This window comes from Streptomyces sp. MBT65 (assembly GCF_016612545.1).
Taxonomy (GTDB): Bacteria; Actinomycetota; Actinomycetes; order Streptomycetales; family Streptomycetaceae; genus Streptomyces.
Window position 1 is genome coordinate 1 of record NZ_JAENRY010000017.1, and the last position, 57,171, is coordinate 57,171.

Consider the following 57,171-nt stretch of genomic DNA (forward strand, 5'->3'; position numbering starts at 1 on the left):
ACACGTTACTTACCGCCCTCTCAGTGCCGATGGTTCGGGGGTGGTCGGGCATGCCGGGACACGACTGCTGGCCGATCTTGCCGATGCCACCGGGCTGAGCGCCGCGTACTCGACCGCGTTGCGGTCGCTTCGGCCGCGTGGGACCGGCCATGACCCGGGCAGGATCGCCACCGACCTGGCGGTGATGCTCGCCGACGGCGGCGACGCCATCGCGGACCTGGCCGTGCTGCGGGACCAGGCTGGGGTGTTCGGTCCCGTCGCCTCGACACCGACGGCCTGGCGACTGCTGGCCGACATCGACGAGAGGGCCCTCGCCTCGCTGGCCCCGGCCCGCGCCACGGCCCGGGAAGCCGCCTGGCTGCAGGCCGCCGAGCAGGGCGGAGGCATACCCGAAGTCCGGGCCGCGGGGCGCATGCTGACCGGTCTGGTCCTGGACCTCGACGCCACTCTGGTCACCTGCCACTCAGAGAAACAGCAGGCCGCACCCACCTACAAGGGCGGCTTCGGCTTCCACCCGCTGCTGTGCTTCCTGGCCAACACCGGCGAGGCACTGTCGGGCCGGCTGCGGCCCGGGAACGCCGGCGCCAACACCGCCAGCGACCACATCACCGTGCTCGACCAGGCACTCGCGCAGATCCCCGACGCCCACCGCCACGGCACGGACATCCTTATCCGCACCGACAGCGCCGGATCCGCGAAAGCCTTCCTCACCCACGTCCGCGACCTGCGTAGACGAGGCGTCCGTACCTTCTTCTCGGTCGGATACGCCATCAACGAGCCGGTCCGGTGTGCTGTCCGGGCCATGCCCGACCGCCTCTGGCATCCCGCCCTGAACCAGGACGGGACACTGCGAGCCGGGGCTGAAGTCGCCGAGCTGACCGGCCTGGTCAACCTGGACGGCTATCCAGCAGGCACCCGCATCATCGTGCGCCGCGAACGCCCGCACCCGGGAGCCCAGCTGACCCTGTTCGACCACGAAGAGGGCCTGCGGCACCAAGTGTTCCTCACCGACACCCCATACACCGGCGGCGGCTCCGCCCAGTTCCTGGAGGTCCGCCACCGCGGGCACGCATGCGTCGAAGACCACATCCGGTGCGGCAAGAGCACCGGCTTCGGCCGCTTCCCCTCCCGCGACTTCAACGTCAACGCCGTCTGGCTCGAACTCAGCCTCGCTGCGATCGACCTGCTCGCATGGGCCCGCGTCCTGCTGCTGGACGGCGAACTCGCCACCGCCGAGCCGAAGAAGCTCCGCTACCGGCTGCTGCACGTCGCCGCACGCCTCACCCGCGGCAGCCGACGCCTGCGCTTGCGGATATCAGCGACCTGGCCCTGGAGACACGAACTCACCACAGCCTTCAACCGCCTCGCCGCACTGCCCCGTCCCGCCGGCTGACCGGCACAACCCTGCCTGCCCACAACCCGAAAGACCTTGGAGAACCCGACCACCGCGCCGGGACACCACCATGCCCGAGCCGTGAAAGCACCCTGCCCACACGACAGTTGACGATCAACGACGCCTCATCACCCCAACCGAAACGCCGAGGCTAATAGGGGCAGGAGCGCCGGCCCGCCGGCAACGCTCTTCGTAACGTGGTTGCCGGATGTCGGCGCCGTGCCTTGGCCGGGAAGACAAGTCCCTCCCAGGAGGAGTGAAGTGATCGACATCCGCGACGTGGCCGTCTTCCTCGGCCTCGACGTCGGCAAGGGCGAACACCACGCCACCGGCCTCATGCCGGACGGCAGGAGCGTCGTCGACAAGCCGCTGCCGAACAGCGAGCCGAGGATACGGGCCCTGCTCGACAAGCTCACGGCCAAGTACGGCCGGGTCCTGGTCGTCGTGGACCAGCCCGCCTCGATCGGTGCTCTGCCACTGGCCATCGCCCGCGACGCGGGCTGCGAGGTGGCGTATCTGCCGGGCCTGACGATGCGGCGGATCGCAGACCTCTATCCCGGTGAGGGCAAGACCGACGCCCGCGACGCGGCGATCATCGCGGACGCCGCCCGCACCATGCCCCACACGCTCCGGTCGATCGAGCTGACGGACGAAACCACCGCCGAACTCCACATGATCGTCGGTTTCGACGACGACCTCGCGGGCGAGGTCACCCGGGTCGCGAACCGGCTCCGCGGCCTGCTCACCCAGATCCACCCCCACCTCGAACGGGTCCTGGGGCCACGCATCCAGCACCCGGCCGTGCTCACGCTGCTGGAACAGTTCGGCTCGCCCAAGGCGATCCGCAAGGCCGGACGACGGCGCCTGATCACGCTGCTGCGGCCGAAGGCGCCCAGGATGGCCGAGCGACTGGCCGAGGACATCTTCACCGCACTCGACGAGCAGACCGTCGTCGTCACGGGCACCGACGCGGCCGCAGTGATCGTGCCCAAGCTCGCGAAGAACCTGGCCGGCCTGCTCGACCAGCGCAAGGAACTGGCCTCGGACATCGAGGAGTTGCTCAAGTCGCACCCTCTTTCCGAGCTCCTGACGTCGATGCCGGGGATAGGCGTCAGGACCGGAGCCCGCATCCTCATCGACGTCGGTGACGGCACCGCCTTCCCGACTGCAGGCCACCTCGCCGCCTATGCCGGGCTCGCTCCGGTGACCAGGCGGTCGGGGTCCTCGATCCGCGGCGGGAGCCCGTCCCGCAGAGGCAACAAACACCTGAAACGGGCCTTCTTCCTCGCCGCGTTCGCCTCGCTGTCCGACCCGGCCTCCCGGGCCTACTACGAGCGGAAGAAGGCCGAGGGCAAGCGGCACAAGCAAGCCCTGATGTGTCTCGCACGCCGCCGCGTCGACGTGCTCTTCGCGATGCTCCGCGACGGCACGTTCTTCGAACCTCAAGCCGTCCCCCAAGCCGCCTGAAACACCACCAATCAACCAACCCGCCCCTTGACGAAAGAGATAGGGGCACCCCCCCATTACAGGGCTTCACCACTACTACGAGCCGGGCCGCCGGCCCGCCCCGCATCGGTACTCAGCCCCTAGTACTCCAGCAGGATTTCGCTGTCTGACCTGGTCTTTTCTGCCGGGTGGCGGGAGTGTAGCGGGACTTCGATCGTGCGGGGGCGGTCTCACGGGGACCACCCCTCGAGCGTGCGACAACGCCGCAGGTAGTGACAGCGGCGGGGCAGCCTCCCAGGGTGATCACCGAGTCTGCCGCCGCGCAGTGGGACCTCGAACTGGACAATCTTTTCCTGACCATCGGGCACCGCTTCGGCCGAGTCGAGCTCCGCCGCCGCATGCGGGATTACGTGCGCGGGCTGCTCGCTCCGGTGGCCCGCAAGAACAGCTGGCAGCTGGCCGAACAGGCCGGCCACTCCACCCCTGACGGCCTGCAGCACCTCCTCGCCGGATCGAAGTGGGAGCCCGATGACATCCGCGACGACCTGCAGGAATACGTCGCCGACAAGCTCGGCGAGGCCGACGGTGTCCTGATCATCGACGACACTGGGTTCATCAAAAAGGGCACCACCTCCGCCGGGGTCCAGCGCCAGTACTCCGGGACCGCAGGCCGGACCGAGAACTGCCAGATCGGCGTCTTCGCCGCTTACGCCTCCGCCCGTGGCCGGGCCCTGGTCGACCGCGAGCTCTACCTCCCGAAGTCCTGGACGGAGGACCGGGAACGCTGCCGCACCGCGAGGGTCCCCGACGAGCGGGAGTTCGCCACCAAGGGCGAACTGGCCCGGCATATGGTGCTGCGGGCCCTGGCCTCGCCGCTGCCCATTACCTGGGTCACCGCGGATTCCGCCTACGGGCAGGACAACCGGTTTCGCCGGCTGCTGGAACAGTCGGGTGTCGGCTACGTACTGGCGGTGCCCAAGTCCCAGTTCAGCGTGGGCTGTTCACGGATCGATGGCCTGTTCGCGCAGGCACCCGCCGAGGCGTGGGAGAAGATCTCGTGCGGCGACGGCGCGAAGGGGCCCCGCGTCTATCACTGGGCAGCGGTGCGGCTGCCGGCCGTCGCCGAGTTCGACTATCAGGGCGACGTCCCGCACCGGATGCGGTGGGCACTGGCCCGGCGCAGCATCAGCAAGCCCGACGAGATCGCCTACTACCTCGCCTACGCGCCCCTTCAGGTCACCGTCCAGGAGCTGGTGCGGGTTGCCGGGGCGCGCTGGGCGATCGAGGAGTGCTTCCAGGCCGCGAAGAACGAGTGCGGCCTGGATCAGTACGAGGTCCGCCGCTACGTGGGCTGGTATCGGCACATCACTCTGGCCATGCTCGCGCACGCCTTCCTGGCCGCCACGGCAAACCAGCCCTGGGAAAAGGGGGCCGAACAGGTGGGACAGTCGGGGCCATCGGGCTCACAGTGGCGGAGGTTCGGCGACTCCTGGCAGCTTGTCGTGCCCGGCCCCCGCACCTGAGCGGACACCGCGGACGACACCACGCGCTGAGCTGGTCGAACTGGCGCCGCCGACGCCAAGCAGTCGCCCGCCGCTGTCACTACCTGCGGCGTTGTCGCACGCTCGAGGGGTGGTCCCCGTGAGACCGCCCCCGCACGATCGAAGTCCCGCTACACTCCCGCCACCCGGCAGAAAAGACCAGGTCAGACAGCGAAATCCTGCTGGAGTACTAGGGCGCGTATCGAGTCGTGATCAATCTGCGAGATTCGCCTTCGTGGCGGGGTCTGGACCGGTAGACCTTCTTGCGTGACGCGAGTGCAACTAACGGACGAGGAATGGGAGTTCATCGAGCCGTACCTGCCGATCGGCGAGTACGGCCCGTACCCCGAGCGGCTGCGGCAGCAGTTCGAAGGCGTGATCTGGCGGTTCAAGACCGGCGGACAGTGGCGGGAGATGCCGCAGGAGTTCGGTGCCTGGCCGACCGTCCACAACCGCTTCCGGCAGTGGCGTGACGCCGGTGTCTTCGAGGCCCTGCTGGAGGGCCTGATCGCGGAAGCCGTGAAGCGGGGGGAGATCGATCTGTCCCTGGTCAGCATCGACTCCACCACCGCGCGTGCTCACCACGACGCAGCCGGGATGCACCTGGACCAGGACGTCCTCACCGCGCTGGAGAAGGCTGCCGCAGAGGCGGAGAAGGCCAGGTCAAAAGGGGCAGCCTCGAAGAACAGGACGGACAGGACGCCGAAACAGATCCCGGGCGGGAAGAACGACGACGCATCCGGCGTCGCCGAAAACTCCGGCTGAAGGCCGCCCTCCTGGGACGCTCCAGGGGCGGGCAGACCAGCAAGGTCCATCTCGCCGCCGACCGCAAGTGCCGCCCGCTGGCGTTCGTGCTGACCGCGGGCCAGGCTGCCGACAGCCCGCAATTCATCCCCGTCCTCAAGAAGTTACGGGTCCGCGGCCCCGTCGGCCGCCCTCGCACCCGGCCGGACGCGGTCGCCGCCGACAAGGCCTACTCCTCCCGCGGCAACAGGGCCCACCTGCGCAGACGCGGCATCAAGGCAGTGATCCCGGAGAAGAAGGACCAGGCCGCCAACCGGAAGAAGAACGGCTCCAGGGGCGGCCGGCCCGTCAGCCACGACACCGGCCTTTACAAAGAGAGGAACACCGTCGAGCGCCTGATCAACAAGCTCAAAACCTGGCGAGGCATCGCCACCCGATACGACAAGACCCCGGACAGCTACCTCGCCGGCCTCCACCTACGCGCCTCGATGATCTGGATCAAAGACCTCACCCGGACCACCAAATGATCACGACTCGATACGCGCCCTAGCAGTGTCCACTGCTTGAGGCGCTCCCTCTCGCCGCCGCTGCACGGCGGGCAGTATCGGGGCGCGCCTTCTCCTGTTCCATGCGGAAGCCGCAGACCGGGCTCACGTCGCCTGCATGCCGGACACCACCTGGCCAATAGACGGGCTCCCGCCAGGCTCATCCCGAAGTCCGGAGAACACCCCGGTTTTGATGTCGTCTGTTTTCGTTTCGACACGTCAGCAGCGATTCACTTGCGTTCGTCTTCCCGGTCCCCACCTGACGCCTCTTACGGCGACTTTTCCTCATCGCTCACCACGACAGTCTTCGGCTAACGCAGCATGAGGCGGTTTGAAGCCTCCCCCCGCAGGGCGGCTCCGAAGGGCCATAAAACCTTCATCTTCCGCACAGCACCACTCTTGAAAGCTGTCCTACAACCAGTTCTCTTTCGTGTTCAGGACACAATCTCCGGCGAAATACTTGGCCGCCCTGCGGAGGATGTCCCGCTGGGTGGCGAGCTTGCGCTCACTCGCCTCAAGCTGGGCCACCCGGGCCTCCAACTGCCGCACCCGCTCGTCCGGATCAGCGGACGGCACCGCCTCCCGAGACGGGGCTCCCGGCTTCGCAGCCTCGGCGGTGACGCCACGGCGCTCGCGATCCCGCAGCACCCACTCACGCAGGGGCGCCCGGTTGACGCCCAGGTCAGCGGCGATGCTCTTGTAGATCGCCCCGGGTGTGGACTCGTACAGGGCCACGGCATCGGCCCTGAACTCGTCCGAACACTCCTTCATCACCATCGGCGGTCTTCTCGCTTCCTCCGGATCAAGCAGATCCAGTATCAGCGTGTCCACCACTCAGGGGGAGGCCCCGTCCCGGCACCGGACGAGATCGGCGCGATGAGCTACGCGATGTCCTGGCACCCTCGCCTGGACGACGATGCGGCACAGCGCTGGCTGCGCGAGGCGATCATCTCGACGATGAGTTCCCACCGTACGGGGGACGCCATACCCCGCGAAGGCTGATCTGCTTCAAGAGCCAGGCCGAAGCGCTGACGTACGAGAGCAGAGCAAAGGCTGGTTCGCGCGATGAGGCAGGGATCGTCGTCGGAGGCAGCGCGGACAACCGCCTCGCGTACGTGAACACGCCTGGGGTTTACAACCACCCGTGACCTTCGCTGCTGCAAGGTCGATACCGTCTATAGGGGCGTTCGCGCAGCCCCTCGTCCGACCGATCCCAGACGCCTGACGACCCGTCACCAAAGTCAGCATTGAGTCAGCATGAGTACCGCCAGAGCCCGCTCACAACCGCTAAGAACCGCCAAGATCGACAAGCGGCCAAACCTACTCTGGCTAGCAAAGAAGCAGGTCAGAGACCTATCTGCTAGTGTCCTCAGGAAGAACCGATGAGGATACCAATCGTCTTCACGCAGGCCAGAGCGTTTGGCGGCCGCGTTTGATTCCCCGCGCCGGGTCAGTCGGCGCCCAGCAGCTCGGCGAGGTGTCGGAGTCGCTCGGCGTCGGGGCTGCCTTCGGCGGCGGTGCAGACCATGAGTGCGGGGCCGGGGTTGCCCGGGATCGGGTAGGCGTCCCAGTCCAGGTTCAGTTCGCCGACCCGGGGATGGTTCAGGCGCATCTGGCCACGGGTGGGTTCCGTCACGTCGTGGAGGGCCCACAGCGCCGCGAACTCGTCGCTGCGGACGGCGAGTTCACCCACCAGCTCGACCGCGCGCGGGTGGCCGGGATCGGCGGCGACCTGGGTCCGCAGCATCCCGATCAGCTCCGCGACGGTGGCCGCCCGGTTGGGGCAGGTCCGGTCGGCCTCGGGGTGCAGGAACAGGGCCAGCAGGTTCCGCTGCGACTGCGGCTGCCGGGTGAAGTCGCCCAGCAGGGCGCCGCCGAGCGGGTTCCAGGCCAGCACGTCCAGGAAACGGCCCACGACCAGCGCGGGCGCGGTCATGCCGTGCAGCAGCCGTAGCGTGGTGTCCGGTACCTCCTCCGGTTCGTACGAGCGCGGCGGGCGGCTCGGGGTACGCGCGGCGGCGGCGAGGCCGTGCAGGTGGCGGGTCTCCTCGGCGGAGAAGTTCAGGGCGCGCGCGAGGGCGTCCAGCACCTGCTCGGAGGGACGCACGTCGCGACCCTGCTCCATGCGCTGGTAGTAGTCCGAACTCACCCCCGCCAACAGGGCCAACTCCTCGCGCCGCAGCCCGGCGACGCGCCGCCTCCCGCCGGGGACCAGTCCAACGTCCTCCGGCCGCAGCCGAGTTCGGCGGGTGCGAAGGAACTCCGCGAGTTCACGTCGGGGATCGTCGCTCATGGCGTGGGAGGTGTCGGTCACCGCGCCAGTATGCCGCCCGTGCGGCCCGCGAGGGTGGGTCTGCCGGACCCAGGAAAAGGAGAACGACCGTGATGCCGCGTGCGGGGTCCAACATCGGATCAACCACACAGCGGGCCACGGAAGGACAGCGACATGAAGGCCGTTCAGATCACGAGCTTCGGCACTGCGGACGTGCTGCGGATCAACGACGTGGACCGTCCCGCTCCCGGCGCGGGCGAGGTACTGGTGGCGGTCGAGGCGTCGAGCGTCAACGGGCACGATGTGATCGTCCGGACAGGGCAGTTGAAGATGGTGTCGGGGCGCCGCTTCCCGATCGGAACGGGGCTGGACTTCGCCGGCGTCGTAGCCGCGACCGGCGCCGGTGCCGACGGATACCGGGTCGGGGACCGGGTGTGGGGCATGGTTCACCCTAGGCAGCGGCACGCGGTCGCCGGGGCGGCGGAGTACGTCGTGGTGTCCGCGGACCGTCTCTCTCACGCCCCGGCGGACCTCTCCTCGGTCGAGTCGGCCTCCCTGGTGGTCGCGGGTTCCACGGCGCTGATCGCACTGCGCGACAGCGTGCACCTCGCGGCCGGGGAACGCGTCCTGGTCCGGGGCGCGGCCGGTGGAGTCGGCACCGCCGCCGTGCAGTTGGCGCACGCCATGGGCGGCCACGTGACCGCGCTCGCCCGTGACCGGCATGCCGAGATCCTCACCGACCTCGGCGCCGACGAGGTCCTGGACTACGGCTCCGTCACCTCGGAGCAGATCGGGCCGTTCGACGTCATCGTCGACACCGTCGGCACGGAACTGCACTGCTACCGCAGCCGGTTGGCCAAGGGCGGCCGGATGGTCACCGTCGGGCTGTCCCCGTCCGCCATCGCCGCGATCGCCGCGTCGAGCGTGCACGGCTCCCGCCGCATCCGCACCTTCAGCGCCAACCCCGAGACCCCCGTGCTGCGCGATCTGGCCGGCCATGTCGCCTCGGGCGCGCTGCGCCCGGTCGTCGACAGCGTGTACCCGCTCGCGGACATCGCCGCCGCACACCAGGCCTTCGAGCGCGGCGGCGTCGTAGGCAAGCACGTGGTGACGGTCCCGCGCAGCGCCCTGTGACCAAGTCCGGCCGTCGGAGCGCAACTTGCTGGATTGCCGACCGGTGCACGAGGTGGTGGACCGCTGGAACAGGGTTCAACGGTCGGTGAGCATCCCGGCGTCGTGTGCGAGGACGGCGGCCTGTACGCGGTTGGCGCAGCCGGTGCGGGTGAGGATCCGGCTGATGTGGGCCTTGACCGTACCGGCGCTCAGATAGAGCTGGTCGGCGATCTCCGTGTTGGACAGGCCCGTGGCGAGCAGACGCAGGACATCCCGTTCGGCCGGGGTCAGTTCCTCGGTCCTGCGACGAGCGGCTTCGGTGTCCCGACCGGACTCTACGTGCCGTTCCAGCAGTTGGCGGGTGATCGCGGGGGCCAGGACCGGTTCGCCCTTCGCGGCGAGTCGGACGGCGTGGATCAGCTGGGCGGGACCGGTGTCCTTGAGGAGGAATCCGCTCGCCCCGGCCCGCAGGGCGCGCGTCACGCTCGCTTCCTCGCCGAACGCCGTGAGCATCACGACACAGGTGCGGGGCGAGAGCCGGGCGATGTCCTCGGCCGCCGCGATTCCGTCCCTGGTCGGCATCTGGATGTCGAGGAGGGCGACGTCGATGTCCTGGGTGCGACAGGCCGCGGCGGCTTCCTGACCGTTGCCCGCCTCGGCGACCACCTCGATGTCCTCGGCGTTCTCCAGGATCAGCCGGATTCCCGCACGCATCAGTGCCTCGTCGTCGGCGATCAGGACTCGGATCATCGCCTCATCTTAGGGCTGCCGTTGTCAGCAGAACGACGAGGAAGCCGATCGTCGGCAGGATCACGAGCAGTGCCACGCAGCCGGAACCCAGGACGCGCGGCCAGGTCAGGATCTCGTCCGACAGCGGGGCACGGGCCCCTTCCTCTCCGGTGCCGCCGCAGGGAGGGCGAGCCGCCATGTCCGTAGGAGTGAAGTCCCCTTCGAGCGCGGCGAATTGAGGGGGTTTCCCGTAGTTGGGCAGCCAAGCCGCCATGCGGAAACCGCCGTTCGCCAAGGCGCCCGCTGCGAACGTTCCGCCGAGCAGCGAGATCCGTTCCTGACAGCCGGCCAGTCCGCTGCGGGTTCCTCCCTGCGAGTGGTCCGCAGTGAGCGGTGCGTCGTTGGTGACGGACACCTCGATCCCCTTGGCGGCGCCTTTGACCTCCACCTTGGTGGGCGCGCCGGACGCGTGCTTCAGCACGTTCGTCAGCCCTTCGCGGATCACCCGGTGGATCGCGTGCCGTGTCCGGAGGTCCACCTCGACCGTGTCGGGAACGGACCAGTCCAGCTCGACGGTGCTGCCTGTCTGCCGGGATTCCGTCACCAGCGCGGTGATGTCCGCACGTGTTCCCCGCTCGTCACCGCTGCTGCCGGGGTGTGCAGCAGTGTCCACATGTCGCAGGACGCCGAGGATGTCGCGCAGTTCCCCCATGGCCGTACCGGCGGTCGTGCGCAGCAGTTCGGCCTGTTGGACGAGGGCGGGCGCCTGGCGCGCGGTGGCGAGTTCAAGTGCTCCCGCGTGCACGGAGATCAGGCTCAGCCGATGGCCCAGGAGATCGTGCATCTCCCCCGCGATCCGGGTCCGTTCCTGCGTTCGCGCCGCCGCGGCGGTCAGCGCACGGGTCTGTTCCAGGTAGGCGTTGCGCTCCCGAAGCAGGCTGACCAGGGGCCGCCGCCGCCCCAACAGGGTTCCGGCCAGGGTGGGGAGCAGCACCAGCAGCACGGCGGAGACCGCGTTGCCCGCCAGTTCCACCGGCAGGGCGTCGGAGCGGACCAGCGCGTGGACGGCGGTCAGAACACCGACGGCGGCGCAGGCCACCCCGGCGGCCCGCCACGCACGCCGGGGCGGTGCGATACGACGGGTGGCGGACAGCACGACCAGCGGCACCACCGCGGCCGTCCACACGTTGGCCCCCACGAGCAGCAGAGAAGCGCCCACGACGGCCGCGCTCGGCCGACCGCGCCGAGCGGGGACGATCAACGCCGCCCACACGCCCTCCAGCACCGCCGACACCGGCCGTTCCGGGTGCGCTGTCAGCAAGGGCAGCAGACACCAGGCAGCCGCCAGGGCACAGAGCAGCGCCTCGACGACGACCGTACGGCGCTCGGCGGCACGCACCGCAGCCCAGCTCTCGGCCACCTCGCGGCGCACCCGCCCGGGCACACCGGTCAGCAGGTGTCCCAGCCGTGCGAACGGGCCCAACGACGTTGCGTCCTCGGACACTTGACTCATGATCGCCCCTGCCCCGCCACCGTGGATCTCCCAGGGGGCACGGTAGCCGCGGCAGTGCCGATCGCCGCACGGCGGGCCCCGCTTGTCATGCGCCCAGCCGGAGACGCAGCTCTGTCCGCAACGCGGCCACGTCCACCTGCCCGGCGGTCAGCAGTCGTACGACCGCGCCACCGACCCCGGCGTCCGCATCCGTCGCCGACTCGTCGAGCAGCGCGGTCAGCAGGTGGACCGTACCGACCGTGGGCGAACCGTGCTGGGCCGCGGACAGTTGCGCGACCGCCGTGATCCGGTCGGCGGCGGCGGACAGCCGCACGCGGTCACCGTCGGGGGCAGAGGTGGAGGGGATCGCCGAAGCCGAGGCGACCAGGGACACCTGGCGTACGCCGTGCCGGCGCAGCAGGGCAGAAGCAGTGTTGACGTCCGACAGACTGGCGGGAAGCGAGCGCCCCGCCACGGACAGCGCCCGCTCCAGGGCCAGTGTCCCCAGCAGAAGATCGACCGGTTCCGCCGCCGTACGCCCGCACCGTACGGCCTGTCGTACGGCCTCGACGTTCACCGCGAACAGCACCGGGGAGCCGTTCACGGCAGTCCCGGAGGTCCATGAAGTCAGCGCGCGCGTCAGGCGGTTGCCGCTCCTGCCCAGGGTTCCGGCCCGGCGGAGAAGGGTGACGCCGCGGGATTCCACCCCCTCGGCCTCTGCCGGGGTGCTCGCGTCCAAATCCGCGAGCGCGGTCGCCGCATCGAGCCTCCGCAGCAGCAGAGCTTCGCGTGCCCTGGTGTCCGGCAGGTCCAGCAGGGCACGGGCCACGTGCCGGCAGCGCACCGAGATCGTCCCCTCGGCGCGGGCCGACCTGAGCGCGAACAGCAGGCACGCGCGCAGGGCCCCGCTCATCCCGGGCAGCACCGGGCGGCTCTCCGAAGCCGATCCGCGCGGACGGAGGCCGAACCGCCAGTGTGCCTCACGCCAGGCGGCATCGACCTCCGCCTGATCGGCCTCCGCGTCAACGTCTACCGGGACATTGCGCGCCTCGTCGTCGCTCACCCAACCAAGGCCCGCCCGGCCGGAGATCACCCCGCTGAGCGCACCGGCCGCCCGTATGCCCGTGGCGATGGCCGCACCGGCGTCCGTCCCCCCCATCACGAGCGCGCCCAGCAGGGTGTCCGTCCCCACGACCGGCAGCTCGCTCTTGACCGCACGACGCAGTGTCTCCACGAGCAGGTCCATGACGTCCGGCTCGAACTCCGTGGTCGCTCCGACCAAGTCCGTTGCGCCGACGTTCACTTCTGTCGTCCCTCGCTGGTCCATCGAACATTCCCCTCGATCACGGTGGCTGGTCCGAACGACGCTAGACGCGCCCTCCGCGCCACCGCGTCGGCCGACCGGCCACACTCGCGGTCCGATCGGCGGACCTGAACGTCAGACTGGACCCCGCATGGCCAACTCCGGCCCGCGGTCCGCTCGTTGCCCGACCCCGACACGCCGTCGCCCTCCAGCCGGACAGGGCGTGCGGCTGTTCCTGTACCACCCTCGGCTGCTTGCGCTCACCCGGAGACGGACAGGAGGCGGTCGTCAGGATGACGTGTCGATTCCGAGGGCCTTGTAGACGGCGGTGACGTAGGCGGCGGCTCGTGGGGAGCCCAGGATGTCGGGCCCCATGGAGTTCATGACGTAGCTGATCGTCATGCGCCGGTCGAGGTCCATGACGACCATGGAACCTCCCCAGCCGCCCCAGAACGCGATGCGTCCGTCGGGGATCCAGGGCAGGGTGCGCCGGTGGGGCAGCGCGTATCCGATGCCCCACCTGAGGTGCAGGCCGTTGACGAGATCCGACCCGCGGACCTGCTCGCCGAAGACGATCTTGACGGTGTCGGGTCGTAGGAGTCTGCCGTGGGCGGTGGCGCCTTCGCCGGAGACCGCCCCGCACACTCGCCGCCGGAGCTGCTCGGTGGTCAGCTGCCGACGAGCATCTGCCAGGTCTGCGGCCCCACTTGGCCGTCCACGCCCAGTCCGTGTGCCGACTGGAAGGCCCGGGCAGCGCTGTTGGTGCCGGAGCCGAAACTGCCGTCGACAGTAAGGCCGTAGCCGAACTTGTTCAGTTCCACCTGGGCGGCCCGGACGGCGTCGCCGCTGGAGCCCGTCTGGACCTGGACGATCAGCGCCGACCAGGTCTGCGGGCCTATCTCACCGTCCACCCCCAGCCCGTTCGCGGACTGGAAGCTCTTCGTCGCGGCGAGGGTCGCCGGTCCGAACTGGCCGTCGGCGGTGATCGACGCACCGTGGTAGCGCAGCAGGTACTGCGCGGCCAGCACATTGTTCCCGGTGTCGCCGTCGATGACGTTCGGCCAGGGCGGCGCGACGGTGCCGCCGCCGGAGGCGCCGCTCCCGGTACCCACGAGCATCTGCCAGGTCTGCGGTCCCACCTGACCGTCCACGCCCAGTCCGTGCGCCGACTGGAAAGCCCGGGCGGCGCTGTCCGTGCCGGAGCCGAAACTGCCGTCGACAGCAAGGCCGTAGCCGAACCGGTTGAGCTCCACCTGGGCGGCCCGGACGGCATCGCCGCTGGAACCCGACTGGACCTGGACGATCAGCGCCGACCACGTCTGCGGCCCTATCTGCCCGTCCACACCCAGCCCGTTCGCGGACTGGAAGCTCTTCGTCGCGGCGAGGGTGGCCGCCCCGAACTGGCCGTCGGCGGTGATCGAGGCGCCGTGGTAGCGCAGCAGGTACTGCGCCGCCTGCACGCTGGGGCCCGTCATACCGTCGGTGATGTTCGGCCAGGACGGCAGGATGACGCCGGTTCCGCCGCCGCCCGATCCGCCCCACTGCCCGTAGTCGGCGGCCATCGCCTGGTCGAGGTCCGCGTCGTGCCCGGCCACCGAGATGCCGTTCTGGACCTGCCGCAACTGCGCGCGGCTGTCCCAGTTCCCGCTGGACCACGCGTACGTCTGCCAACCCCAGGATATTTTCCCGCTGTCGAAGAGTTCCTTGATCACGTGGTAGCCGCCGTACGCACCGGTCCGGGACCGGCCGATCACCGAGGCGACGCCGTCGAAGTAGGAGTTGAGCGCGGAATACATCGAGGACTGAAGGTCGAAGTCGACGCTGAAGTAGATCGGCCGCGACGACGGCATCCCGTTGGCCAGCGCTTGCCGCTCCGCCTCGGTGGCATGCCCGGCACCCTGGGCGTAGGGGTCGGAGGGGACGCCGCTCTGCCAGTCCTGCAACCCGTCGGACTCCCAGTTGGAGACGATGCCCAGATCCGCGGCGGTCAGTGCCTGGGCCTCGGACAGGGTGAGGACCTTCGGGTTCGGCAGCCAACTGAGGTAGCGGCACACGAAGCCGTAGCCCGCCCCGGCGACCGAACCGGCGGTGAGCGACGCGTCGGAGTAGTCGATCCCGTAGCCGGTCGCCGCGGACACCGTGGACGACGCGGATGCCGACTGGGCGAATCCGATACCGGCCGCGGTCGCGACCGCGGCGCCGCCGGCGAGTGTCAGCAGCCTGCGTCGAGACAATCGTTGGCTGGGGTCAAACAGGTTCATGACATATTCCAATCCTTGACGTCTGGTTGCAGTGATCAACGCGGGAGCCGCTGAGCGACACGGCGCTCGAGTCCTACCGGCGCCGCCTGTCCAGCGGTGGGGCGGTGCCGGTCGAAAGCAGCGCTGCAGGTGATCTTTGGGCCCCGGTCCGGCCCGCGTCCACAGCGCGTCGGGATGTGATGGGATTGCGGGACGGCACTGCCACTGACCTGCAGGGATCTGCTGCGGCGTGACGGTTGAGCGGGACGGTTTCGGCGCGGCCGCCGAACAGGACGGCTGGGTGGGTGCCGGCTTGCTGACGCGGGGTCATGCTCGGTGTACGACGGTGCTGTTCGGCCTCGACGGGGTGCCCGTCGTCCGGGTCGAGCGGCCGGCGGACGGGACACACCGGGTCCGCTCCCCGGCGGACGGACACGATATGTCGACGGGAAGGGCTGACATGGCTTCCCACCTGCGGTGATTCGGCGCCGTGTCGCGGTGGCCCGGGTCGCCGCAACACAGTCGTGCCGCTTGGAAGCGGGGACGGGTGGGCCGCTAGCATCGAACTGAGGCACCGCACCTGGGGGCGTGCCGGGAGGAAGAACCGGGGGTAGGACATGGGGCGTTGGAAGGCGCTGCCTTCGGGGCTCGACCCCGCAGTCGTGGAATTCGTGGCGCAGTTACGCCGGTTCAAGGACGCGAGTGGGCTGAGCTTACGGCAGCTGGCCGCCCGCACCGGCTACAGCGCCTCGTCGTGGAATCGGTACCTCGGCGGCCGCTTGCTTCCTCCGCGCGAGGCGGTCGAAGCGCTGGCCGCGACGGTGGGGGCGGACCCGACACGGTTGCTGGCACGGCACGAGACGGCGCAGGGGGCCTGGGGTTTCGAACCGGCTGTTGGTGCACCAGGTTCCGCCGAGGAGGGCAGCGGATCCGATGTGGTGGAGCGGGACAGCGCACCGGGCGTGCCGGAGGCCGCGGGCGGTCGGCTTGCCGATGGAGGGTTGTCGGTAGGCGGTTCGGTGGGTGCCGCACCTCTCACGTCACACCTTCGACTGCTTGTCACCGTCGGGGTCTCGGCCGCGGCGGGTGCGGCGATCGCTTTGCTGGCCGTCGAGTTGGGACATCCTCAACTCTCCGGAACGGCCACTCGTCCAGCGGCGGTCGCACGGCCCGTCCCGTACACGTGCGACTACGTCCACAAGGCGGGCGGGTGGTACGCCGGTAACAGCACCACGCGGAAGGATCACCTCGAAGTCGACATGTCGGGACCAGAGGTGGCCGAGCTGCAGTGCCTGCTGCGGCGTGCGGGAATCTCACCGGGCGGTGTCGACGGCAATTTCGGACCGCTCACCGAGTCCGCCGTGATACAGGCCCAGAAGACGTACCGCCTCGGCATCGACGGCCAGGTCGGACCGCGGACCTGGACGGCACTGCGAGGGTGACGGAGATACCACGCGAGTGCGCCCGCCTTGCCGCCGAACTGCGCACGCTCCGCGACCGTCACAGGCTGACCCTGTCCGTGCTCGCCGCCGAGTCGACGTACAGCAAGTCGTCCTGGCAGCGCTATCTCACGGCCCGCACCCTGGCTCCATGGCCGGCAGTCCGCACGCTGTGTCGGCTCGCGAACGAGCCAGAACCACGGCTGCGTGCCCTGTGGGAACTCGCCGAATCCTCCTGGGCCGGGCGGGGTGCGGTCGCGCCGGCCACTTCCCGAGCGCCGGTACCCGCACCCGTGGCAGGGAGTTCCCCACGGGTGAGGACGCATGACGGCAGGGCCATCACTCCACCTGCCGAGGCAACGACCGATACGGAGACACGCGATCCGACCCCACGCCACGGCCGAAAGTGGCGTACCGGAGCAGCGGCGAGCGCGGCCGTGACCTTGCTCGTGGTGCTGATCACCCTCACGGCCAACGGGTGGGGGTCAACCGGCCAGGGTGCCGAAGGCACGGCCCCCTCAACGCGCGGTTTCCGCGTCGGCTGCTCGGGAGTCGCGTGCGACGGGCACGACCCGGGGCAAGAGCTGTGTGGGGTACAGCCACAGACGCTCCTCCACATCCAGACCCCGACCGGGGTGGGCATGGAGATCCGCTACAACCCGCTGTGCCGCGCCGCCTGGGCCAGGGTGTGGAACGCCGCCGCCGGCGACAGGCTCACGCTGGCGACACCCGGCCGTCCCGCCCAGAGCGTCACCGTCGCCGACCTGGGCAAGCGCGACCCGTTCATCTACACCGATCTGATTGCCACGAGTGGCAAGGCAACACGGTTGAAAGCCTGCTTGACGAGCCCCGGGGCGGGAGATCCGGCCCAGTGCTATTCCGTGTCGCCGCCCTGACGTAGGTAGGTGATTGCGTCGGCGCTGGAAGAGTGCGCAAGCGGGTGCGCGAACTCGAGAAGGAGATCCTGCGGAAGGCGGCTCACGGATTCGCCTTCTCCGTACGGACGTTTCCGCTCCTCCTGACCGCTCCCAGCCGGTGCGACGGAGACCGGGCACCGCACAGCCACCGGTCGACGCACCCCGTGACGGCGGCCGCCGCCTGGCCGACGTCCACCTCGCCGTGGTCACGCCGACGACAACGAGGTGGATGTCCGGTGGGCAGAGAAGCCTCTGCGCCCCGTCGGCTACTTCAGATCGAGCGTGTCCCCGGTAGACGCCTTGAGCGAGGTCGTCGTGGTGCCGGCGAAGTACCAGCGCCAGCTGCCCGCCGAGGTGACGGTCACCTTGGTGGTCAGTTGACCGATGTTGCCCGTCGTCACGGTCTTGACCGTGGTGTAGTGGGCGGCGCCCTTCTTCCGGAACTGGAGCTTGACCTGCTGCCCGGGGAACCCGTGGTACTTGCGGTCCTCCCAGTTGGCCCGTGACAGCTTGCCGGTGACGGTCACCTTGGCGTTCCTGGCGACCTTCTCGGGCGCGATCACCGTGGTGAGCTGGGCGGCCCGCTTGACCTTGTACTCGGCGATGTGGTCGGAGATCCAGTAGTCGCCGTCGTTCGCCTTGACGGTGGCGTTGACCTGCCAGACGCCGGCGACCTTGTTGGAGTCGATGTCGTCGCTGTCGGCGATCCAGGCGGGGTCGATCGTCAGCGTGGCCCGGCACACCGAGGTCGTCGCGCTCTTCTTCGTGCAGGACGAGTCGTCGTTCCAGGTCGCGAAGGTGTAGGCGCTCGTCTTGTTGAAGGTGCTGACGTGTGTGAGCCCCTTCGCCCCCGAGTTGTCCTTGACGGTGATGTCGACCGGGTAGCGGATCGTCTTCGCCGTGCCCACGATGACGTTGCCGCCACCGTTGACGACGGTCTTCACCACCCGGACATCGCCCCGCCCCTCCGCGTGCGCCCCGGTCGCCGTCATCAGCACCAGAGCCGCAGCCCCACCGGCCGCGGCCCAGGCCGTTCTGCCTCTCATGTTCCTCCCCTTGTCGTGTGCGTGCCAGGAGAGGTTATGTGATCAGAAACCTCCACTTGGGCACTCACGCACGAGCCCTGCCAAGGGAAGGACCCTCAGGAGATGACCCGCAGCCGGCCGTGCGAGCTGCGACGGAGTTGATCGAGAGCCTCGGCCGTGCCGTCGTCCGCAGGCAGGAGGACGATCAACTGCTCGGCGTCCGTGGAGAGTTCGAGGGTCTCGCGGAGCAGTCGGAGCTCGCACCCGGACGGGTGGCTGAGGCGGAGTACCCCGCGTCGGGGTACCACGTGCCGGTTCAGGCGGCGCGTGAAGTCGGGCCCGGCGGCGCGGGCAAGTTCCGTCGTGAACCACTCGGAGTTGCCCGCGGACGGTGCGAGCCACAGGTCGAAGGCCTGCTCGTCCGCGATGTCCTCCCAGTCCGTGAAGAACGTCCGTGCGCGGGGGTCGGTGAAGACGTAGCGAGTGAGGTTCGGTGTTTCGGCGTCGAGCAGTCCGGTGCCGCGCGTCACCGACTCGTAGCCACCGGTATGGGCGAGGACGTCGCCCAGCCGGTTGGTGACCAGCGCGATGCCCGGTTCGAGCAGGCGGAGCGTCTCCAGGACGGTCGGGCGGACCTCGCGGCCCGGTGGCTCGGGTCGCGTGTGGGCGGAGCACTCGCCGCCGGTGATCTTCGTGAGGTAGCGCAGATGGTCGCGCTCCGACGCGTTGAGGCTCAGTGCGTCGGCGAGCGCGTTCACCACGGCCACCGAGGGATTGCGGTCACGGCCCTGTTCGATGCGCGTCAGGTACTCGACGCTGATGCCGGCCCGCGCGGCGAGATCCGAGCGCCGCAGTCCCGGTGACCGGCGGCGGCCGTGCTCGGGCAGGCCCAGCGTCTGTGGCTGGATGCTGTCTCGCGCGGTCCGGACGAAATCCCCCAACGGCGAACCCATGGCGTGAGTCTACGGCGGTGCCCACTCCCGGCGGAGTGCTCAGCGTGGCCCTGCGGGGGCCAGCCTGAGCGCGGTCTGGCTGGGGGCGCGGTGCCGTCCGATCGTGGTGGGCATGGAGAACAGACCTCAGCTGGTGATCATCGTCGGTAGCGTGCGGGAAGGGCGGTTCGGCCCGGTCGTGGCCTCGTGGGTGGCCCAACAGGCCGATCTGCACGGTGATTTCGATGTGGAAGTCGTCGATCTGGCCGAGATCGACATCCCGTTGGCACTGCCCGCGGCATCCCCGAAACTCGCTCGCGACGACTACCCACGCCCGACCGGGATGGCGGCGCTGACATCGGCCCTGACGAAAGCGGACGCGTTCATCGTCGTCACGCCGGAGTACAACCACAGCTATCCCGCGTCGCTGAAGGCGGCCATCGACTGGCACTTCACCCAGTGGGCGGCCAAGCCGGTCGCCTTCGTCAGCTACGGCGGCGCCGCGGGCGGCCGGCACGCGGTGCTGCATCTGGAGAACGTGCTGACCGAACTGCACGCGGTGACGATCCGGGACGGTCTGACCTTCCCGAACTACTTCACGGCATGGCAGGACGGTCGGCCGCTCGATCCCCGATCCCCCGTGCACGCCCGGACGGTGCTCGACCAGTTGGCCTGGTGGGCGGTCGCGCTGAGGTCGGCGCGCGACGCCGTCCCCTACCCGGGGTGAGCGCGGCACCGGAACGCCGGATCCACGCTCACCCCGGGGAGGGGACGGCAGGTTCGGGGTCACCAGGGGACAACGCCGGCGTCCTCGAAGAACGAACCGGTCGGGCCGCCGTCCGGCAGCGTGGCGAGCCGGATCGCCGTGGCCGCTCCCTGCTGCGGAGTGCGAGGCCCGTGGAAGCCGTTGAAGTCCGTCGCGACCAGGCCCGGGCAGGCGGCGTTGATCAGGATGTCCGTATCGGCGAGCTGCCGGGCGTACTGCACGGTGACGGCGTTGAGGAACGACTTCGACGGCGCGTAGGCCGCCATGACGGGGCCGACCTGGATGTCCGGGTCGGCCTGCCGGGTCAGGGAGGCGACGGAACTGGAGACGTTGACGATGCGTGGCTCCGTCGAGCGCCGCAACAGCGGCAGCATCGCGTTGGTCACCCGGATGACACCGATGACGTTGGTCTCCACGACCGTGCGGACCAGGTCGAGGTCGAGAGCGGTCGGGTCCTGCACCCACCCCGGGCCCACCTCCCCCGAGATACCGGCGTTGTTGACCAGGACGTCCAGGCGCCCGGCCCGCCGTTCGATCAGTTCCGCCGCATCGGTGACGCTGCCGTCACCGGTCACGTCCAGCGGCACCGCGAACGCGTCCACCCCGGCGGCACGCAGCTTCTCGACCGCGGTCTCGCACCGGACCTCGTCGCGGGCTCCCACACCCACGCGATATCCGAGGGCGCCCAGCCCGTTGGCGATCTCATACCCGATTCCCTTGTTCGCGCCGGTCACCAGCGCGATCTTCGTTTCACTCATGCCGTTGATGTTCGCCCGCGGACACCGGGGGCATCCAACACCGATACGGTGCCCTGTCATACCCGGTGGGTATCACAGAGGTAGGTTGTCCCCATGGACACCCTGGAGAACCGCGAGCTGAGGTACTTCATGGCCGTCGCGGAGGAGTTGCACTTCGGCCGCGCCGCCGAGCGTCTCGGCATGGCCCAGCCACCGCTGTCCCGGGCGATCCAACAGCTCGAACGGCGCCTCGGCGTCTGTCTGTTGGAACGCAACCGCCGGGGTGTCTCTCTGACGGACGCCGGGGAAGTACTGCTGTACGAGGGGCGCGCGGCCCTCGACGCGGCCACCGCCGCCGCTCGCCGTACGCGTCGCGCCGGTGGCGCCGACACTCCGGGCGGCTCCCGCAACCGTCTGGTGCTGGCGGTGAAGGCCGCCGCGGCCCACGAGTTGCTGCAGAAGATCCTCGACGCCTACGCGGCCGAGCCGGACGCCGCCGAGATCGAGGTACTGCCGAGCGGCATGTGCGAGCAGGAAGAGATGCTGCGCGACGGCCGTGCCGACGTGGCCCTCATGCACGCGCCGTTCAACTCCCTGGCCGGGTTCGACAGCGAGGTGCTCATGACCGAGGGGCAAGTAGCCGTCCTGCCCGCCGGGCACCCCCTCGCCGCGCGGAAGAGCCTCACCCTGGCCGACATCACCGACGTTCCCGATCTTCCGCTCGCCCGCTGGCCCCGCCACGGCAGGTACGCGCCCGGGCCTGGCCCCGAGATCCACGACCAGACGCAGCTGGCCCAGTTGATCGCCCTCGGACGCACCATGACGGTCTTCCCCGACTCCGCCCGTGCCTGGTTGTGGGCCGAGCACACCGCCGTCCCCGTGACCGACGCACCGCCGGTCGTCACCCACATCGCCTGGCCCGCGCACAGCCGCTCCGTCGCCCTCGCCGGGCTGGTCCGTACGGCGGCTCGGCTCTGATCCCCGCTCGTCTTCCCGCGCCGTCAGGCCGGATCGCTCGGTTTCGCCGCCGCTGCCAGGCCGGGTTGCAGGCGGCGGGCCACGTTGAGGTGGTCGGCGGTCCAGATGATGCGGACGGCGGTCGCGGTGGCGTGTCCGTCGTCGCCGCGCAGGTCACGGCGCAGGGAGTGGACGAGGCGTGCCTCCTCCCCGGGGTCGGGTGACAGCGGGTCGGGGACGGCGGTGTGCCGGCCGAGGCCGTCGGCCAGGTCGCGGTACCAGTCGGCCACCCGGACGGCGTTCTCGAGCAGGGTGAGCCGGGCCTCGGAACGGTCGGGTTCGATCCGTTCCTCGCCGCCGTTGCGCTGCCACAGTTCCAGTACGGCGTCCGAGGCGAGGCGCAGTCCTACGATCCCGGTGACCAGGGTGGTCATGTCGGACAGCCGTACCGGTTTGGCGCCGCGTTCGGCGAGGTAGCTGCGGAAGGCGTCGTCGAGTCGGCGGGACGCGGCGGCCGCCTGCCGACCGGCCTCCAGCGGGGCGTCGGTCGGGATGCAGCCGATGCTGCACCGGCTGGCCGCGTACTCCACCGTGTCGGCCAGGTAGCGTGCGCTTTCGGTGTACGCCGCCGCCAGTGCCCGGTCGACGGCCGCCGCAGCGCCGCGCGGCCAGAAGAACAGGCCGACCAGGACGCTCACCCCGCAGCCGAGGGCGATGTCCTCGATCCGCAGCAGCACGATGTGCCAGTCGGGGTCCTGTCCGATGTTGAACAGGATGACCAGCGTGACGGTGAAGGCCGCCTGGCCCGCGGCGAACGAGATGGCGGCGGGCGCGATGCCGGCCACGAGCACGGCGACTGGGAGCAGGAACCAGAGCACGGTGCTGTGGTGCCCGATGAGCTGGAGCAGCCCGGTCCCGATGAGTGAACCCGCAAGGGTGCCGCCCAGGGCTCGGAGCGCGTTCTGCCCGGTGTTGAGCGCGTTGGACCGCAGCACCGACAGGGTTCCCAGCAGCACCCAGAACGAGTGCTGGACGCTGGTCGCGTTCGCCAGGGCCACCGCGATGCCGAGGCCGAGCGCACCCCGGAGGCTGTTGTGCAGCCACACCGAGCGCGGTTCCAGGTGGGCGGCGGCGCGCTCGACGGCGGAGGCCAGCGGCTGTGTCAGCGCGCCGGGTTCCGTGCCCAGCAGCCGCTCCGGCCAGCTGCGGCGCTCGGCAGCGGCGGCCAGGTCGACGTTGCCGGCGATCTGGAGGGTGGCGAACCCCAGCTCCTGGGCGCGGAACGACAGGTCGAGGGTCTCGATGAAGGCGCGGACCTCCGCCTCCGTGCCGGGTTTCGGCCGGTGCACGGGCAGCCGGTGGGTGGCGCGGAGTTCCATGCCGTCCATGGCCGTACGGAGGTTCGCGAGGGCGGCGCGGAGGGCGTCGGGCGCGCCGCGCGGGGCGTCGAGGATGTCGGCCGCCGCGTCCAGGGCCGTAGCCGCTGCTCGTCGTACGGCGTGGGCGTCGGCGTCGCAGGCCGCGGGGTCCTCCTTCGGCGGGCCGCTGTCGGCGACGATGGCGCTCAACCAGGTCAGTTCGTCGACCAGCCGGACCAGTGCGCGGGAGCCGGCGGACAGTCCGGTGGGCCGGTAGAGCGTGGCGTCGAAGGCGGTGCGCAGGTCGGCCGCCGCTGCGGCGGCCTGACCGGCGGTGACCTCGCACTGCCGGGTGGTGGCCGCGTCCGGCCCGCCGGCCAGCCACGAGGCGTCCGTACGCAGCTGTTCGGCGGCCGCGCGGCAGACCCGGGCGGCAGGCGCGCTGAGCGGGTCCGCGGCGGGCCGGGGCCACAGCAGGGAGATCGCGAGCATGGCGGCGACCGCCGCGAGGCCCGCTCCGGCCAGCCGGTCGGGCAGTTGGGACAGCGGGGCGGGCGAGGTGACCGGGAGGATGAAGGCCAGCAGCAGGGCGGTCGTCGCGCCGGCGAGGACGGAGCTGACCACACCGGAGAAGAGGATCAGGAAGCCCACCAGGACCATGACGGCGACCGCGAGCCACGTCGTCCGGGCCACCAGCGTGCCGAGACAGATGAGCACCGCCCAGGCCACGGCCAGCCCCACGTGCGCCCGCAGGCGCTGCACCATCGGGCCGGTGAACTCCACCAGCAGGAGCATCGAGAACGAACCGAACGCCGCGTAGGTCGCCATCGTCGTGGAGTGCAGCACCTGGCTGCACAGGGCGAACAGCGCGGGCATCACCAGCGCGGTGCGCGCGGCCCGACGGGTCGCCACGAGTCCCGGGTCGTGGTCGCGCAACCAGGTGGGGATCAGCCCGGCCAGGACGCGCAAAGGTGTCCGCATGCGCACGCGCACCTCCTGTCGGCACAACGCCCAGGTACCCCACCGCTCACGAGTATCCGCCATGCACGGGCCCCGCACACCGCGCCGTCGCACCGGATCGGGACCGGGCCGGGTTCGGTCACGGTTCGATGACGCAGCGCCGTGGAGTGTGCGCCATGTGGAGGTCCGGGGCGTGGGGGTGGTGGAACGGCGGTCGGGCTCGCCACGACGAGTCGGCCCCCTCGGACCTTCTCTCTCCCATGGACTCCCCTACGACCACGAGGATGGACCATGCAGCACCGCACGTCGGGATTCGCCGCCGTCGGCGTCGCCGCCGCGGGCCTGTACGCCGTGTTGGCCACGACGGCGCTCGCCTCGTCCGACCACGGAACCGCGCCGCAGGCCGTCGAGCACGCGCGGACCGTGGCCAAGGAGGCCGCGAAACCGAAGGCGGCCGCCGATGACAGGACCAAGGACCGACCGCCGGTACGTACGAGCTGCCCTCGGTCGCCGCACTCGCGTCCGGTTCCTTCGAGACCAGGTCAAGGTCCCGGTAGACCTGACGGTCAACAAGCCGACGCTGTGGGCCAGTTGCGCAACCCCCGCTCCGTCCCACCCACTCACCCAGTACGTGTCGATCGTCGTCCCGAGCGCGCACTAGCTGTATTGACCCGCAGGGTTGTTCACGCGGCTGATGGGTGGCTGGCCGCCGAGTGCCGTGTGGCAGCGATGGTGGTTGTAGGTGTGCAGGAAGTCTGCCAGGGCTTCGGTGCGTTCGGTGTTGCTGGTGTAGGGCCGCAGGTAGGCCCACTCCTCGAGCAGGGTGCGGTTGAGGCGTTCGACCTTGCCGTTGGTCTGGGGACGGTAGGCGCGCGTCAGCTTTCCGGTCGCGCCGAGGTCAGCCAGCGCCCCTTGCCAGGCGAAGCTCTTGCGGTAGGGCCAGGCGTTGTCGGTCAGGACCCGTTAGATGCGGTCAATACCCGATGCGGCGAAGAACGCTGCGGCCCGCCGCAGGAAGCCTGCGCAGGTGTCGGCCTTCTCGTCGCCGTGGATTTCGCTGTAGGCCAGGCGGCTGTGGTCGTCGACGGCGGAGTGGACGTAGTCGAAGCCCACGGAGCTGCGGGTGGCGCGGCCGGCCTGGCGGCCCAGCACCTTGTGGCCGCCGCCGTCGGGGATCCGGCCGAGTTTCTTGACGTCCACGTGGACCATCTCGCCGGGCCGGTCGCGTTCGTAGCGGCGGATGACCTGGCCGGTGGGCCGGTCCAGGAAGGCCAGGCGGTTGAGGCCGTGCCGGGTGAGGATGCGGTGCACGGTCGAGGCGGGCAGGCCCAGGATCGGTCCGATGCGTGCCGGGCCGAGTTTGCGGTCCTGGCGCAGCCTGCAAACACGGGCCTCGGTGGCGGCTGCGGTCCGGTGCGGTGTCCTGCGGGGGCGGCTGGAACGGTCGATGAGTCCACTCTCGCCCTCGGACCGCCAGCGCCGGATCCACTTGTGGGCTGTGGGACGGGAGATGCCCATCTCGGCGGCGACATGGGCGACGGGACGGCCGGAGCGGACACGCTCGACGAGCAGCCGCCTGCCTGAACGGTCAGCCGGGCATTACGGTGGGACACGAAGGCCTCCGTGCGGTGAAGATTCGACACCTCCACCACACACGGGGGCCTTCGTCACGATCAAGTCCGACCCGCGTCAACAACGCTCGTGATCAATACAACTAGCGCCCGCTGCGGTGAGGAGGGCGACCGTCTCGGGATGGGGACCGTTGCCCGCCCAGTCCAACGGCGACCAGCCGGTGCCGTGATCTTCCCGTACGTTCGGATCGGCGCCGTGGGCCAGCAGTTCGCGCACCGTGTCGGTGTGCCCCCAACACGCCGCCGCGCACAACGGCGTTCCCTCCGCGCCGATTCCGCTGCTCTCGGTGTCGGACGAGGCACCGGCCGCCAGAAGCAGACCCGCGATCGCGGCCTCTCCGTTCACCGCGGCCGCGTAGAGAGGCGTGGTGCCCTCGCCGTCGGCTCGCTCAGGGTCGGCTCCGGATCTCAGTACCGCGGTCACAACGGCGGTGTCACCACCCTGAATCGCTCCGAAGAGGCGTCTGGAGAGCTTCTTCTGCCGCCGCCGGTTCATGGGCCGAGAATAGGGTTGGGGTGCGGTCGAGGCCACTCATATCCGCGGCACCTCAACTCCCGTTGCCGCACAGGGCGATGATGGTGGCCATGGCATTGTCGACGGCGTTCACGAAGTTGTTCGGTGTCCAGCACCCGGTCGCTTTGGCGCCGATGGGTGGGTCGGCCGGCGGCGCGCTGACCGCGGCCGTCTCGCGGGGTGGCGGGCTGGGGCTGCTGGGGAGTGCCAACGGTGAACGCGGCTGGCTGGCACGCGAGTTGGCCATCGTCGCCGGGAACACGACGAAGCCCTGGGGAATCGGCTTCCTCACCTGGCAGATCGATGTCGCCGCGGTCGAGCTCGCGCTGGAACACCACCCCGCGGCGGTGATGCTGTCCTTCGGGGACCCGAGCCCGTTCGCCGAACGGATCCGCCGGGCCGGTACGCCACTGATCATTCAGGTCACCGATCTGGAGGAGGCGAGGCGGGCGGTGGACCTGGGCGCCGATGTCATCGTGGCCCAGGGCTCCGAGAGCGGCGGGCACGGAGCCCGGCACGGCCGCTCCACGCTGCCGTTCGTGCCGGTCGTCGTGGATCTGGCCGCACCCGTACCCGTACTGGCCGCCGGAGGCATCGCCGACGGCCGCGGCCTGGCCGCCGCACTCGCCCTCGGGGCCGCCGGAGCGCTCATCGGTACCCGCTTCCAGGCCACCACCGAAGCTCTGGTCACCCCCTCGACCGCCACGGCCATCGTGGAGGGGCACGGCGCAGACACCGAGCGGAACAGCATTCTCGACATCGTCCGGGGCTCCAACTGGCCCTCGAAGTACACCGCCCGCACCCTCGGCCACCCCTTCCTCGACGCATGGCGCGACCGCGAGACCGGACTCGCCACCGACCCCCACGCCAGGCAGGACTACCAACTCGCCCTGTCTCAGGGCGACATACCGCCCCTGCCCGTATGGGCCGGCGAAGCCGTCGACCTCATCGATGACCTGCCGTCCGCAGCGGATCTCGTTCACAGCCTCGCCGCGCAGGCGGAAGCCGCGCTCGCCCGCGCCGGAAAGGGATGACCGGCCGAGGTGTACGGAGGCGCATCGGGCCGCGGTGTGAGGGAGTTGGCGTCGCATGCCGTGACGAACTGCCCGCTCCCCGCGGACGAGGCGTTCACCGAGGAGGTGATGTGCGGGTGACCATACTCGTCGGGCAGGTCGGGGAACGCCGGTTCACATGACGGTTACCCGCATCCCGCCTGCGGCAAGGGCCTCCAGCGTCTCGGCGATCAGGTCGTACGGCCGACCGTCCGGGGTCAGGACGTGGGACAGGTGCTCGTGCGCGGTCGCGGCGTTCCGCCAGTGCAGGGTCGCCGGGGCGGTGTAGCCGAAGGTACCGCGCAGGCAGTCGTCGAGGGCTGGCAGGCAGCCTCCGAAATACCCGCCGGGGCCGTTCACCGCCTCACCGAGGGCCAGATAGAGGCCCGGGACGTCGGTGATGTGCCGGCCGTCGAGTTCGTAGATGTGGCCGGCGGGCCGGTCGCGGTGGGCCCGGCGGCATCCCCGCTCCCGGACGAGTTCGAGCCAGACCTCGCGGCCACGGGTGTCGAGGCCGGCCCAGGCACCCGGACGGTTCGGCGGCCCGGCGAGCCAGCGCTCCCAGATCGGCCTGGCGTATGCGGGAACGGGGTCGAAGAACTCCCCGTCGAGTTCGAGGTCGATGAGATCCGGCCCGTAGGAGGACGGGCGCCAGCCGCTGACCGTGGCCCACACGAGTCGATCGATGAGCAACTCGCCCGCGTCGTCCCGAAGTTCCAGGGCGGCTTCCTCCAGGTTCAGTGACCGTCGGGTGCCCTTCGCGAGGGCGGCCCGCAGTCGGTCACTCGGAGCGAGTCCCCGCAGGACGAGTGGGGGCGCCACCCGTGCCGCCGGCAGGATGCGGGCGAACTCCCGGCAGGAGCCCAGCCATTGGCGTCCGTCGTGCACTCGGACCCGGCCTCGGTGTCCCTCGGGCGGAGCTTCGTAGTCGTCCAGGCCGGTGAGTACGAGGCTGTCCCTCCCCCGGACTTGGCCCGCCGTCCTCTGCACGTCCTCCAGCAGCCAGGGTTCGAGCGACGCGTCGTCCGGGACGAGCCACACCCTGCTGCCGACCCGGTCCCCGACCTCAACTGCCTCTGCAATCCAGCCGAACAGCTCGTAGGTCCCCCGCCAAGGTTCCCCGAAGATCCCGTCCACGGCGTCGCACACGCCCCAGACACGGTCGTGCTCCGTCTCCGTCAGCGTGTATCGCCCTCGCCCGCGGCGGTCCCCTGACGCCATGCCCTCGTGCACGGTAGGAACCGCGTTCATGGCGCGACGGGTTTCCGGACGAGGAGCTGAATCCCCGTCGCCTCATGGCCGTTCATCGTGGGCACGGTGATGGTTCGGGTGGCGACGGCTTCGAAAGCGCCGAGCAGAGTGGTGAGCCAGTCACGGGAATGGTGGCGGCAGACAGCGCCGTCGTCGGTCTCGAGCACGCCGTAGCGGCCGGAGGTGTCGCGGAGGGCCATACAGCGGTCGTAGCGGCGGCGGTTGCGGTCGTCGTCCTGGAGGAGAAGGTCGCTGATGTAGAGGATTCCGCCGGGCTTGAGGAGGCGGTTCAGCTCGGTGATCAGACGGCGTTGGGCATCGTCGGCGGGGATGCAGGTGAGCACGGCGAAGAGCAGTACCGCGTCGAAGGCGGCAGGCGGGGAGGGCAGCGCCGGTGGTGTGTCCAGGGTGGCGAAGTGCAGGGCGGGGTACAGGTGTTGGGCCCGTTCGATCATCGCCGGTGAGATGTCGACGCCTGTCAGGTCGGCGAAGCCGTGCTGTTCGAGTTCCTTCATGATCCGGCCGTAGCCGCAGCCGTAGTCGAGAATCGCCGCGTGCCTGTCGATCCCCTCCAGCCAGGGCAGATGGAGGGGATGGGTGAACGTCTTCGTTGCCGCGACCGCGTCCCAGTACGGAGTCCGGCGCCCGTCAGTCGTCACAGGCTCGCCAGCAGACCGTCGAGCGGTGCTGGCACGCGCGCCGGGTCGAGAGCCTCGGTGAGTACGCGGCCGTAGCGGATCTTGCGGCCCTTCTTCGTGCCGAGGAAGCGTCTGAACTGCTGTTGCGGGGCGCGGCCTTGCTGGGCGGGCTGGCGCAGGAAGGTCTTCAGGGCGCGCGAGTCGCCTTCCGCGTCGACGAGTTCCTCCACCCGGGGCACGCCCAGTTCGCGGATGAGTTCGTCCTCCAGGTCCGCCGCGCAGACGAAGAAGCTGTCCTGCGGTGCCCCGGCCCGCTCGAAGCCCCGGGCGTAGTAGGCGCGTTCGCCCTCGTCGCAGAGTCCTGTCAGGCGGAGGCCCAGGCCGGGTGCGCCGAGGAGGCGGGCGTAGTGGCCGACGCTCATAGCGCCGCCGATCGACAGGACGCAGACTCCCTCGGCGGCCAGGTTCCGGCCTCGGCGCTCCGCCAGCGCGTCAACTGCCGCCACGTCGCTGGGGCCTTCGAGCAGGACGGCCGTCCGGACGGGCAGGCGCGCGGCCAACTCGTGCGCGGAGTCGCCGGATCCGCCCGTGGCCCACGCGGTGACCGCGTCGCGGAACGCCGCCATGTCTGTCATGGCACGAGTCTCGGCCCGTTCCGCCCGTACCGCGAGCGATTTTCCGCGGCCCCGACACCCGTCAGTGCTCCTCGGCCCCCAGCACGTACAGCCCCGGGAGGTTCACCACGATCGCCTCCTGTGTGCTGCGCGCGATCACGACCACGGCCTCGTCGGCGGGGTCCGGGTTCTCCTCGCGGTGGGGCACGAACGGCGGGACGAAGATGTAGTCGCCGGGCGAGGTGCGCAGGCGTACTTCCTCCGGTTGTGCGCCCGTGTCGTCGAGGAAGACGAACTCGGGGTGTCCGCTCACCACGTAGATGGCGGTCTCGGACTCACCGTGGTGATGGTCGGAGGAGGCGGTGGAGGGAGCCACGTGGGTCTGGCCCATCCACAGTTTCTCGGAGCCGACCGTTCTGCCGCTCACCGCGGCGAACCTGCGCATGCCGCCGCTCTGCGCCGTGTCACCGTCGAGGGCGTCGGCGCGGATGTGGTGCAGGCGGCTGCGCAGGGGGGATGTCGACTGCCCTGCGGCGTCGTGGAGATGGGGGTGGAAACCTTCGCCGGGGGTGGTCAACGGCTCGCTCATGATTGGGGACGCTAGAGCCGCCCCGAAAAGGATGTCAAGAGGTGTCCATTGTCCTTCACCTGCGGCAATGTTCCCGCAATGTACGAGGGGAGCGTGCGTGGAGAAGCGACGGAAGCGCTCCTGACCGCGGCCTCGTCGGGCATTATGTGCGCATGCATATCTCCGCGAAGGCGGACTACGCCACGCGGGCCCTGTTGGAGCTCGCCTGCGAACCTGCCCGTCCGCTCACGTGCGAGGCGATCGCCTCCTCGCAGCAGATCCCGTTCCGGTTCCTGAAGTCCGTGGTGGGCGAGTTGCGCAGAGCCGGCCTGGTGCGCAGCCAGCGCGGCTGCGAGGGCGGCTACTGGCTCGGCCGGCCCGCCCACGAGATCACGCTCCTCGACGTCGCCCGCGCCGTGGACGGTGAGTTGATCACCCTGCGCGGCGAACCGCTGGCCGGGCTCGACTACCCCGGCCCCGCGGGCGGTCTGCCCGGGGTGTGGCGCCAGATCGAGGCGGACGCCGCCGCCGTCCTGGGCGGCACGACCCTGGCCACGCTGCTGCCCGCCACGACCGACGAACACCACGCTGTGGAGGGGCAGTTGAGCCGCCGGGGAGCCGCATGACGGTCCCGGACCCGCACCCCGCCCCACTCCTCGAAGTCGTCGAGTACACCGACCCCCTGTGTCCCTGGGCCTGGGGATCCGAGCCGGTGTTCCGCCTGCTGCGCGCGGCCCTCGCCGGACAGGTCCAGTGGCGTCGCGCGTACTGCATCCTCTTCGACCACGACGACGACCCCGCGCCCGACCCCGCCGCGGAGACCGCCTGGTACGCGCGCTACGTCGAGGACATCAGCGCCCACACCCACGCACCACGAGCACATCGCCTGAGCCGCGTCGCCGCGAGTTCCTGGCCGGCCTCCCTGGTCGCGAAGGCCGCCGAGGCCCAGGGCACGGAGGTGGCCGACCGGGTGCTACGGCGGCTGCGGGAGAGCGTGTTCGTGCTCGGGGAGCCCGCGGACACCGCCGAGTCGGCGTTGTCGGCGGTGTCCGGCGTACCCGGCCTCGATGTCGGCCGGCTCGCGGCCGACGCGGCGTCGGCCGACGTACTCGAGGGGGTGCGGGCCGACCGTGCCGAGGCGCGCAGGCCGGTCGAGGAGGTGCTGTCGGTGCGCGCCGGCACCTCGCCGCATCCGGGTACCGCCAAGGAGACCCCGGACGGCCAACACCGGTACGCGCTACCGACGTTGCTCCTGCGCACCGCCACCGAACACCGTGTCGTACCCGGCTGGCGGCCGTACGAGGAGTACGTCCGCGCCGTCACCGAACTCAGCCCCGGGCCGCTGCCCGCACACAAGCCGCCGGCCCCGGCGGAGGCGCTCGCGCGGTACCGGACCCTGACCGATCCGGAGCGCGCGCTGCTGACCGACGGCGGCTCGTGGCCTCCGGCGGGCGCCGTCCGGGTCGACACCGGCAACGGGCCGTTGTGGCTGCACCCGGAGGAGGCCGCGGCGCGTCCCGCCGTAGCCCCCGCCCCTCCCTCCGGGCCCTGACAGGGCTCTGATCAGCGGTCAGAGACCGTCCCGCCCAATGAGACACCAATTGGTGTCCATTGACAGTCCCGGACGGCCGGCCCCAGGATGTGCAGCATGCTCACGACGCACCCCGGTGTGGTGTGCCGCTACGTGGACCTGCGGCGCACCTGTAGCGCTCTCTGTCGCTGACCCGCCGCCCCCGGCCCACAGGCGCCTGACCCCGCTCCCGTAGGCATCGGCGCCCCACCGCCTCGCCGACCGGCGCCCGTCTTCCCGCGCCGCTCCCTTCGCGCTTCGTCGCCGTCTCTCCGCCTCCGTATCCCGGTTCTCCCCCGTGCTCCGCCGACGCCTCATGCCCTGGGCGCGGCATGCCTCCGTGCGCCTCGAAGCCGCATCGGCATGTCCGCCGTCCCGGTCAGCGGTGTCCGGCCCCTCGGGTCAGCCGCCCTCGCTCCCCTTCCGCCGCCGCGGCGCGGCCGGGAGCCCTCGAAGAAAGAAATCACGATGTCCGGACGACTCACGCCCCGCAGACCCCGGTCGGCCCTCCGCTCCGGCCGGCTGCGTGCCGCCGCCCTGGGGACCGCCCTCGCCACCGTGCTCGTCCCCGCCCTCAGCGCCTGCGGCGGCGACGCCTCGACGGCCGGCGGCAGCGCCACGCTGAAGTGGGCCTCCTCCTACTTCCCCACCCACTGGGACCCGGTCGTCAGCGGCAGCGGCGCCCAGTTCCGCGAACTCGCCCTGGTCTACGCCTCGTTGACCCGCACTGACGCGACCGGCAAGGCCGTGCCCGACCTGGCCAAGAGCTGGGAGTACAACGCCAAGGGCGACCAGATCACGTTCCATCTGCGCTCCGGCCTCAAGTTCAGCGACGGTACGCCGGTCGACGCCGCCGCAGTGAAGGCTGCGATCGTCCGGGCCCAGAAGCAGAAGAACTCCGCGCTCTTCGGCGACCTCACCTCCATCAAGTCGGTGGACGCCAACGGACTGGACGCGGTGCTCCACCTCAGCCAGGTCGACTACCAGATCCCCCAACTCCTCGGCGAGCGCGTGCTCCAGATCGCCAGCCCCAAGGCGGCCGCGTCCCCGACCAAGCTGGACCAGAGCCCGGTCGGCGCGGGTCCGTTCATCGTCACGCAGCTCGTCCCGGGCACCAAGGTCCTCCTGAAGAAGAACCCGGACTACTGGGACGCCAAGGACATCCACATCGACAACGTGGAGCTGACCTCGGCCCCCGACGCGGCGACGGTCGTCTCCGGACTCCAGACCGGTGTCTACAACTTCGCCGACATCGCGCCCAGTCAGGCCGAGGCCGCGAAGAAGGCGGGTCTCGACGTCTTCGTCCAGCCCGGTTTCAACGCCAACAACCTCAGCCTCAACGTCAACAAGGCGCCGTTCGACAACGCCAAGGTCGTCGACGCGGTCCGCTACGCGATCAACCGCCAGGAGTTCGTCGACAAGCTGACCTTCGGCTACGGCTCGGCGACCAACCAGCCCTTCCCCAAGGGCTATGTGGCCTACGACCCGCAGTCCGCGAACGACTACGCCTACGACCCGGCCAAGTCCAAGCAGCTGCTCTCGGAGGCCGGTTACAAGGCGGGCCAGATCAAGCTGAACCTCGTCATCCCGGCCGAGGATCCCCAAGCGGAGATCGTCCAGGCGCAGTTGGCGAAGGTCGGCATCACCGTGACCATCAAGGTCGACAAGAACTGGGCCACCCCGTTCTTCGCCAAGGACCTGACGTTCTCGCTGTACGGGACGACGGGCCGTGACTCCGCGGCGCAGACCCTGACCGCGCACTTCGGTCCGAACGGTCCGCTCAACCTCAGCTCGCCGTACGAGCCTTCGGGCTTCGAGGCGGCCATCGCCAAGGTCCGCCAGACCCCGCTGGACTCGCCCGACTACGCGAAGGTCCTCCAGGCGGCGACCCGGGCCGGCCTGCAGAGCAAGGCGCTGGTCTTCACCTACTCCTCGCCCAACCTGATCGCCAAGAGCAAGTCCATCTCCGCCCTGCCCAAGAACCCGGCCCACATCGACTGGACCGGCGTGACCATCTCCGGCAGCAACTGACACTCCGTCAACTCCCAAGCAGAGTCTCTACAGAGAGGGGGCAAGCCATGACGACGACGGAGGCACCGGCCACTTCACCCGACGTCCGTCATCGGGGCGCCACGACCGGGGCGCGGCGCACGCTGGGCCGCGTCCTGGTCACCCTCGCCCGGTCGATCGCGATCTTCGTGCCCGTGTTCCTGGTCGCGACGTTCGTGACGTTCGCGCTGCGGTCGCTGAGCGGGCTCAGCCCGGCGCGGATCCAGCTGGGCGAGGAAGCAACTCCCGAGGCGGTAGCCAGAGTCGAAGCGCAGTGGGGCCTCAACCGGCCCTTCCTCGTGCAGTACGTGGACTGGCTGGGCGGCGTCCTGCACGGACAGCTCGGCACCAGTTGGACCAACGGCGCGGACATCTCCACCCTCATCGGCCTCGGCCTGGGCGTGAGCCTGTCGGTGGCGATCTTCGCGCTGCTCATCGGCGTGGTCGCGGGCTTCGGTCTCGGCACGCTCGCCGCGCTGCGTCGCACCACCTGGATCGACCGCGCGATCACGGGCTTCGTCACGGTGATCTCGGTGATGCCGGCCTTCGTCGTCGGCATCGTGCTGGTCGCGGTGTTCGCGGTGGGACTGCATGTGTTCCCGTCCGCCGGATACGTCCCGGCGGCGCAGGGGTTCGGTCCCTGGCTCGCCCATATCACCCTGCCCGCCGTCGCGTTGAGCTTCGACGTCGTCGCCGACGTCGCCCGCCAACTGCGGTCCAGTCTCATCGCCGCCTATCGCGAGAACTACGTGACGGGCGCGGTGGTACGGGGGCTGAGTCCGCGGCGGATCTTCTTCGGGCATGTGCTGCGCAACGGCCTCGGCCCGGCGCTCGCCACACTCGGTCTGAAGTTCCCCACGCTGGTCGGCGCCTCCGTCGTCACGGAGTGGATCTTCGGACTCCAGGGCTTCGGCCGGTTCGCGAACGACTCCGCGCAGGCCGGTGACGTACCGGCCGTCCAGGGGGTCCTCGTGGTGTCGATCGTCCTGGTCGTCGTCTTCAACCTGATCGTCAACCTGGTGCTGGCACGCGTGACGCCGGCCTCGCAGCGGGGGGTGTGACCATGGGGCGCCGTGTGCTCTCCCTGACGTCCGGCCGGATCGCCCTGGTGATCCTGACCGTGATCGCCCTGCTCGCCCTCCTCGGCCCGGTGATCGCCCCGCACGACCCGCTGGCCACCAGTTCCGACACTCTCGCCGGCTCCTCGGGCGGCCACTGGCTGGGGACGGACTATCTCGGCCGCGATGTGCTGAGCCGGCTGCTCGACGGCTCCCGGGTCAGCGTGCTCGGCGCACTCGAGGTCGCCCTCACGGCGCTGGGGGTCGGCGCGATTCCCGGCATCCTGTCCGTCTACCTCGGGCGGGTCTTCGAGTGGATGACCCTCCGGCTGACCGACACGCTGGTCGCGCTGCCCTTCCTGCTGTTCGCCGTCGCCGTGGTCGCGCTGCTCGGCAACGGCATCACGCAGGCGATGCTGGTCACCGGGGTGCTCGTGTCCCCGCTGTTCTACCGGGTGGCCCGCGCCGCCACCCTGGCCGTGGCCCGCTCGCCGTACGTGGAGGCGGCGCTCATCTCCGGCGCCTCCATCGGGTGGGTCGTGCGGCGGCACGTCTGGGTCAAGGTGCTGCCGCCGATCGCGGTCGCGCTCGCGCAGACCATCGGCGTCGGTTTCGTCATCGTCTCGTCCCTGACCTTCCTGGGGATCGGCGTCCAGCCGCCCGCGCCCACCTGGGGCGGGCTGCTCGCCTCGGACCTCGGCTATCTCACCCAGAAGCCGTGGGCGCCGCTGGTCCCCGCCCTGCTGATCATGATCACCGTCTGGGCCTGCAACCTCCTCGCCGACGCGATCCGTGACGTCTCCGGCGAGGCGGGCCGCGCCCTGGTCAACAACCGCAAGGCACGCGCCCATCGGCTCGCCGGGACCGACTCCGACGCCGACCTCGCTCACGTTCACGCCGGAGGTGCGTGATGGCCAGTCCCTCCACGAAGGTCCTGACACAGCCCGTGACGCCGGGTGCCGCGGAACCCGTCCGCCCGCCGGCCGCTCCCTCGACGCCCGTGCTGTCCGTACGCGATGTACGCATCAGCGACCGGGCCGCCGGACAGGAGATCGTCCACGGCGTCAACTTCACGCTCACGCCCGGCAGTTCGGTCGGTATCGTCGGCGAGTCCGGCAGCGGCAAGACCCTCACCTGCCGGGCCACGCTGGGCATCCTACCCGCCCACTTCGAGGTCACTTCGGGCTCGATCGAGATCGACGGCCAGGACATCTCCGGCTTCTCGTCGGACCGGTGGACGGCCCTGCGCGGCGCCACGATCAGCGCGGTCTTCCAGGACCCGGCGTCGTATCTCAACCCCTCGATCCGCGTGGGCGCGCAGATCGCCGAGGTCCTCCGGGTCAAGAAGGGCCTCAAGCGCCGCGACGCGCGCCGCCAGGCGATCGAACTGCTCCACGCGGTGCATCTGCGCGACCCGGAGCTGGTCTACAGCCAGTACACCTTCGAGCTCTCCGGCGGCATGCTCCAACGCGTCCTCATCGCGGCCGCGATCGCCGCCGACCCGCGCATCCTCATCGCCGACGAGGCCACCACCGCGCTCGACGTCACCGTCCAGGCAGAGATCCTCGACCTGCTGGCCGATCTGCGCGAGCGCACCGGCCTGGCGCTGGTCCTGGTCTCCCACGACCTGGCCGTCGTCGCCCAGCTCTGCGACGAGGTCCTCGTCATGCGGCAGGGCGAGGTGGTCGAACAGGGCCCGACGCACGAGGTGTTGCACCACCCGCGACACGAATACACCCGGCTGCTGATCGCCGAGCACGAGCAGTACGGCCTGGACAAGTTCCTCGCGGCAGAGGTCACAGAGGACGCGGAGGAGAAAGCATGAGCACCGAGCACGCCGCCCCCGTCCTTGAGGTCACCGACCTGGACGTGCACTACGGCCTGCGCAGGCGCCGCCGTCAGGCCCTGCGCGGTGTCTCGCTGAGCATCGCGGCGGGCGAGACCGTCGGAATCATCGGTGAGACCGGCTCCGGCAAGTCGACGCTCGCGCGGGCCGCGCTCGGCCTGGTGCGCGCCTCGGCCGGATCGATCGTGATCGACGGCGAGGAGGTCGGCGCGTACGGCCATCGCCAGTGGCGCGCGCTGCGGCGCCGGGGTGTGATCCAGTACGTCTTCCAGGACCCGCTGCGCAGCCTCGACCCGGACGTGACGGTCGAGACGTCCCTGGCCGAACCGCTGCTCATCCAGGGCGTGTCCAAGCAGGAGGCCGCGACTCGGGTGCGCGCGTTCCTCGACCGTGTCCGGCTCTCCGAGGAACTGCTCGACCGGCTGCCGGGCGAGTTGTCCGGCGGTCAGCGTCAACGCGTCGCGGTGGCAAGGGCATTGGTGACCGAGCCGCGGCTCGTCATCCTCGACGAACCGGTGAGCGCCCTCGACTCCGCCAACCGCGTGCAGATCCTCCAGATCCTCAAGGAACTCCGCGCCGACGGCGTCGCCCTCGTCTTCATCTCGCACGACCTCGGGTCCGTCGCCGGGGTCGCCGACCGTATCGCCGTGCTGTACCAGGGCGAGTTGGTCGAGGTCGGCGCCACCGCCGACGTCATCAACCAGCCGCAGCACCCTTACACGCGCCTGCTCGTCCGCTCCGCGCCCACCCTGCACAGCGCGGCGGCGGACCGGGCCGAACGAGAGGCCCTGCGCGCCCTTCTGCACGCCTGACCCGCCCTCCCCCGAACTCCCCCTGACAGAACAGGAACAGCCATGTCCCGCACGCTCCACCTCGCACTGCACCCCTACGGCGTGGGCGGCCCCGGCCAGCACGGCCTGTGGAAGGACCCGCGCGTCGCGAAGAACGCCAGCATCGACATCAACTACTACATCCGGCTGGCGCAGGCGGCCGAACACGCCCTGTTCGACGCCCTGTTCATCGTCGACAGCCAGTTCATCAACTCCACTTACCCGGCGCACTATCTCAACCGCCTCGAACCGCTGACCCTGTTGTCGGCCGTGGCCACCCACACCAAGCACCTCGGCCTGGTGGGCACGGCGAGTTCGACGTACAACTCGCCCTTCAACCTCGCCCGCCGCTTCGCCTCGCTCGACCACATCAGCGGCGGCCGGGCCGGCTGGAACGTGGTGACCAGCTTCGACACCGGCACCGCGCGGAACTTCGGGCTCGACGAACACCTCGACTACGCCACCCGCTACGGCCGTGCCCTGGAGTTCGTGCAGGCCGCACGGGGGCTGTGGGACTCGTACGAGGACGACGCGTTCCCCGCCGACGTCGAGCGGGGCGTGTTCCTCGACCCGGCCAAGCTGCACGAACTCAACCACGAGGGCGCGCACTTCAAGATCGCGGGCCCGCTGAACCTCTCCCGCTCCCCGCAGGGCCAGCCGGTGATCTTCCAGGCCGGGGTGTCCGAGGAGGGCCGTGATCTCGCCGCGCAGGTCGCCGAGGGCATCTTCGCGCCCGGGGGCACCCTGGAGTCGTCGCGCGACTACTACGCCGACGTCAAGAAGCGCGCGACCGCCTACGGCCGCGACCCGGAGCACGTCAAGATCCTCATCCACGGCGGCCCGGTCGTCGCCGCCACCGACGAGGCGGCCCGCCGTCGCGAGCGGGAGATCTTCGAGGAGGACGACGACTTCAGCCGCAACCTCGCTCTGCTGGGCCGCTCCTTCGGGGCGTACGACTTCAGCGTGCACGACCTGGACGCGCCCTTCCCCGATGTCGCCCACCTCGCCGAGAAGGGCGGGCGCACCGGCGCCTCGCAGCTCATCGCGCGGGCCAGGGCCGAGGGACTGACGCTGCGTCAAGTGGCGAAATCCGTCAATCAGTTCCGCCAGTCGCCGTTCGTCGGAGACCCGCGGACCGTGGCCGACACCATCCAGCAGTGGTTCGACGCGCGCGCCCTCGACGGCTTCAACCTCGCCTTCCGCACCGAGGAGGAGCTGAACTACTTCGTCGACAGCGTCGTCCCGCTCCTCCAGAAGCGCGGCCTGTTCCGCACCGAGTACACGTCCGACACCCTGCGCGGCAATCTCGGCCTGCCCATCCCGGCCAACCGTCACTCCCGCGAGCGCCAGCTCGTGAACGACTGAGGCCGGGCGATGTCCGAACCGACCGAGGCCACGCGATGACCGAACTGTCGGCAACGGGGGGCCGTGACGTCCACACCGTCCGCTTCCCCGCCGCCACTCCCCCGGCGACCGTCGACGTCCTCGTCGTCGGCGCCGGTCCGGTCGGCCTCGCGGCGGCCGTCGAACTGACCTCGCGGGGTGTCGAGGTCGCCGTCGTCGACCGCGCCCCGGCCGCGACACTCGTGCGGGCCGGCGCGATGGGCCACACCCCGCGGGTAGTTGAGCATCTGCGGCGCTGGGGACTGCTCCAGCGGGTCCGGGACGCGTGGACGTACCCGCCGGAATGGCACCGGGGGACCCGGCTGGTCACCTCCCTCGCCGGGCACGAGCTGGTGCCGGTGCCCGCCCCGTCGTTCACCGACCGGGCGAGCACCGCCGGGCACTCCGCCGACGAGGCACTGCGCCGCCCGCAGACCGTGTTCCAGCGGGTGTTCCTCGACCACCTGACGGAACAGGGCGTCAGCGTGTCCGGCGGTTGGGAGTTGACCGGTCTGCGCGAGGACGACGACGGCGTCTACGCGGAGGTGGTGGAGGCCGACTCCGGCCGCTCGCGCACCGTTCGGGCCGCCTACGTCCTCGGCACCGACGGAGGCAGCAGCACCACCCGCCGCCTGGCCGGCATCGACCGCGCAGGCGAGCACGCCACCGAGAAGCGGCTGCGGCTCATCGTTCGCACCGGTGACATCGCGGACCGGGTGGGGCCCGCACCGAGTGCGACGAACATCGTCGTCAACGCCCGCGCCTCCGGCTTCCTCGCCGCCGTGAGCGCGCGGGAGTGGCGGGTGTACGCCGGCCCGTATCCACTCGAACACGAGCCCAGCGAGGGCGAGTTGCTGGAGGTCGGCCGGGCCGCGTTCGGCCTGGACATCGATCTGGAGCTGGTGTCCGCGACGACCTTCTACCACGCCACCCGGATCGCGGAGACGTTCCGTCGGGGGCGGGTCCTGCTGGCCGGTGACGCCGCCCATGTCCGCACGCCCGGCGGCAACTTGGGCGAGGGCATCGGCGATGTCGTCAACCTGGGATGGAAGTTGGCGGCGGTGCTCGACGGACATGCCCCGCCGAGCCTGCTGGACTCCTACGACCAGGAGCGCCGCCCGCACAACTGGCGTGTCGCAGAGCACTCGTTGGAGCGGGCGCGCCGCTCGGAGGTCACGCTGGCCGAGATCCGGGCCGGCGGCATTCCCGACGACATCGACCTCGGGGAGGACGCCGTACGGCGGCGGGCGGAGATCGGTGCTCGCCTGCGCCGGGACCGTTTCGGCAGTGACGGGGTCGCCTTCGACGAGCGGTACGACGCCTCGGCGGTCGTCTGGTACGAACCCGGCCAGCTCGACACCGAACAGCCCTGGCGCGCCGACGTGTACGAGGACGATCCGCGCCCGGGTCACCGTGCGCCGGACGGCCCCGTCGACCCTGGCAGCGGCACCCTCTACGACCGCCTCGGCACCTCCTTCGGCCTGCTCGTCCTCACCGAGGACCGAACCGTCGAGCGGGCCTTCGTCGCGGAAGTCGCCGCGCGTGGGCTGCCGTTCACGGTCGTCCACCTCACGGACCCCGCGGCGCGGGCCGTCTACGGCACGACCAACGTCCTGATCCGCCCCGATCAGCACGTCGTCTGGCGCGGTACCCATTTGCCCGACGCGGGCGCCGCCGCCGTACTCGACCAGGTGCTGGGACTGGTCGCGGCGACGGCCGTACGCACACCCACCCCGGTCTCCACCGCAGCCTGACACCGAAAGGCCATCACCCCATGACGAGCGAGAGACCACGCTTCCGGCTCGGTTTCCTCACCCACGTCCAGGGCCGCGACGACGACATCGCCCGCACCTACCGCAACGCGCAGGAACTCTTCGTCGTGGCCGACGAGTTGGGCTTCGACGTCGGCTGGGTCGCTCAGCACCACGTGCCCCTCGGGGGCGGCGGGCTGTCCTCCCCGTGGACCTTCCTCGCCCACGCGGCGGCCCGTACGACCCGGATCCGGCTCGGCACCGCGATCACCGTCCTTCCGCTGGAGGATCCGGTCCGGCTCGCCGAGGACATCGCGACCGTCGATACGCTCAGCGGGGGCCGCGTGGAGTTCGGCGCGGGCAGCGGATCGAGCGAGGTGGAGTACGCGGCGTTCGGCAAGGACGTGGCCCGCAAGCGCGAACTGACCAGTGAGAACCTCGACATCGTGCGCCGGGCCCTCGACCGCCGCGAGGTGGGCACGCCCGGTTTCCGCATCCAGCCCCGGCCGGGCGACTTCAACGACCGTGTCTGGCAAGGGGTGTTCAGCGCGCAGGGCGCCGAGTACGCCGCCCGGAGCGGTTCGAATCTGCTGCTCAACCGGGCGGCCTACGGCTTCGACGCGCCCACCGACGAGGTCCAACGTCCTTGGGCCGACGCCTACTTGGCCGCCTGGAACCAGCCGCACGCACCGCGCATCGGCCTCTCGCGTTTCGTGTTCCCGGCCAAGGACCGGCGCACGGCGCTCGCGGCGATCGGTGACGACGTCCACCGGGCGGCGCTGCGCATGGCGGAGCACGGCGCCTTCCCCAAGGGCCTTGACCAGGACGGGGCGTTGCGCCGCTTCCACTCCTTCTACGGCCATCCCGAGGAGATCGTCGCGGCGCTCGGGCAGGAGCGGGTGCTGCCCGTCGCGACTGACCTGATCACCCAGTTCAACCCGGCCGTCCCCGACCACGACGCGGCCGTCCGCGCCCTCGAACTCATCGCCACCGAAGTGGCGCCCGCGTTGGGCTGGCAGCCCGCACGGGTGGCCGAACCCGCATCAGCAGGAGTGTGAAATGACCCAGTACACCGACTACTTCGGCCCCGAGGGCCTCCTCGTCCGGGGCACGGTCATCGTCGTCCCCGGCCGTGGCGAGACCCGGGCCACCTACACCCGCTTCGGCAGGCGACTCGCCGCCGACGCCTACCGCGTCCGCGTCGTCGACGCCCCCGACCTCGACACCGAGGACCTGACCACGCTCGCCGCCCGCCTCTCCGAAGCCGCCGAGGACACGGCCGCCGAGAACGGTGTCGTACGGCCCCTCGTCCTCGTCGGAGCCGACTCGGGCGCAGCCGCCGTAGCCGCGCTCCTCGGTCGGGCACTCGACACGCAGCCCGACGCCGTGGTCCTCGCGGGGCTGCCCGGCCGGGCCCCCGGTACCACCGCGACCGCCGGCACCTGGGACGAGGAACTCGACGTCCGCACCTCCTGCCCCGCCCACCGGGGCAATCTCACCCAGGACCCCGAGGTACGCCGCGGCTCGCTCGACGACGCCGTACCGGAAGCCGTGCTCGCCGCCGCCCACGACGGTGAGACCGCCGTCCCCGTCCTGCTCCTCGTCGGCGACGCGGACCCGCTCGCGGACCACGAGGCGCTCGCGCACACCGCCAAGTCCCTTGCGCGGGCCCGGCTTTCGGTCGTGCACGGCGCGCACCACGACGTGCTCAACGACCTCCAGCACCGCTCGGTGGCCGCCGAGGTCGTCACCTTCCTGGAGACGCTGCGCAACGAGCTGAGGCCGCTGGTCACGGTGCGGTCGAGCGCCTGGTGAGTGTCCTTCCGCCGACCCGGTACACCGTCTGAACCCCGACCTCGAAAGGTCCCGTCATGGCCTCGATCCTGTCCGTCTCCGGAAGCCCCTCCCCCACCTCCCGCACCACCCGACTCCTGCGTCACCTGGACGACCGGCTCCGCCGCCAGGGCCATGACGTGACTCCGCTGGAGGTACGCACGCTGCCCGCGCAGGCCTTGCTGGGCGCCGACTTCGGGCATCCGGCGATCGCCGCCGCCACGGCGCTGTTCGAGCAGGCGGACGGGGTGGTGATCGGTACGCCGATCTACAAGGCCGCCTACTCGGGCCTGTTGAAGTCGCTCCTCGATCTGCTCCCGCAGTACGCCCTGACCGGGAAGACGGTGCTGCCGCTGGCCACGGGCGGCAGCACGGCCCATGTCCTGGCGATCGACTACGCGTTGCGTCCGGTGCTGAGTTCCATGGGGCCCTCGCACATCGTGCCGGGGTGGTTCACGCTCGACAAGGACATCACGGTCGGCGAGGACGGCTCGCTGACCGTCGCATCCGCGACGGCCACGGCGCTGGAGCAGGTCACGGACCACTTCTCCCGGGCGCTGGGAGGGCGTACGGCGGTGCTCGCGTCCACCGGGTGAACGAGGCCGGCCTCGGGGTCGGATATGGCAGTCGTGTGTCAACTCCCCACGTCAGACTGGTTCTCCGGGACCGGCTGTGGTTCGCTCACCGCATGACCGTGCTCGTGACCCGCCGCCACGTCGACTACGTGCGTGTCACCACCATGGCCTGTTCCGCCGTGAGCTGACGCCCCGCTCCCCTTCCCCTCCTCGACCGCACCCCGCTGTCCGCCGCCTGCCCAGGCACCGCGCACAGCCCTGCGGTCCCTGTCCGACCCCGCACCCGCACGCCGCACAAGGGAGAACAATGAGCCAGCCCATCGACTCCGTCACCGGGGGTCACACACCCGAGGACGAACCCGCAGGTCCGGACACCTCGGCCTGGTCGTTCGAGACCAAGCAGATCCACGCCGGTGCCGCGCCGGACCCGACGACCGGGGCGCGGGCGACGCCGATCTACCAGACCAGCTCGTTCGTCTTCCGTGACACCCAGCACGCCGCCGACCTGTTCTCGCTGGCCGAGCCCGGCAACATCTACACCCGGATCCACAACCCCACCCAGGACGTCTTCGAGCAGCGCGTCGCAGCCCTCGAGGGCGGGGTCGCCGCCGTCGCTCTCGCCTCCGGCCAGGCCGCCGAGACCCTCGCTATCCTCACCCTGGCGTCCGCGGGCGACCACCTGGTCTCCAGCACGTCCCTGTACGGCGGTACGTACAACCTGTTCCGCCACACGCTGCCGAAGTTCGGCATCGAGGTGTCCTTCGTCGACGACCCGGACGACCTCGACGCCTGGCGCGCGGCGATCCGCCCGAACACGAAGGCCCTGTTCGCCGAGACCCTCGGCAACCCGCGCGGCAACGTCCTCGACGTACGGGGCGTGGCGGACGTCGCGCACGAGGCCGGCGTCCCGCTGATCGTCGACAACACCGTGCCGACCCCGTACCTGCTGCGGCCGATCGAGCACGGCGCCGACATCGTCGTCCACTCCGCGACGAAGTTCCTCGGCGGACACGGCACCACCATCGCCGGTGTCGTGGTCGACGGCGGCACCTTCGACTTCGGCGCGCACGCCGAGCGCTTCCCCGACTTCAGCGAGCCGGACCCCAGCTACCACGGCCTGCGGTACTGGCCGGCGCTCGGCCCGGGCGCCTTCGCCATCAAGCTGCGCGTGCAGCTGCTGCGCGACCTCGGCCCGGCGATCTCGCCGCACTCCGCGTTCCTGCTGCTCCAGGGCGTGGAGACGCTCAGCCTGCGCATCGAACGCCACTCGTCCAACGCCCAGGCCCTCGCGGAGTGGCTGGAGCAGCGCGACGAGGTGGCCGCCGTCCACTATCCGGGCCTCGAGTCCAACAGGTGGTACGAGGCGGGACAGCGCTACCTTCCGCGCGGTGCCGGGGCGGTGCTGGCCTTCGAACTGCGGGACGGGGTCGAGGCCGGAAAGCGTTTCGTGGACGCGGTCGAGCTGTTCAGTCATCTCGCCAACATCGGGGACGTCCGCAGTCTCATCATTCACCCGGCGTCCACGACCCACAGTCAGCTGGACGACGCCCAGTTGGCCGCGACCGGCACCTCGCCGGGGCTGGTGCGGCTGTCCGTCGGCATCGAGAACCTCGCCGATCTGAAGGCCGACCTGGAGGCCGGGTTCCGCGCGGCCAAGGGCGCGTCCTGAACACCGTACCGACTCCGTCAGCGGTCCCCCTTCCGCCGGCCTCCGGGGCCTGGCGGGAGGGGGATCCGCCCGGGCGCCGTCAGTGGCACGCCCGGGAGAAGCCCCTCGCGCTGGAGGCGGGCGGTGAACTGCCCGGCGTACGGCTGGCGTTCGAGACCTGGGGACGGCTCGCACCGGACCGCTCGAACGCCGTGCTCGTGCTGCACGCGCTCACCGGCGACAGTCATGTCGCCGGGCCCGTCGAGCCCGGTCACCCCACCGCCGGTTGGTGGGACGCACTGGTCGGACCTGGTCAAGTCCTGGACACCGAACGGTGGTTCGTCGTCGCGCCGAACGTTCTCGGCGGCTGTCAGGGCAGCACCGGGCCGTCCTCGCCCGGCCCCGGCGGGCGGAGTTGGGGCGGAGACTTCCCGTTCCTGACCCAGCGCGACCAGGTCGCCGTAGAAGCCGGACTGGCGGACGAACTGGGCGTCGAACGTTGGGCGTTGGTGATCGGCGGTTCCATGGGTGGGATGCGCGCGCTGGAGTGGGCGGTGTCGTATCCGGAGCGGACGGACGCGCTTCTGCTGCTCGCCACCACGGCGGCGGCGAGCGCCGAGCAGATCGCGTGGGCCAACATCCAGCTGCACGCGATCCGTTCGGATCCGCACTGGCACGGCGGCGACTACCACGACACCGGCCGAGGACCGCTCGCGGGACTCGGCCTCGCCCGGCGCCTCGCCCATGTCACCTACCGCAGCGAACCGGAGTTGGCGGTCCGCTTCGGCCGTACGGCACAGGGGGCGGAGGACCCGTGGAACGGCGGCCGGTACCAGGTCGAGTCGTATCTCGACCATCACGCCGCCAAGTTGGTGCGCCGTTTCGACGCGGGCAGCTATGTCACCCTCTCCGAGGCGATGAACAGCCACGACATCGGTCGCGATCGCGGGGGCACGCGCGCGGCGCTGCGCCGGGTGACCGCGCGGACGCTGGTCGCCGGGGTCGACTCCGACCGGCTCTATCCGCCGTCCCAGCAGGCCGAGTTGGCGGCGGGAATCCCGGGGGCGGACCGGCTCCGGGTGGTCGAGTCGCCGTACGGCCACGACGGGTTCCTGATCGAGACGGAGCAGGTCGGCGCGCTGGTGCGCGAACTCGTGGGCTAGGGAGCGTTCCTGACGGCGCGCTGTGTACCGTACGTCCGGGAGATCAGACAACGCTCCCTGCGCGTCGGCGACTTGGGTGGGCCTGCTCCGCCCGTGGGGGTGGAGTTCAGACATGAGCGGAACTTCGATGCACTCGAGCGGAGAAGTGCGCGAGGCGTGGGGCCGGGTCACCGCGTGGCTCGAACGCAACGACCCTGAGACGCTCGCCGCGCTCGGCGGCCCGGGGAGCGATGCGGCCATCAGGGAAGCCGAGTCGCGCATGGGTCTGGCTCTGCCGGCGGAGCTGCGGGAGTGGCTGCTGGCGAACGACAGCGATGCCGGCAGGCAACCCGCCGCCCACTCCTGTCTGGTGGCGCTGGGGTGCGCTTTGGACATTCCCGGCGGCCACATCCTTCTGGGACTGACGGACATTCAGCGGGTCTACCTCAGCCGGATGGGCCTGGAGGAGATGCAGCCGTCCCCTGACCCAGACCATCCGTTCTGGCGTCGTGAGTGGGTGCCCATCGCCGCGGAGACCGACGGTCTCTACGGGACGTTCCTGGACGCGCTCACCGGAACCGTCGGAACCTGGGCGGAGGCGGAGGGTCCCGAGGAGGGCGTGTACGCCTCGCTGTCCGCCTTCTTCCAGGAGACGGCGGACCGGCTGGAAGGGGTGTCCTCGGGAGACTGGAGCGGCCCCGGCCGGTCCGATCGGACCCGGAGTCTCGAACCCCGCCCGGAGGACGAGCCGATACGCCGTTGGGCGCGCGCCAACGGCTACGCGGTCAATGATCGTGGGCGTGTCCCCGCGTCCATCCGCGAGGCCTACGAGATGTCGCGGCCGTGATCAGCCGCTCCGTGGTGATCCCTTAGCGCCGACGCCAGGGCAGTGCCTCCTGGTCGTCCCCGGCGTCCTCCTCGCGATGGAGCGCGGCGTTGATCGCCTCGCCGATCTCCGCGAACTGGCGTACCTGCTCGGGCGTCAGCGCGTCGAAGACGGCTCGGCGTACGGCCGCGACGTGGCCGGGGGCCGCGCGCTCCAGGAATTCGCGTCCCTGCGCGGTGAGTTCGGCGAGTTGGCTGCGCCGGTTCGCGGGGTCCTCGTAGCGGTCCAGATAGCCGGCCTCCTGGAGGCGGGTCACCGCGTGGGTCAGTCGGCTGCGGGTGATCTTGAGGCGCTCGGCCAGCTCCGACATGGTGAGGGTGGCCTTCGGGACCGAGGACAGGTGGGCCAGCAGGATGTAGTCGGCGTGCGTCATCCCCGCGTCGCGCCGCAACTGGCGGCTGAGATGGTCGGACAGGAGCGTGGAGAACTCGACGTAGGCGAGCCAGGCCCGCATCTCCTCGGCATCCAGCCAGCGCGGTGTCTCGGTCATGGTCGCACTGTAGCCGCCACCGTTTGAACCTTCACACCACCGGGCCGGGCGTGCTCGCGGTGATCCAGTCGGTGACCTGTCGCACGTAGTCCCGGTATCCGTTCCGCGCGGCGGAGACGACTCCGGCGACCTGCTCGGGTTCCGCGTCCAGACAGAGTTGCAGCAGGACATGGTGCGGCCCGTCCGCCGGTGCGAGGGCCGCCGCCAGTTCGGCATCGATCAGTCCGGCCCGCGCGGCCGCACCGAACGAGGTGGTGGGTGTCTGCGGCGGCGCCTCGCCCAACACCCCGGCGGACACATGCCGGTTGATGGCGAGGGCTAGGTCGTGCAGGAGCGCCAGGACGCGTTCGAGGGCCAGTCCGGTGCCCGGGTCGTTCTCCAGGCGCGCGCCGTCCAGCCGTCCGAGCGAGTCGAGTTGGACGACCGACTTGCGCATGGTGATGAGCCGGTGCTCGATCGCCGCGCGGTCGACGGTCACCGGCGCCGCCTCTGCCCTCGTTGTGGTCATCGCCGCAGCGTGCCACGCCCGGATCGCGCGCCCGGCCCCCGATTCCGTCTGGTGGGACAGGCGATGGACGGCCGCTGCCGTCGGGGGGACAGTCGTGCCCCGTGGTCAACCGGGACAACCAGGGCAAGGTGGGTACGGAATGCGGCAGTTGAGTGACCTCTTCCGTAATTTCATGCAGCTTGGATACGTGACCGACGACATCGACGCCGCTGCGGCGTTCCTGGAGTCGAGGCTGGGCACGGTCCAGTGCGTCAAGCACTTCAAGTCCTCGCTGGGCGGCGGTCTGCCGCCCTCCGGTGCCGACGACCCGCGCGGCACCTACGTCGTGGTGGACGGGGTACCCGCCGACGAGTGGGTCATCGATGTCGCCCTGGTCAACGCCGGTCCGACCAACCTGGAGATCATCCGCCCGGTCGGCGGCAAGGTCGACCTCTATCGCGGTGCCGTCCGGCCCGGCGAACCGGCGACGCTGCATCATCTGGGCTTCCGCGTCGACGACTTCGACGAGGCGTCCGCGATCGTCGCCGCGAGCGGCAGGTCGTGGAAGCAGTACGGGGACAGCGGCGCCATCCGCTTCGGATATCTCGACATGACGGCCGAGTTGGGGCACTTCGTCGAGGTCATGGAGCTCGACGAGGAGGCCGCGCAAGGGTTCGCACACCTTGAGGCGGCATCGAACGCGGGCCGGAACTGAGTGCACTGAATCGTTCGGCACGGCCCACCTCCGCGTGAGTCGGCCCGTGTCCATCCATGCTCGACACCTGGTGAGAGGAACCGTCATGAGCGGCGCAGGCACAGCTGATTCCTACGATGTCATCGTCGTCGGCTCGGGCGCGGGGCTGGTCGGCGCGTACGCCGCGGCCTCGCGCGGGCTGCGCACGCTGGTCATCGAGAAGACGGAGTACGTCGGCGGGACCACGGCCTATTCGGGCGCCGGGATCTGGCTCCCCGGCAACGCGGCCGAGCAGCGGGCCGGTGTCGAGGACGGCCCCGACGTTGCCCGCCCCTACCTGGACGCGATCGTCGGCGACGACTCACCGGCAGCGCTGCGGGAGGCCTTCCTTCAGGTGGGGGCCACCCTGATCGACGAGTTGGAGAAGAACCCGCGGTTCGGCCGGTTCTTCTGGCAGGGCGTGCCCGACTACTTCGCCGGACGTCCCGGCAGCCTGCCCCAGGGCCGCACGATCTTCCCCGAGAACCTCGACCGCTCCGAACTCGGGGAGCTGGAACCGCTGGTGCGCAGGCCGCTGTGGACGGAGCGCTGGGGAGTGGAGGTCCCGTCGGAGATGATCGGCGGCCAGGCCCTCATCGGCCGCGCGCTGCTCGCGTTGATGGAGACCGGCAACGGAACCGTGCGCACGAACACCGCGCTGGAGCGCCTGATCGTCGAGGACGGCACGGTCGTAGGAGTAGAGGCCCTGAGCGAGGGCGAGTTGGTGACCTTCCGCGCCGAGCGGGGCGTCCTGCTCGCCGCCGGCGGTTACGAGCGGAACGGCCCGCTGCGTGAGCGCTACCAGCCCGGACTCACCGACGAGTGGACCCAGGGCTGCGAGGGCAACACCGGCGACGCCCTCACCGCGGGCATCGACATCGGCGCGGCGACCGACCTCCTCGACGAGTCGTGGTTCGCACCGGGCCTCGTCGTACCCGACACCCGCCCGGTGTTCTACACCTCGGTCTGGAGCGGCATCTGGGTCAACTCCGCCGGACAGCGCTACCTCAACGAGCGTCTGCCGTACGACCGTGCCGGGCACGAGATGCTCAAGGCGCACCGGTCCTCGCACGTGTCGCACCTGCCCACGCACTGGGTGTTCGACCAGCGCCAGCTCGACAACAGGCGGGCGCTCGCCGGGCTGCCGGTCGCGCCGCAGGTGCCCGGCTGGTTCGACGTCGAGAAGTTCCTCGCCGCCGGTGTGCTGAAGCGGGCCGAAACGCTGGAGGAACTGGCGGAGTTGATCGGCCTGCCCGAGGGCGCACTCACCGAGAGCGTCGAGCAGTTCAACGGGTTTGCCCGCAACGGAAAGGACGAGCAGTTCGGTCGCGGTGAGGATCCCTGGGACCTGATGATCACGCACATGGCGGGGGCGCACACGGACGGGCCCAACCCCTGCCTGGGCGTGATCGACAAGCCGCCGTTCTACGCGGCCACGATCGTGCTGTCCGACCTGGGGACCAAGGGGGGCCTCAAGACGGACGAGCACGCGCGCGTGCTGCGGCCCGACGGTTCTGTGATCAACGGTCTGTACGCGTCGGGGAACACGATGGCCCCGATGTCCGGCCGGATCTACCCGGGCGCGGGCGGTCCCGTGGGTTCGTCGATGGCGTTCTCCTACATCGCCGCCGTCGACATGGCGGGCGCGGACCGGTAGTCACACGTCGAACGCTCAACTCCCCCTCGGAGGCGGTCTCTTCGAGAGGGAGTGGCGTGCTCAGGCGGACTCGGTCGAGTGGCCGGGGAACAGGGACAGCGCGGGGTCCAGGGCGACGGCCGCGTTGTTGACGGCGGTCGCCACCTCGCCGAAGCCGACGGACATGAGCCGGACCTTGCCGGGGTACGCGGTGACGTCTCCGGCGGCGTAGACCCGGTCGACCGTGGTGCGCATCCGGGTGTCGACGACGATCGTGCGCCGCTCCAGCTCGACGCCCCAGTCGGCGAGCGGTCCGAGGTTGCTGATGAAGCCGAGGGCGGCCACGACCGCGTCGACCTTCAGCACCCGGGGCTCCTCCTCGCCGTCGACCTTCAGGTGCGCCTGGCGCAGCAGCTCGTCGCCGGCGAGGGTCTCCACCTGGGCGTTGGTGACGATGTCGACGCCGCATTCGTGCAGTTCGCGGACGCTCGCCGCGTGGGCCCGGAACGCGCCGCGCCGGTGCACGAGGGTCACCGAGCGGGCGATCGGGTGCAGGGCGAGGGCCCAGTCGACGGCGCTGTCCCCGCCGCCGACGACGAGGACGTCACGGTCGGTGTGCTCGGCCGGGTCCGGGACGAAGTAGGTCAGTCCGCGGCCGAGGAACTCCTCCCCGGCCGGGAGGGTGCGCGGGGTGAACGTGCCGATCCCGGCGGTCAGTACGACCGCTCCGGCGTCGACCGTGGTGCCGTCGGAGAGGGTGACCTGGGGGCGCCCCTCGGGGGTGTGGGTGAGGTCGACGGCCTGGCGGCCGAGCAGGTAGGTCGGGTCGAAGGCGTCGGCCTGGTCCTTGAGGGCGGTGACGACATCGCGGCCGCGGGTGCCGGGGACGGCGGCGATGTCGCGGATCTCCTTCTCCGGGTAGAGCGCGGTGATCTGGCCGCCGCACTGCGGCAACGCGTCGACCAGGACGGTCCGCAGTCCGCGGAAGCCCGCGCAGTAGGCGCCGTAGAGCCCGATCGGGCCGGCGCCGACGATGAGGATGTCTGTGGTCACGGTCTCGGCCACGGGCCGACCTCCTGGAGAGAGTGGATGGGGGCGCCCCGTCGACGGCGGACTCCCGCGCTGGGAGGAGGGCTGGGCCGACAGGAGACCTCGAAGGTCGTCGGCCGGGCGAGTGTAGGGCGGCCGTGAACAGGGCCGTCGGCTCCGGTCCCGGCTGATGGGACGGCCGGTGGACGGCCCCGGACGCCGAGTGGAGAGTCGTTTGCACCGCCACCGCGACGACGGCACGGCGTCCACAGGGACAAGGAGGGCGACACTCGTGAGCGATGAGGTGCGGGTGTGGATCGATCAGAAACTCTGCACGGGTGACGGTCTGTGCACCCAATACGCCCCGGATGTCTTCGAGTTCGGCGGCGACGGACTGGCCTACGTCAAGAACGCCGCCGACGGCGAACTGCTGACGCCCGAGGGCGCGCAGGCCGATGTGTCGGAGCGGCTGCGGCTCGATGTGATCGACGCCGCCGACGAGTGCCCGGGCAACTGCATCCACGTGGTGCGGCGCGCCGACGGGACCGAGGTCGCCGGGCCCGACGCCGGCTGACATCACCTTGCGGCCGGGCCCGGAGCCGTACACGCATGTCGAGTGGAGGAGTGGTCAGAGGTGTCTGCAGTGGTTGAGCCCCAAGTGGACCGTCGCGTCCCGTGGTTCGAGGGCGATGTGCCCGCCGAGAAGGTCCCGGAGAAGTACCGGCTCGCGCGCGCGTTCGTGCCCAAGGCCCGTTATCTGGACCCCGAGTTCCTCAAGCTGGAACTGGAAAAGGTGTTCACGAAGGCGTGGTTGCTGGCCTGCCGGCTGGAGGAACTGCCGGGTGTCGGGTGTTTCGTCGAGTACGAGATCGGTGGTCATTCGATCCTGGTCGTGCGGGAGGGCAGGGACTCGATCCGCGCCTATTTCAACGCGTGCCGGCATCGCGGTACACGGCTGGCGCGAGGCCGGGGTCGGGTCGGTTCGCTCATCTGCCCCTTCCACGGCTGGCGTTGGAACCTGGACGGTTCCATCAGACTGGTCCTCGACCGTGAGGAGTTCGTGCCGCGCTCGGACGACGACCTGGGTCTGGTGCAGGTACGGGCGGAGCAGTGGGGCGGGTTCGTGTTCATCAACATGGACCCGGAAGCGAAACCGCTCCTCGAATACCTCGACCCGATCCCGCGGATCTTCGCGCCGTTCCAGTTCGAGAACATGCGCTACCGGTGGCACAAGAGCGTGCTGCTGCCGTGCAATTGGAAGACCGCGCTGGACGGATTCCTCGAGGCCTATCACGTGGCGGGAACGCATCCGCAGCTGTACCGCTTCGACAAGTCGAACACCAACATCGCCTCGATGAAGGAACTCGAGAACCGGATGTGGGCGCCGACGACCGTGTACGAGCGGCACGCGCACTATTCGAGTGTCGGCCCGAAGAAGAAGGACACCGCAAAGGACCCGGCCAACCGGGGCACGGGGGGCGTGACCGACGAGCGGCTCAGCGTCGCGCTGAGCGTGCAGTACATCGCCGACGACATGCGCGGCCTGGAGAACGAGCGGAGCTGGCGGGCCGCCGAGGCGCTGAAGACGGCGGAGGTGCCGGAGGGGATGACCGCCGGTCAGTACTACCTCCAGCTGTACAAGGAGCTGTCGCTCGCCGAGGGCTACGACTGGCCGGACATCACGCCCCAGCAGTGGGCGGAGGCCGGTACGGCGTGGAACGTGTTCCCGAACACGATCCTGCTGCCCAACCAGGGTTCGGTGTTCGGCTACCGCGCGCGCCCCGTCGGACTCGACCCGGACAGCTGCGTCTTCGAGATCTTCAGCCTGGACCAGGTGCCCGTCGCCGACTACGACAAGAAGCGGGACTTCCAGCCCCAGTTCTTCGAGGACTTCCGTGAGGCCGACCTCGGCGAGATCTTCACGCAGGATCTGATGAACGCCAAGGAGGTGACCGTGGGCATGCACTCCCCCAGCTTCGACGGACACCGGCTGAGCGAGGACCAGGAGATGACCATCTACAACCACCACCGGGTGGCCGACCGGTTCCTCTGGACGGACTGACCCGCCCGACGCCCGATCCGTGGTCCCGGCTCCCAGGAGCCGGGACACGATCGTGTCGGGGTGCTACCGCCGGACCCAGCCGACGTCGTGCCAGTAGGTCTCCAACTCCCGCACCGGCTTGGGCCAGGTCTCGATGTACGTGACCCCCTCGGATCCCGCCGTCATCGTGTACGGCGTGCCGGCCCGGCTGAGGAAGACGTCCCCCGGGCCGACCCGCACGGTCTGCGGCTCGCCCTGCTCGTAGTGCTCGATGTGGTACTCGCCGGCGAAGACGAAGAGCATCTCGTCGACGTTGTGGTGGTGCCGGGGCACCGTGAAGTTCGGCCGCACACGCAGCGGGTTGCGGTTGAAGCGGGCCACGTCGATCGGCTTCGTGGTCACCCACATCGCCCCGTCGAACGTCGCCGCGAAGTCCACCGGCGCGTCCCTCAGCAGACCTCCGTCGTTCCAGAAGTACTGGGGATGGCCCTGCTGCTCCAGGCCCATGGGAACCCAGTCCGCGTCTTCCACCAAGTCACCGAATGTAAGAGTCACGCGGCGACCGTACGCACGGCCCGACAGGGTGTCGTCGGGAGGTTCCGCTCATCGAGACCCGTCAGGCGAGAGCTGCCCGGTCCCGGCCAACGGGATTCGGGCATGACACCTCCCACCCCGGTCCCCACTATCGGGGCATGGGAATCGAGTTCTTCAATCTGCTGTCGGACGAGGGCTGGATCGAGCTGCCGGTCGACCAGTCCGAGCCCACGTATCTGTGGAGCGAGGGCGGGCTCCTGGCCGATGCGCCGGTCGACATGGAGCAGACCTTCAAAGGGAACATGTGGTGGTCGACGAAGGTCGACCCGTCGTTCAACCTGAACGGCCTGCGGTGCGCACCGGACTTCGCGGTCCCGCGCCACCATCACAACCTCGACGAGCTGATCATCGTCTTCGGCGGCGAGTTCCATGTCGCCTGGGGCAAGGACGGGGAAGAGGGCAGCCGGACCATCGGTCCGGGCGAGTTCTGGATCAGCGAGGCCGGAACTCCCTATCTGATGACGGCCGGACCCGAGGGCGTCACCTATGTCGAGACCTGGCCCGAGCCGATGGCGAACCTCGAGACGTACTGGCACGACGCGGGCTGGGCGCACCGCGGTCACTGACCAGCCCACGCGCATATTTCGGCCCCTCATTCCAGGCGTCACGCCGGAGGAGGGGCCGACTGCATGGACAATTCCCGCACGACCCATTCCAGGGTGACTCAATTACGTATACTCTTCTTGCTTGCGGCCGCTCCTTGCGGGGATCGGTCGTCCCTCTCCCCGCTTCGGAGCAGGGTCCGTCTCGTCGCCGGTCGTGGAACCTCGGCAAGCCCTCGGCACGCCGGCCGGCATGGTCTGCCGCGGCGCCCGGCCCTCGTGCCGTTCGACCTCCACTCGCGGCTCTCTCTTCACTTTCTCGGACGGCAGCGCCGCCGCACGGCGCCGCCGGTCGCTGATCGCAGCGAGTGCCGGGCACTCGCCGACACGTTGGGACGCAGACATGATCGAGTCGGTCGGACGAGCCATCTCCTCACCCAGGTCACGCGCGTCGCTCGCGCTGGTGTCGGCCGCGGCCCTGCTCGCGGGCTGCGGCAGCGGCGGTGACGACGCCACCACCGCCACGGACAGCACGAAAGTCCCGGCCGCACTGGCGAGCGCCTTCCCCGGGAAGAAGGCCACCGGCGCACCCGTCAAGATCGGCCTCATCACCAACGAGGGCGGCGCCGCGATCAGCCAGCCCGAGACCAGGGAAGCCGCCCAGGCGGCCATGAAGTACGCCAACGCCAACCTCGGCGGTATCGCGGGCAGGCCGATCGAGTTCGTGATCTGCAAGACCAAGGAGGAACCGGCGACGGCACGGGACTGCGCGAACCAGATGGTCGAGCAGAAGGTCGACGCGGTCGTCCTGACCAGCAGCGGCCTCGGCGACTCCATGGTGCCGATCGTCACCCAGGCCGGCATTCCCTGGACGACCGCCATCGCCGCGAGCAACTCCGAGGGCACCACCGCCAACGCCTTCTCCTGGACGGGTGGTTTCCCGACGACCATGACGTCGATGGCCGCGTACGCGAAGGACAAGGGCTACAAGAAGGTCGCGGCGTTCGTGATCGACTCGCCGGCCGCGGTGGCCGGTATCGAGGCCATCGGCAAGCCGGTCTTCGCCAGGGCAGGGGTCGGGCTCCAGATCGTGACGGTGGCCGCGGGTACACCGGACGCGTCGCCGCAGGTGAGCGCCGCGTTGCGGAAGAAGCCCGATGCCGTCGCCGTCGTGGCGGATCCGACGGTCTGCACCTCGGTGCTCCAGGCGATGGGCACGCTCGGTGCCGGCATCGCCCGGATGACCGTCCAGTCGTGTGTGTCCCCCGAGGTCGTCGAGGCTGTGGGCGCGGGCATGGACGGCGTACAGGTCTTCAGCAGTTTCGACGTGGCCAGCGACGACCTCGAGGCGCAGCTCTACCGACAGGTGATGAAGGAGTACAGCCCCGACACCTCGGCCACGGGATACGCGGCGATCGGCTACCAGGGCGTGCTCGCGCTGGTGCGCGCGCTGCACGGCCTGACGGGCACGGTCACCCCGAAGACGATCACCGCCGCGCTGCACTCGGCGAAGAACGTCGTCCTGCCCGCCGGTCACGGCATCACGTTCACCTGTGACTCCAAGGCGGTACCGGGGCTGCCCGCGGCCTGCTCGGCGAAGGAGGTCACCGGCACGGTCTCCGACGGCAAGTTGGGGCAGATGCGGGTCGTCGACCCCAGTTCGTTGTTCGCACGGTAGTCGCAGCAGCCGGAAGGGACGGTCTCGCCGATGAGCCAGTACGTCGTGTTTCTGTTGCTGGGGCTGGGAAGCGGTGCGGTGTTCGGCGCGCTCGCGCTGGCCCTCGTGCTCACCTTCCGCAGTTCCGGGGTGGTGAACTTCGCCACCGGGGCGATCGCGTTGTACAGCGCGTACACCTACGCGTTCCTGCGCCAGGGCGAGTTGCTGGTGCCGCTGCCGGGCGTACCGAAGAAGGTCGACCTCGGCGGCCCGCTCGGGCTCTTCCCGGCGGTGGTCATCTCCCTTGTCCTCACTGCCCTGTTGGGGGTCGCGCTGTACGGGCTGGTCTTCCGGCCGCTGCGCACCGCGCCGCCGGTGGCGAAGGCCGTCGCCTCGATCGGGGTGATGCTGGTGATCCAGGCCGTGCTCGCCGCGGCGGTGGGCACGGGGGCGGTGTCGGTCAAGGCGATCCTGCCCAACGACCCGGTGTCCTGGGGCGGTTCGCTCATCCCCGGCGACCGACTGTGGTTCGCGGCGGTGATCGTCGTGCTGACCGTCCTCCTGGCGCTGCTGTTCCGGCTCACCCGCTTCGGTCTTACGGCCCGGGCCGCCGCGGAGTCGGAGAAGGGCGCGCTGGTCAGCGGGCTGTCGCCGGAGCGGATCGCGGTGGCGAACTGGGCGCTCAGCTCGGCCATCGCCGGCCTGTCCGGCATCCTCATCGCGCCCATCGTGCCGCTCGTCCCGGTCTCCTACACGCTGTTCATCGTGCCGGCCCTGGCGGCGGCGCTGGTCGGCAACTTCACGGCCTTGATCCCGGCCGTGGGAGCGGGCCTGGTCATCGGGATGCTGCAGTCGGAACTCCAGTTCCTGCAAGGGAAATGGTCATGGCTGCCGCAGACCGGTCTGGCCCAACTCGTGCCGCTGGCCGTCATCCTGGCCTATCTGGTGGTCCGCGGCCGACCGCTGCCCACGCGCGGCTCGCTGATCCAGCAGGCGTTGGGCCGGGCACCACGGCCCGACAGCATCCTGGTCCCGGCCCTGGTGAGTACGGTCCTGGGTGTCGTCGTGCTCTTCGCGACCACCGGAAGCATCCGCGCGGCGGTGATCACCTCGCTGACCCTGGCGGTGATCTCGCTGTCGCTGGTGGTCGTCACCGGGTTCGCCGGGCAGATCTCGCTGGCGCAACTGACCCTGGCCGGCGTCGGCGCGTTCAG

Annotated in this window: 50 protein-coding genes and 4 pseudogenes (1 of these 54 only partly in view); 33 read left to right on the plus strand and 21 right to left on the minus strand. The window is 70.3% G+C overall.

Annotated features, from left to right (window positions below; all coding sequences use genetic code 11):
* From JHN63_RS06420 to JHN63_RS06435, 4 genes and pseudogenes are all read left to right on the plus strand, one after another.
* Positions 1-1,393 (plus strand): IS1380 family transposase (locus JHN63_RS06420; RefSeq protein ID WP_234476215.1); only part of this gene is annotated, 1,393 nt, incomplete at its 5' end.
* A 261-nt stretch (positions 1,394-1,654) separates the two neighbouring features.
* Positions 1,655-2,860 carry an IS110 family transposase gene (locus tag JHN63_RS06425; protein WP_200677794.1) on the plus strand — a complete coding sequence of 402 codons (1,206 nt, stop codon included), beginning with the start codon at positions 1,655-1,657 and terminating at the stop codon, positions 2,858-2,860.
* A 278-nt stretch (positions 2,861-3,138) separates the two neighbouring features.
* The gene (locus JHN63_RS06430) at positions 3,139-4,362 is read left to right on the plus strand and encodes an IS701 family transposase (protein ID WP_374222899.1); all 1,224 of its coding nucleotides are present in this window, start codon (positions 3,139-3,141) and stop codon (positions 4,360-4,362) included.
* 285 nt (positions 4,363-4,647) lie between these two features.
* Positions 4,648-5,651, plus strand: a pseudogene (locus JHN63_RS06435) (IS5 family transposase).
* A gap of 429 nt (positions 5,652-6,080) precedes the next feature.
* On the opposite strand, the gene JHN63_RS06440 reads toward JHN63_RS06435, so the two are convergent.
* Both JHN63_RS06440 and JHN63_RS06445 read right to left on the minus strand, forming a co-directional pair.
* On the minus strand, positions 6,081-6,503 hold the full coding sequence (locus JHN63_RS06440) for a transposase (protein WP_200677795.1): 423 nt from the start codon (positions 6,501-6,503) through the stop codon (positions 6,081-6,083).
* 616 nt (positions 6,504-7,119) lie between these two features.
* The gene (locus tag JHN63_RS06445; RefSeq protein ID WP_200677896.1) at positions 7,120-7,962 is read right to left on the minus strand and encodes a helix-turn-helix transcriptional regulator; all 843 of its coding nucleotides are present in this window, start codon (positions 7,960-7,962) and stop codon (positions 7,120-7,122) included.
* 153 nt (positions 7,963-8,115) lie between these two features.
* Here JHN63_RS06445 and JHN63_RS06450 point away from each other — a divergent pair, with 153 nt between their 5' ends.
* The gene (locus JHN63_RS06450) at positions 8,116-9,075 is read left to right on the plus strand and encodes an NADP-dependent oxidoreductase (protein ID WP_200677797.1); all 960 of its coding nucleotides are present in this window, start codon (positions 8,116-8,118) and stop codon (positions 9,073-9,075) included.
* A 75-nt stretch (positions 9,076-9,150) separates the two neighbouring features.
* Here the strand turns inward: JHN63_RS06450 and JHN63_RS06455 are convergent, their stop codons facing one another.
* The 5 genes from JHN63_RS06455 to JHN63_RS06475 all read right to left on the minus strand — a co-directional run bounded on the left by JHN63_RS06455 (position 9,151) and on the right by JHN63_RS06475 (position 14,839).
* Positions 9,151-9,804, minus strand: a complete 654-nt coding sequence (locus tag JHN63_RS06455) for a response regulator transcription factor (RefSeq protein WP_200677799.1) — start codon at positions 9,802-9,804, stop codon at positions 9,151-9,153.
* Between the two features lie 4 nt (positions 9,805-9,808).
* Entirely contained in the window at positions 9,809-11,287 is a 1,479-nt protein-coding gene (locus JHN63_RS06460) for a histidine kinase (RefSeq protein ID WP_307781829.1), read from the minus strand.
* 94 nt (positions 11,288-11,381) lie between these two features.
* The gene (locus JHN63_RS06465) at positions 11,382-12,578 is read right to left on the minus strand and encodes a Clp protease N-terminal domain-containing protein (protein WP_307781830.1); all 1,197 of its coding nucleotides are present in this window, start codon (positions 12,576-12,578) and stop codon (positions 11,382-11,384) included.
* A 288-nt stretch (positions 12,579-12,866) separates the two neighbouring features.
* Positions 12,867-13,223: a serine hydrolase gene (locus tag JHN63_RS06470; protein ID WP_307781831.1), complete on the minus strand. Its 357-nt coding sequence runs from the start codon at positions 13,221-13,223 to the stop codon at positions 12,867-12,869.
* A 23-nt stretch (positions 13,224-13,246) separates the two neighbouring features.
* A complete protein-coding gene (locus JHN63_RS06475; protein WP_200677805.1) occupies positions 13,247-14,839 on the minus strand; it encodes a peptidoglycan-binding protein in 1,593 nt (530 codons plus the stop codon).
* A gap of 596 nt (positions 14,840-15,435) precedes the next feature.
* On the opposite strand from JHN63_RS06475, the gene JHN63_RS06480 reads away from it, so the two are divergent.
* Entirely contained in the window at positions 15,436-16,260 is an 825-nt protein-coding gene (locus JHN63_RS06480) for a helix-turn-helix domain-containing protein (RefSeq protein WP_200677815.1), read from the plus strand.
* Positions 16,257-17,153 (plus strand): XRE family transcriptional regulator, encoded by an 897-nt coding sequence (locus JHN63_RS06485; protein ID WP_200677816.1) that lies wholly within the window; start codon positions 16,257-16,259, stop codon positions 17,151-17,153. The genes JHN63_RS06480 and JHN63_RS06485 overlap by 4 nt, the downstream gene beginning before the upstream one ends.
* Positions 17,154-17,440: 287 nt before the next feature.
* On the opposite strand, the gene JHN63_RS06490 is transcribed toward JHN63_RS06485, so the two are convergent.
* Entirely contained in the window at positions 17,441-18,220 is a 780-nt protein-coding gene (locus JHN63_RS06490) for a hypothetical protein (RefSeq protein ID WP_200677817.1), read from the minus strand.
* A gap of 95 nt (positions 18,221-18,315) precedes the next feature.
* Positions 18,316-19,152: a helix-turn-helix domain-containing protein gene (locus JHN63_RS06495; protein WP_200677818.1), complete on the minus strand. Its 837-nt coding sequence runs from the start codon at positions 19,150-19,152 to the stop codon at positions 18,316-18,318.
* A 112-nt stretch (positions 19,153-19,264) separates the two neighbouring features.
* Here JHN63_RS06495 and JHN63_RS06500 point away from each other — a divergent pair, with 112 nt between their 5' ends.
* Positions 19,265-19,858: an NADPH-dependent FMN reductase gene (locus JHN63_RS06500; protein WP_200677819.1), complete on the plus strand. Its 594-nt coding sequence runs from the start codon at positions 19,265-19,267 to the stop codon at positions 19,856-19,858.
* A gap of 59 nt (positions 19,859-19,917) precedes the next feature.
* On the opposite strand, the gene JHN63_RS06505 is transcribed toward JHN63_RS06500, so the two are convergent.
* Complete coding sequence (locus JHN63_RS06505) at positions 19,918-20,655, minus strand: SDR family oxidoreductase (RefSeq protein ID WP_200677820.1); 738 nt, start codon at positions 20,653-20,655, stop codon at positions 19,918-19,920.
* A 93-nt stretch (positions 20,656-20,748) separates the two neighbouring features.
* On the opposite strand from JHN63_RS06505, the gene JHN63_RS06510 reads away from it, so the two are divergent.
* Positions 20,749-21,612 (plus strand): LysR family transcriptional regulator, encoded by an 864-nt coding sequence (locus JHN63_RS06510; RefSeq protein WP_200677821.1) that lies wholly within the window; start codon positions 20,749-20,751, stop codon positions 21,610-21,612.
* A 23-nt stretch (positions 21,613-21,635) separates the two neighbouring features.
* Here JHN63_RS06510 and JHN63_RS06515 read toward each other — a convergent pair whose 3' ends face one another.
* The 3 genes and pseudogenes from JHN63_RS06515 to JHN63_RS06525 all read right to left on the minus strand — a co-directional run bounded on the left by JHN63_RS06515 (position 21,636) and on the right by JHN63_RS06525 (position 26,036).
* Complete coding sequence (locus JHN63_RS06515) at positions 21,636-23,930, minus strand: FUSC family protein (RefSeq protein ID WP_200677822.1); 2,295 nt, start codon at positions 23,928-23,930, stop codon at positions 21,636-21,638.
* Positions 23,931-24,566: 636 nt separating this feature from the next.
* Positions 24,567-25,522: pseudogene (locus JHN63_RS06520) on the minus strand (IS481 family transposase).
* A 76-nt stretch (positions 25,523-25,598) separates the two neighbouring features.
* Complete coding sequence (locus tag JHN63_RS06525) at positions 25,599-26,036, minus strand: ankyrin repeat domain-containing protein (protein WP_200677824.1); 438 nt, start codon at positions 26,034-26,036, stop codon at positions 25,599-25,601.
* 89 nt (positions 26,037-26,125) lie between these two features.
* Here JHN63_RS06525 and JHN63_RS06530 point away from each other — a divergent pair, with 89 nt between their 5' ends.
* Positions 26,126-27,088, plus strand: coding sequence for a nitronate monooxygenase family protein (locus tag JHN63_RS06530; protein WP_200677826.1), 963 nt, complete (start codon positions 26,126-26,128; stop codon positions 27,086-27,088).
* Positions 27,089-27,241: 153 nt separating this feature from the next.
* On the opposite strand, the gene JHN63_RS06535 is transcribed toward JHN63_RS06530, so the two are convergent.
* From JHN63_RS06535 to JHN63_RS06550, 4 genes are all read right to left on the minus strand, one after another.
* Positions 27,242-28,357, minus strand: a complete 1,116-nt coding sequence (locus JHN63_RS06535) for a barstar family protein (protein ID WP_234476217.1) — start codon at positions 28,355-28,357, stop codon at positions 27,242-27,244.
* Positions 28,354-29,016 (minus strand): class I SAM-dependent methyltransferase, encoded by a 663-nt coding sequence (locus JHN63_RS06540; RefSeq protein ID WP_200677828.1) that lies wholly within the window; start codon positions 29,014-29,016, stop codon positions 28,354-28,356. The genes JHN63_RS06535 and JHN63_RS06540 overlap by 4 nt, the downstream gene beginning before the upstream one ends.
* A complete protein-coding gene (locus JHN63_RS06545; protein ID WP_200677830.1) occupies positions 29,013-29,630 on the minus strand; it encodes a TOPRIM nucleotidyl transferase/hydrolase domain-containing protein in 618 nt (205 codons plus the stop codon). Before JHN63_RS06545 ends, JHN63_RS06540 begins: the two co-directional genes overlap by 4 nt.
* 61 nt (positions 29,631-29,691) lie before the next feature.
* Positions 29,692-30,198, minus strand: coding sequence for a cupin domain-containing protein (locus tag JHN63_RS06550; RefSeq protein WP_200677832.1), 507 nt, complete (start codon positions 30,196-30,198; stop codon positions 29,692-29,694).
* Positions 30,199-30,350: 152 nt separating this feature from the next.
* Here JHN63_RS06550 and JHN63_RS06555 point away from each other — a divergent pair, with 152 nt between their 5' ends.
* From JHN63_RS06555 to JHN63_RS53880, 16 genes and pseudogenes are all read left to right on the plus strand, one after another.
* Positions 30,351-30,803 (plus strand): Rrf2 family transcriptional regulator, encoded by a 453-nt coding sequence (locus JHN63_RS06555; protein WP_200677834.1) that lies wholly within the window; start codon positions 30,351-30,353, stop codon positions 30,801-30,803.
* Positions 30,800-31,729, plus strand: coding sequence for a DsbA family protein (locus JHN63_RS06560; protein ID WP_200677836.1), 930 nt, complete (start codon positions 30,800-30,802; stop codon positions 31,727-31,729). Before JHN63_RS06555 ends, JHN63_RS06560 begins: the two co-directional genes overlap by 4 nt.
* A 486-nt stretch (positions 31,730-32,215) precedes the next feature.
* Positions 32,216-33,778 carry an ABC transporter substrate-binding protein gene (locus JHN63_RS06565; RefSeq protein ID WP_200677838.1) on the plus strand — a complete coding sequence of 521 codons (1,563 nt, stop codon included), beginning with the start codon at positions 32,216-32,218 and terminating at the stop codon, positions 33,776-33,778.
* A gap of 47 nt (positions 33,779-33,825) precedes the next feature.
* A complete protein-coding gene (locus JHN63_RS06570; protein WP_200677839.1) occupies positions 33,826-34,857 on the plus strand; it encodes an ABC transporter permease in 1,032 nt (343 codons plus the stop codon).
* Between the two features lie 2 nt (positions 34,858-34,859).
* On the plus strand, positions 34,860-35,765 hold the full coding sequence (locus JHN63_RS06575; RefSeq protein ID WP_200677841.1) for an ABC transporter permease: 906 nt from the start codon (positions 34,860-34,862) through the stop codon (positions 35,763-35,765).
* Positions 35,765-36,679 (plus strand): ABC transporter ATP-binding protein, encoded by a 915-nt coding sequence (locus JHN63_RS06580; protein ID WP_200677843.1) that lies wholly within the window; start codon positions 35,765-35,767, stop codon positions 36,677-36,679. Before JHN63_RS06575 ends, JHN63_RS06580 begins: the two co-directional genes overlap by 1 nt.
* Complete coding sequence (locus JHN63_RS06585; RefSeq protein ID WP_200677845.1) at positions 36,676-37,512, plus strand: ABC transporter ATP-binding protein; 837 nt, start codon at positions 36,676-36,678, stop codon at positions 37,510-37,512. The genes JHN63_RS06580 and JHN63_RS06585 overlap by 4 nt, the downstream gene beginning before the upstream one ends.
* A gap of 42 nt (positions 37,513-37,554) precedes the next feature.
* Positions 37,555-38,895 carry an LLM class flavin-dependent oxidoreductase gene (locus JHN63_RS06590; protein ID WP_200677847.1) on the plus strand — a complete coding sequence of 447 codons (1,341 nt, stop codon included), beginning with the start codon at positions 37,555-37,557 and terminating at the stop codon, positions 38,893-38,895.
* Between the two features lie 35 nt (positions 38,896-38,930).
* Entirely contained in the window at positions 38,931-40,667 is a 1,737-nt protein-coding gene (locus tag JHN63_RS06595) for an FAD-dependent oxidoreductase (RefSeq protein WP_200677849.1), read from the plus strand.
* Positions 40,668-40,687: 20 nt separating this feature from the next.
* On the plus strand, positions 40,688-41,722 hold the full coding sequence (locus tag JHN63_RS06600; protein WP_200677851.1) for an LLM class flavin-dependent oxidoreductase: 1,035 nt from the start codon (positions 40,688-40,690) through the stop codon (positions 41,720-41,722).
* A 1-nt stretch (position 41,723) separates the two neighbouring features.
* Positions 41,724-42,479: an alpha/beta hydrolase gene (locus JHN63_RS06605; protein WP_200677853.1), complete on the plus strand. Its 756-nt coding sequence runs from the start codon at positions 41,724-41,726 to the stop codon at positions 42,477-42,479.
* A gap of 56 nt (positions 42,480-42,535) precedes the next feature.
* A complete protein-coding gene (gene ssuE / locus JHN63_RS06610) occupies positions 42,536-43,093 on the plus strand; it encodes an NADPH-dependent FMN reductase (protein ID WP_200677855.1) in 558 nt (185 codons plus the stop codon).
* Between the two features lie 286 nt (positions 43,094-43,379).
* Positions 43,380-44,741 carry a bifunctional o-acetylhomoserine/o-acetylserine sulfhydrylase gene (locus JHN63_RS06615; protein ID WP_200677857.1) on the plus strand — a complete coding sequence of 454 codons (1,362 nt, stop codon included), beginning with the start codon at positions 43,380-43,382 and terminating at the stop codon, positions 44,739-44,741.
* The gene (locus JHN63_RS06620) at positions 44,738-45,883 is read left to right on the plus strand and encodes a homoserine O-acetyltransferase (RefSeq protein WP_200677901.1); all 1,146 of its coding nucleotides are present in this window, start codon (positions 44,738-44,740) and stop codon (positions 45,881-45,883) included. Before JHN63_RS06615 ends, JHN63_RS06620 begins: the two co-directional genes overlap by 4 nt.
* Positions 45,884-46,010: 127 nt before the next feature.
* A pseudogene (locus JHN63_RS53875) lies at positions 46,011-46,499 on the plus strand (SMI1/KNR4 family protein); the annotation flags it as partial.
* Positions 46,500-46,511: 12 nt separating this feature from the next.
* Positions 46,512-46,709: pseudogene (locus JHN63_RS53880) on the plus strand (histone-like nucleoid-structuring protein Lsr2); the annotation flags it as partial.
* A gap of 22 nt (positions 46,710-46,731) precedes the next feature.
* Here JHN63_RS53880 and JHN63_RS06630 read toward each other — a convergent pair.
* Both JHN63_RS06630 and JHN63_RS06635 read right to left on the minus strand, forming a co-directional pair.
* Positions 46,732-47,238: a MarR family winged helix-turn-helix transcriptional regulator gene (locus JHN63_RS06630; RefSeq protein ID WP_200677859.1), complete on the minus strand. Its 507-nt coding sequence runs from the start codon at positions 47,236-47,238 to the stop codon at positions 46,732-46,734.
* 31 nt (positions 47,239-47,269) lie between these two features.
* Positions 47,270-47,746, minus strand: coding sequence for a hypothetical protein (locus JHN63_RS06635; protein WP_200677861.1), 477 nt, complete (start codon positions 47,744-47,746; stop codon positions 47,270-47,272).
* A gap of 172 nt (positions 47,747-47,918) precedes the next feature.
* Between JHN63_RS06635 and JHN63_RS06640 the strand changes: the two genes are divergently transcribed.
* Positions 47,919-48,440 (plus strand): VOC family protein, encoded by a 522-nt coding sequence (locus JHN63_RS06640; protein ID WP_200677863.1) that lies wholly within the window; start codon positions 47,919-47,921, stop codon positions 48,438-48,440.
* 85 nt (positions 48,441-48,525) lie between these two features.
* Entirely contained in the window at positions 48,526-50,115 is a 1,590-nt protein-coding gene (locus JHN63_RS06645; protein ID WP_200677865.1) for an FAD-dependent oxidoreductase, read from the plus strand.
* Between the two features lie 60 nt (positions 50,116-50,175).
* Here JHN63_RS06645 and JHN63_RS06650 read toward each other — a convergent pair whose 3' ends face one another.
* Positions 50,176-51,159 (minus strand): NAD(P)/FAD-dependent oxidoreductase, encoded by a 984-nt coding sequence (locus JHN63_RS06650; protein WP_200677867.1) that lies wholly within the window; start codon positions 51,157-51,159, stop codon positions 50,176-50,178.
* A 256-nt stretch (positions 51,160-51,415) separates the two neighbouring features.
* Between JHN63_RS06650 and JHN63_RS06655 the strand changes: the two genes are divergently transcribed.
* Together JHN63_RS06655 and JHN63_RS06660 are read left to right on the plus strand one after the other, a co-directional pair.
* The gene (locus JHN63_RS06655; RefSeq protein WP_200677869.1) at positions 51,416-51,697 is read left to right on the plus strand and encodes a ferredoxin; all 282 of its coding nucleotides are present in this window, start codon (positions 51,416-51,418) and stop codon (positions 51,695-51,697) included.
* A 60-nt stretch (positions 51,698-51,757) separates the two neighbouring features.
* Positions 51,758-53,185, plus strand: coding sequence for an aromatic ring-hydroxylating dioxygenase subunit alpha (locus JHN63_RS06660; protein WP_307781832.1), 1,428 nt, complete (start codon positions 51,758-51,760; stop codon positions 53,183-53,185).
* Positions 53,186-53,248: 63 nt separating this feature from the next.
* Here the strand turns inward: JHN63_RS06660 and JHN63_RS06665 are convergent, their stop codons facing one another.
* On the minus strand, positions 53,249-53,719 hold the full coding sequence (locus tag JHN63_RS06665) for a cupin domain-containing protein (protein ID WP_307781833.1): 471 nt from the start codon (positions 53,717-53,719) through the stop codon (positions 53,249-53,251).
* Positions 53,720-53,856: 137 nt separating this feature from the next.
* On the opposite strand from JHN63_RS06665, the gene JHN63_RS06670 reads away from it, so the two are divergent.
* The 3 genes from JHN63_RS06670 to JHN63_RS06680 form a co-directional block, all read left to right on the plus strand.
* Positions 53,857-54,324 (plus strand): hypothetical protein, encoded by a 468-nt coding sequence (locus JHN63_RS06670; protein ID WP_200677871.1) that lies wholly within the window; start codon positions 53,857-53,859, stop codon positions 54,322-54,324.
* A gap of 379 nt (positions 54,325-54,703) precedes the next feature.
* Entirely contained in the window at positions 54,704-55,978 is a 1,275-nt protein-coding gene (locus JHN63_RS06675) for an ABC transporter substrate-binding protein (protein WP_200677873.1), read from the plus strand.
* Between the two features lie 30 nt (positions 55,979-56,008).
* A protein-coding gene (locus tag JHN63_RS06680; protein ID WP_200677877.1) for a branched-chain amino acid ABC transporter permease/ATP-binding protein crosses the window boundary here: on the plus strand, positions 56,009-57,171 show its 5' portion. Its footprint extends 1,633 nt past the window's final position; the window shows 1,163 of its 2,796 coding nt (coding positions 1-1,163); it begins with the start codon at positions 56,009-56,011; its stop codon lies off the right edge, out of view.

Excerpts from the sequence above, each read along its gene's own strand:
- JHN63_RS06445 (WP_200677896.1), bottom strand. The coding sequence starts at position 7,962 with ATGAGCGACGATCCCCGACGTGAACTCGCGGAGTTCCTTCGCACCCGC.
- JHN63_RS06450 (WP_200677797.1), top strand. The coding sequence starts at position 8,116 with ATGAAGGCCGTTCAGATCACGAGCTTCGGCACTGCGGACGTGCTGCGG.
- JHN63_RS06455 (WP_200677799.1), bottom strand. The coding sequence starts at position 9,804 with ATGATCCGAGTCCTGATCGCCGACGACGAGGCACTGATGCGTGCGGGA.
- JHN63_RS06475 (WP_200677805.1), bottom strand. The coding sequence starts at position 14,839 with ATGAACCTGTTTGACCCCAGCCAACGATTGTCTCGACGCAGGCTGCTG.
- JHN63_RS06480 (WP_200677815.1), top strand. The coding sequence starts at position 15,436 with ATGGGGCGTTGGAAGGCGCTGCCTTCGGGGCTCGACCCCGCAGTCGTG.
- JHN63_RS06490 (WP_200677817.1), bottom strand. The coding sequence starts at position 18,220 with ATGAGAGGCAGAACGGCCTGGGCCGCGGCCGGTGGGGCTGCGGCTCTG.
- JHN63_RS06495 (WP_200677818.1), bottom strand. The coding sequence starts at position 19,152 with ATGGGTTCGCCGTTGGGGGATTTCGTCCGGACCGCGCGAGACAGCATC.
- JHN63_RS06500 (WP_200677819.1), top strand. The coding sequence starts at position 19,265 with ATGGAGAACAGACCTCAGCTGGTGATCATCGTCGGTAGCGTGCGGGAA.
- JHN63_RS06505 (WP_200677820.1), bottom strand. The coding sequence starts at position 20,655 with ATGAGTGAAACGAAGATCGCGCTGGTGACCGGCGCGAACAAGGGAATC.
- JHN63_RS06510 (WP_200677821.1), top strand. The coding sequence starts at position 20,749 with ATGGACACCCTGGAGAACCGCGAGCTGAGGTACTTCATGGCCGTCGCG.
- JHN63_RS06515 (WP_200677822.1), bottom strand. The coding sequence starts at position 23,930 with ATGCGGACACCTTTGCGCGTCCTGGCCGGGCTGATCCCCACCTGGTTG.
- JHN63_RS06525 (WP_200677824.1), bottom strand. The coding sequence starts at position 26,036 with ATGAACCGGCGGCGGCAGAAGAAGCTCTCCAGACGCCTCTTCGGAGCG.
- JHN63_RS06530 (WP_200677826.1), top strand. The coding sequence starts at position 26,126 with ATGGCATTGTCGACGGCGTTCACGAAGTTGTTCGGTGTCCAGCACCCG.
- JHN63_RS06535 (WP_234476217.1), bottom strand. The coding sequence starts at position 28,357 with ATGAACGCGGTTCCTACCGTGCACGAGGGCATGGCGTCAGGGGACCGC.
- JHN63_RS06545 (WP_200677830.1), bottom strand. The coding sequence starts at position 29,630 with ATGACAGACATGGCGGCGTTCCGCGACGCGGTCACCGCGTGGGCCACG.
- JHN63_RS06550 (WP_200677832.1), bottom strand. The coding sequence starts at position 30,198 with ATGAGCGAGCCGTTGACCACCCCCGGCGAAGGTTTCCACCCCCATCTC.
- JHN63_RS06555 (WP_200677834.1), top strand. The coding sequence starts at position 30,351 with ATGCATATCTCCGCGAAGGCGGACTACGCCACGCGGGCCCTGTTGGAG.
- JHN63_RS06560 (WP_200677836.1), top strand. The coding sequence starts at position 30,800 with ATGACGGTCCCGGACCCGCACCCCGCCCCACTCCTCGAAGTCGTCGAG.
- JHN63_RS06565 (WP_200677838.1), top strand. The coding sequence starts at position 32,216 with ATGTCCGGACGACTCACGCCCCGCAGACCCCGGTCGGCCCTCCGCTCC.
- JHN63_RS06570 (WP_200677839.1), top strand. The coding sequence starts at position 33,826 with ATGACGACGACGGAGGCACCGGCCACTTCACCCGACGTCCGTCATCGG.
- JHN63_RS06575 (WP_200677841.1), top strand. The coding sequence starts at position 34,860 with ATGGGGCGCCGTGTGCTCTCCCTGACGTCCGGCCGGATCGCCCTGGTG.
- JHN63_RS06580 (WP_200677843.1), top strand. The coding sequence starts at position 35,765 with ATGGCCAGTCCCTCCACGAAGGTCCTGACACAGCCCGTGACGCCGGGT.
- JHN63_RS06585 (WP_200677845.1), top strand. The coding sequence starts at position 36,676 with ATGAGCACCGAGCACGCCGCCCCCGTCCTTGAGGTCACCGACCTGGAC.
- JHN63_RS06590 (WP_200677847.1), top strand. The coding sequence starts at position 37,555 with ATGTCCCGCACGCTCCACCTCGCACTGCACCCCTACGGCGTGGGCGGC.
- JHN63_RS06595 (WP_200677849.1), top strand. The coding sequence starts at position 38,931 with ATGACCGAACTGTCGGCAACGGGGGGCCGTGACGTCCACACCGTCCGC.
- JHN63_RS06600 (WP_200677851.1), top strand. The coding sequence starts at position 40,688 with ATGACGAGCGAGAGACCACGCTTCCGGCTCGGTTTCCTCACCCACGTC.
- JHN63_RS06605 (WP_200677853.1), top strand. The coding sequence starts at position 41,724 with ATGACCCAGTACACCGACTACTTCGGCCCCGAGGGCCTCCTCGTCCGG.
- ssuE (WP_200677855.1), top strand. The coding sequence starts at position 42,536 with ATGGCCTCGATCCTGTCCGTCTCCGGAAGCCCCTCCCCCACCTCCCGC.
- JHN63_RS06615 (WP_200677857.1), top strand. The coding sequence starts at position 43,380 with ATGAGCCAGCCCATCGACTCCGTCACCGGGGGTCACACACCCGAGGAC.
- JHN63_RS06630 (WP_200677859.1), bottom strand. The coding sequence starts at position 47,238 with ATGACCGAGACACCGCGCTGGCTGGATGCCGAGGAGATGCGGGCCTGG.
- JHN63_RS06635 (WP_200677861.1), bottom strand. The coding sequence starts at position 47,746 with ATGACCACAACGAGGGCAGAGGCGGCGCCGGTGACCGTCGACCGCGCG.
- JHN63_RS06640 (WP_200677863.1), top strand. The coding sequence starts at position 47,919 with ATGCAGCTTGGATACGTGACCGACGACATCGACGCCGCTGCGGCGTTC.
- JHN63_RS06645 (WP_200677865.1), top strand. The coding sequence starts at position 48,526 with ATGAGCGGCGCAGGCACAGCTGATTCCTACGATGTCATCGTCGTCGGC.
- JHN63_RS06670 (WP_200677871.1), top strand. The coding sequence starts at position 53,857 with ATGGGAATCGAGTTCTTCAATCTGCTGTCGGACGAGGGCTGGATCGAG.
- JHN63_RS06675 (WP_200677873.1), top strand. The coding sequence starts at position 54,704 with ATGATCGAGTCGGTCGGACGAGCCATCTCCTCACCCAGGTCACGCGCG.